The organism is Vreelandella aquamarina (assembly GCF_900110265.1).
GTDB classification, from domain to species: Bacteria; Pseudomonadota; Gammaproteobacteria; order Pseudomonadales; family Halomonadaceae; genus Vreelandella; species Vreelandella aquamarina.
Genome location: NZ_FODB01000032.1, coordinates 1 through 41,853 on the forward strand (window position 1 = coordinate 1; position 41,853 = coordinate 41,853).

The following is a 41,853-nucleotide window of genomic DNA, read 5'->3' on the forward strand; positions in this document are numbered from 1 at the left end:
AGGTCGCAGCCACGCTGAAGCTGCACGCCCGGCGCATCACCGTTCACCTCGGCGATGCGGCTGACAAATGGTGGCCTGCCTTGCTGAAGGGGCTACCGAAACTGACCGCGCTAGGCTGACTCGTCGGCGATACCACCACCGATCCCTGCGCCAAGCAGCCCCACTTCGGCTGACGGTGACGGCTGCACGGATGAGGGCAATTCATTCCTGTAGGCTATAAGAAGAACTAAAATTTGCGCTTTTTTGCATATAACAGCGGGGTCTCATGCTGCCAACGCGGTGCCGGTGGGCTGGTGTTGGCAGCGAGGGCTGACAATCCACTCAGCCAGCGCCCTCATGAATAAGGCGGGCTAAGCGCATGAGCGGATTGACCCAACCGACTTAGACGCGCCTATAATGGGGCTGTTTTTAAAAGCCACGCCCTGTGTTCAGTGGCGCGCATTACTTAGGGAGAAGACTGTGGAAGCAAGCTCGCCATTCACTTTTGCAATCATTGGATTAATCGTCGGCTTTATCATCGGCTTAGTGTGCTATCGACTTTTCAGCAAAGGTGCGCGGGATGCCGCTTCACTCAAGCAGACACTGCTTGAACGTGAACACCAAATCGCTGAACTAAAGAAGGGCATGAGCAGCCACTTAACGAGCATTCAGCAGCGCTTAGAAAACATTCGCCACGAAGCTGATCAGCTTGAGCAACAGGTAGAGAACGAAGCAACTCAGTGGAAACTATCCAGCGTTAAGCCGTCATCCAGCACCACCACAAGCGACACTGAAAACGACAGCAACGTGGCAATGCCTAGAGACTACGCAGCGGGCAAAAACGGTACGCTGTCAGAAGATTTTGGCTTAAAAGAGAGCCACCAACCTACTGAAGGTACAGCAGCACAACCTCCCCGCTACTAAGGCAAACGCCGCCATTACTGCCGCGTATCGCCAGCAGGGCACCCGATCAATGAGCGACAGGTGCCCTGCGCCCTTGAGTTAGGCAGGATTATCAATATCCACAAAACGATGCTCCACACCGAACTCACTGCCTAGCCACTCACCAAGCGCTTGGACCCCATAACGCTCAGTGGCGTGGTGGCCCGCCGCAATATAGTGAATCCCCATTTCACGCGCCAAATGCGTGGTACGCTCAGATATTTCTCCAGACACAAACACCTGCGCCCCTGCTTCGTAGGCAGTGGTGATCATATCCTGCGCTCCGCCCGTACACCATGCGATTCGCTCTATAGACTGCTCAGCAAACGGCGCTTCCACAACAAGAGGAGACCGCTGAAGCGTGGTGCTTATTTGCCCAGCAAGCTCACCAATACTTTGGGGCGCAACCAAACGCCCCGACCAGAGCAACCCTTCCCCCAGCTCCCCATCCAAACAGCCTTCTACTTTCCAACCGAGCCGCTTAGCTAACTGAGCATTGTTGCCTATCTCCGCATGGGCATCTAATGGCAAATGATAGGCAAGAAGGCTTATATCATTGGCGAGCAACGTTTTAATGCGGCGCTGTTTCATTCCTGTAATAGGCACTGGCTCGTTTTTCCAAAAATAACCGTGATGCACCAACACCATGTCAGCCTGCCATGCTACCGCCTCATCTAACAGCGCCTGGCACGCCGTCACTCCTGACATCACTCGCTTGACGGTATCACGCCCTTCAACTTGCAACCCATTAACCGTAAAGTCCTTAAATTGCTCGGCTCGCAGCTGATGGTCACAAGCGGCGACAAGTTGATCGCGATGATTCACACTCACTCCTTAACAGTTTAAACAGCCACCGTGAGGCACAGCGGCATTCAGTGTTACCATAACGCCATTGTAAAACTCGCTCCGCATTATCGCGAACCTCGCGACTATTTAGACTGCCACCCGCTGAGGAATCCTCGCATGCACCGTTCTGTGCTGCCCTATTTATGGCCCATTACCACGGGGCTCTTGCTAGCTGCCGTGCTACTGCTCGCGTTCCCAGAGCAGTTGCCAAACCCGTTTCGACAGACTCCGCCCGCAGCGGTGGAAACACCCCCGGCACTGGTACCCACTACCAGCAACGAGCAGAGCACTAACCGACCTGCGCCCGACATTCGCCAAGCAGAACCTCTTGCCCGCAACCAGGGCCCGGCTAGCTACTCCGATGCAGTTAACCAAGCAGCGCCTGCGGTGGTGAACATCTATTCATCCCGGATTGTAGAGCGCGACCAGCACCCACTGATGTCAGACCCCTTCTTCCGGCAGTTCTTCAGCGGCGACGATGCCACAACCCATCAACGGATGCTCTCCAGCTTGGGATCTGGCGTCATTGTCAGCAAGGATGGCTATGTACTGACTAACCATCATGTGATTAATGGCGCGGATCAAATCCAGGTTGCCCTGCGCGATGGGCGTGAAACGCTGGCCGAAGTGATTGGTACAGACCCAGAAAGCGACTTAGCAGTGCTGCGCATTGATCTTGAAAATCTACCGGTGATTGAGCTTGCCGACTCAGAACAGGTCGCCGTCGGCGATGTGGCACTGGCAATTGGCAACCCCTTCGGCGTTGGCCAAACCGTCACTATGGGCATTATTAGCGCCACAGGGCGCAGCCATTTAGGGCTTAATGCATATGAGGATTTTATTCAGACCGATGCGGCCATTAACCCCGGCAACTCAGGCGGCGCACTCGTTAATCCTGATGGCGCTCTAGTGGGAATTAATACGGCAATTTTCTCACGTTCAGGCGGCTCTCAAGGTATCGGCTTCGCAATTCCCGCCAACCTTGCCCACAGCATACTCAATGAGCTGGTGACTCGCGGTCGCGTAATTCGCGGCTGGCTGGGCATTGAGGCTCAGGCGCTTTCGCGAGAGCTCGCAGCCTCGTTTGGGCTACGCACCCCACAAGGCGTGATCGTAGCAGGCGTGGTAAGCGGCGGACCTGCCGCACAGGCAGGCTTACAACCGGGGGATGTACTGCTCTCTATTGATGGCCAGGTCATTTTAGATGCACGCGCTACTATGAGTGACATTGCATCTATTCCTCCCGGCACGTCACTGCCTCTGACGATTGTCCGCGGCGGCGAGCGCATGGAGATGACGCTGGAGGTAGGCGAGCGCCCGGTGCCGACCAACGCAACATCAGCCGACAGGCAGAGCGGCTCTTAAAGCCGCCCTGCTACACTAAACACACTGCCCGTTAATCGCGAACCCGGTACTCGGCAGAGCGAGCATGGGCAGTGAGGTACTCCCCACGGGCCAACACCGAAGCGACTTTACCCAGCTCAGACGCCCCTTCAGGGGAACAGTGGATAATGGAAGAGCGTTTCTGGAAGTCGTACACCCCGAGCGGTGATGAGAATCGCGCCGTGCCGGATGTCGGCAGCACATGGTTCGGCCCCGCGCAGTAATCCCCCAGCGCTTCCGACGTGTGGCGCCCCATAAAGATAGCGCCCGCATGGCGGATATCGTCTAGCCATGCCTCAGGCTCAGCAACCGACAATTCAAGATGCTCAGGAGCGATACGGTTAATCATCTCAACCGCTTCGGCCTGATCTGTACACAGAATCAGTGCGCCGCGACGGTTCAGGGATGCGCGGGCAATCTTTTCGCGCTCTAGCGTTGGCAGCAACCGCTCGATGGAAGCCGCCACGGCGTCCAAATGCGCGGCATCCCAGCTCACCAAAATCGCCTGGGCATCTTCGTCATGCTCCGCCTGAGAGAAGAGGTCCATGGCGATCCAATCCGGGTCGGTTTGCCCATCCGACACCACCATAATCTCGGAGGGCCCGGCAATCATATCGATGCCGACCTGGCCGAACACGGCCCGCTTGGCAGTGGCCACGTAGATGTTGCCGGGTCCCACAATTTTATCGACCCGAGAAACGCTTTGCGTACCGTAGGCAAGCGCGGCAACGGCCTGGGCGCCACCAATAGTGAAGACGTAGTCCACGCCCGCTAGGTGCGCCGCCGCCAATACCAGATCATTCAACACACCATCAGGGGTAGGTACCACCATGACGATTTCACGCACACCTGCCACGTGGGCAGGAATGGCATTCATCAGTACGGACGACGGATAAGCCGCCTTACCGCCTGGAACATAGATGCCTGCACGATCAAGCGGTGTCACTTTTTGGCCTAACACCGTGCCATCGGCTTCTTCATACTGCCAAGAGGTCGGTTTTTGCCGCTCGTGGTAGCGCTTAATACGCTCGGCAGCCATTGCCAGGGCATCACGCTGCTCGGCAGGCAAACCATCATACGCCTTCTTTAATTGCTCTGGCATTAGGCGCAATTGCGCCATCGATTCGACCGATAGACGGTCAAAGCGGTTGGTTGCCTCAATGACCGCCTGATCACCGCGTTGCTTAACGTCTGCCAAGATTTCCTCAACACGAGCCTGGACCGCTTTATCAGACACGCCCTCCCAATCCAACAGCGCATCGAGGCGCTGATGGAAAGCCGTTTCACTGGTCGAGAGGCGGGCAATAGTGGCTGTGGTTGTATCGCTCATGATGAACCTCGTGTCATTCGATAGGCTGCGTCTGACGCTTTTTTACGGCACTTTCCAGGCGCGCTAGCAGCGGCTTAATACGGTCGTGCTTCATGGTCATGGCCGCTTTGTTGACCACCAAACGCGTGCTGATATGGGCAATGAGCTCACGGGGTTCCATACCGTTAGCGCGAAGCGTATTGCCAGTGTCGACGATATCGACGATCTCATCGGCCAAGTTCATGAGCGGAGCCAGCTCCATCGCCCCGTAGAGCTTGATGACCTCTGCCTGGATCCCCTGCTCGGCGTAGTAGCGACGCGCTACGTTGACGAACTTGGTCGCCACGCGGCGGCGTGCTTTGGCAGGGGGCTGCCCGGTAACACCCGCAGTCATCAGCTTGCAGCGAGCAATCTCTAGATCTAGCGGCTCATAAAGGCCTTCCGCGCCATGCTCAAGCAGCACGTCTTTACCTGCAATGCCCACATCGGCGGCACCTAATTGTACGTAGGTGGGCACATCGGTGGCGCGGATGATCACCAGCTTGACGTCCGGCAAGTTAGTATCAAAAAGCAGCTTGCGGCTTTTACTTAAGTCTTCAGCGGGCGTAATGCCCGCATCTGCCAGCAGAGGCAGCGTTTCATCCAAAATACGCCCTTTTGAAAGGGCTAAAATCAGTTGCTTACTCATGGTCTAAGGCCAGTGTTGTCCGCGTGGCTTAGCCGGGGATACGGCGAATTTTCGCCCCCAGCAGCTGTAATTTTTCCTCGATACACTCGTAGCCACGATCAATATGGTAGATGCGATCGACCAGGGTCTCTCCTTCGGCCATCATGGCCGCAATAACCAGAGATGCCGAAGCACGAAGGTCCGTTGCCATCACCGGGGCTCCAGAAAGCTTATCAACGCCCTTAATTAACGCGGCGTTACCCTCCAGTACGATATTCGCGCCCATCCGGTTAAGCTCTTGAACGTGCATAAAGCGGTTTTCGAAGATTGTCTCTACTACCCGTGAATGCCCGTCTGCAACGGCATTCATAGCGACGAACTGAGCCTGCATATCGGTGGGGAATGCGGGATAAGGCGCCGTTCGGATATTAACCGCCTTCGGGCGCTTGCCATGCATATCCAGCGAAATCCAATCTTCACCGCTGTCGACCTCCGCACCCGCCTCTTCCAACTTAGCGAGTACCGCTTCAAGAATATCGGCCCGGGTACGCTTCACTTTTACCCGCCCGCCGGTCATTGCCGCCGCGACCAGGAAGGTGCCCGTCTCGATACGGTCGGGCATGACATCGTGCTCGCAGCCGTGCAGCGAGGCAACGCCATCAATGATGATGGTGTCCGTGCCGTGACCATGAATCTTCGCGCCCATTTTGATCAAGCACTCGGCCAGATCCACCACCTCAGGCTCACGGGCGGCGTTTTCAAGAACCGTTCTGCCGTCGGCGAGCGTAGCCGCCATGAGCAGATTTTCTGTGCCTGTCACCGTCACGGTATCAAAAAAGATCGTTGCACCTTTTAAACGACCGTCGACACGGGCACGAATATAGCCCGCTTCAACGTGGATCTCCGCCCCCATGGCTTCCAGACCACGCAGGTGCAAATCCACCGGGCGTGAGCCAATGGCGCAACCACCAGGCAGTGAGACATCCGCCTTACCAAAGTGCGCCAGCAGCGGCCCCAGCACCAGAATAGAGGCGCGCATCTTTTTCACCAGCTCGTAAGGCGCATGGCATTGAGTGACCTGAGAGCCATCCAGTTGAATGCTCAGTTTTTCACCCATCACAGGCTCAACGCCCATTCGTCCCAACAGCTCAAGCGTGGTGGTAATATCCTGCAAATGCGGCAGGTTACCGATAACCACTGGGCCATCTGCCAATAGGCTCGCGCATAGAATAGGCAGCGCGGCATTTTTCGCACCGCTTGCCCATACTTCGCCATCCACCGAGCCATTGCCCGTAATAATGAGTTTATCCATGGAGCGGCCGTTACTGAGCGTTTTCCGCCGCAGTTTGCCACTGCGTCGGAGTAAACGTTTTAATGCTGATAGCGTGCAGTGCACCCGAAGCGATTTCCTCGCTAAGCGCTGCGTATACAAGCTGTTGACGCTTCACTGGAGAAAGACCTTCAAAGGCTTCACCAACTGCAATCACCTGAAAATTGCAGCCTTCACCCTGGATGTGAAACTCACACCCATCGATGCGGGATTCAAGCAGTGCTTTTACCTCGTTGGGTTGCATGAGACAGGAAACTCCTTTGGGGTCGTTGAAATAATAAGCAATAGGCGAACATGATAAAGAAAAGCGACACGCTTGGCGATGCCGTGCAAGCCACCAATAAATAGAGCAGCCCGTGGGCTGCTCTAAAGATCGCTCAGTTCAAGCTGAAACGGATGAGGAAGTAAGCGCATCCAACTCCGCCAAAGAGGCCAGCCGCTTGAGCGGGGCCGACAAGACAATCGAACGAACCGTGATCTGCAGCGCTTGGCAAGCACGCAGCCATTCAAATAAGACACTAATAGCAACGCTGCTGGCCTTACTGACTTGCTCAAAGTCAAAGCAGACCTCTAAACACTTGGCACTGCGTAACCATTTCACACCTGCAGCGGCCACCTCAGTCGCTACATTCATTGTCAGGTCGCCAGCAACCATGAGCGCATCACCCTGAATCGTTAGGGACACCTCTGAACGAGACAGCAGCGATGTCACGCGTCGCCTCCCTGCTCTAGCTCGTCCACACCTATTTCTGGCGCCCAACCACGGATGACCGCATCATAATCGCGGTTATTGTCACGCATGGCTTGGTCGAACTGATTACGGAAGGTCAAGCCCAGGTTAATGCCGTTGACAATTACGTTCACGACACGCCATTGGCCGTCAGAAAGACGCAGGCTGTAGCTGACCGGGTAGACCTGACCATTGTTGGCCACCACTTCCATATCGACGCTGGCCTGATCTTCGTGACGCTGGGCACGCTGTTGGCTCAACACACGCAGCTCGTCGTAGTCGAAGGTCACCAGACCACGCGTGTAGGTATCGATCAGCGTCTGGCGGAAGACATCCGCAAAACGGCTGCGCTGCTCTGGCGTGGCATTACGGAAATAGCTGCCCATCACACTGGCACCGATATAGCGAAAATCTGCTACTTCGTTGAGGCTTTCATTCACCAGCGCCTTCAACTCATCTAGATTATTGGCGTAGTAGTCCTCTTTGCCATTAATTTGGCTCATAAAGGATTCGATATTGTCTCGAATCATCTCTTCTGGAGACTGTGTTTGTGCTTGGGCCAGCAGCGGTGCCAGCAACAGCATGGCAGCCAACGCGAGCCGCTGAACGAAAACAGGAAAAACCTTATGCATCATATCAACCTCTCAAATGAAGATAGCTAAAGGCAGCTAGTTGCTGACCATATTGGATACAAATTGCTGAATAAGTTCTTCAAGCACCAGAGCGGACTGCGTATCACGAATCACGTCACCCTCCTCAAGCACATCTGGTGCCCCACCAACACTTAGCCCAATGTACTGCTCGCCCAATAGGCCAGCCGTTAATATGGCTGCGGTGGTATCCTGGGAAAGCTGGCCTTCAAGCTCACTATCCAAGCTTAAAGTGACACGAGCGTCGTACCACTCCGTATCCAGCTCGATTGACTCCACCCGGCCCACGGTAACCCCTGCCATAGTGACGCGGGCACGCGGCTTCAACCCACCGATATTGGCGAAGTTGGCCTCCAAGCGGAACGTATCTGAAGGTGCTGAGAGCGTTAAACCGCTGACTCTCAGGCCGAGGAATACCAGCCCTATGATGCCAGCCAACATAAACAGGCCAACGCCAAACTCCATGGTTTTGCTGCGCTTCATGACATTACTCCACCCTTAAAGGCCGCCGAACATAACGGCGGTTAAAACGAAATCCAGCCCTAGCACCGCTAACGAGGAGTAGACCACCGTACGGGTGGTAGCTCGCGAAATCCCCTCAGAGGTTGGCACTAGGTCATAACCCTGAAACACAGCAATCCAGGTCACCACCAGCGCGAACACCACGCTTTTGATCATGCCATTGCCGATATCATCGATGAACGACACGCTGGCCTGCATATTGCTCCAATAAGAGCCCTCAAATACGCCCAGCCACTCGACGCCAACTAAGTAGCCGCCCCAGATACCCACCACGCTAAAGCCAACGGTAAGAATAGGCAGCGCTACGAAGCCCGCCCAAAGTCTAGGAGCCACCACGCGACGCAGCGGATCCACACCTATCATTTCCATGCTAGTGAGCTGTTCGGTGGCTTTCATCAGGCCAATTTCAGCAGTCAAAGCAGACCCCGCCCGCCCGGCAAACAGCAGCGCGGCAACTACCGGTGCCAGCTCTCGCAACAGAGAAAGCGCGACCATTTGGCCTAATGCCTGCTCGGCACCAAAATCTACTAAAATGGTATATCCCTGTAGCGCCAGCACCATGCCGATAAAAAGCCCCGACACCAGCACGATGGCCAGAGACAGCACACCCACGAAGTGCATTTGGCGCAGCCAAAGCGACCACCCCTCTCGTGACGGCACTCCCACGGCCGACTGAGCAAGAAACACCGTGGCGCGCCCTAAAGCCTCGACCACGTCGCACCCTTTACGCCCTAGGCGGGTAACCCGCGCCGTGTAGTGAGAAAATTTAGACTGCATCTACCCTGCCTTTATTGCTAAGTCATGACCGAGAATATCCCTATAGAGCGTCTCTGCAGGATAGTGAAACGGCACCGGACCATCTGGCTCGCCGTGCATAAATTGGCTCACACGAGGGTCTTGATTCACCTCTAGCGAGCTCGGAGTGCCGTGCGCCACCACCTGCCCATCCGCAATCAGGTAGAGGTAGTCGGCAATACTCAGCGTTTCCTTGATATCATGGGAGACCACTACCGAGGTCAGCGACAGCGCCTGATTGAGCCGCTTGATCAATTGCACCAGCACGCCCATAGAGATAGGGTCCTGGCCGACAAACGGCTCATCATAAAGGATTAACTCAGGGTCAAGTGCAACTGCCCGCGCTAATGCCACCCGCCGCGCCATACCCCCTGATAGCTCAGCGGGAGTTAAATGCCTTGCCCCCCGCAACCCTACTGCCTGTAACTTTAGCAACACCAAGTCGCGAATCATGGTATCGGGCAAGTCAGTATGCACCCGCAGCGGGAAGGCCACATTCTCGAAAACATCTAAATCCGAAAACAGCGCACCGCTCTGAAACAGCATTCCCATACGCTTACGTAGCGTAAACAACGCCTTGCGTGACAGGCGGTGAACATCCTGCCCATCAATTAAAATCCGCCCACGGTCTGGCGTTAATTGGCCACCAATGAGCTTCAATAGCGTTGTTTTACCCGTGCCGCTTGGCCCCATAATGGCGGTGACTTTGCCACGCGGAATGGTCATATTAACGCCACGGAAGATATCGCTATCTCCACGGGAAAAGTAAACATCTTCAACCTGTATGAAGGGAACATCCGTCATAAGCTGATTGACCTTCATCGTGTTGCCAGAACGCGTCAGTATAAACCGACTGGGCGCGGGGCAGTTTAGAAAACAGTGTTTTCGAAATATTATCGAACATCGTAACCTAACGCTACTCTTAGCAACAGTCGCGCAAATCATTGCCGCACAAACCATTCGTCAATAGAACTCACTAATACCGCGGGTACTTGCTGCATGCTTTAGCTAAACACTGCTGCAAGATGTTATTCTTACTAGGCACCTATTCACATCGATGAAACGAGACACGCCATGCGTCAGCCACTCTCCACACCCAGCCAACTGCGTGAAAGTGCACTGCGCACCTTGCAAATCGAGCAAGCGGCTATTGGCGGCTTGCAAGCCAAGCTAGATGAAAGCTTTGACCACGCCTGTCAGCTTATGCTTGCCTGTCAGGGACGCGTGGTAGTCACCGGCATGGGAAAGTCAGGTCATATCGCCGGCAAAATCGCAGCTACCCTAGCCAGCACAGGCACTCCAGCCTTTTTTGTTCACCCAGGTGAAGCCAGCCATGGCGACTTGGGCATGATTACCCGCGCCGATGTGGTTTTGGCACTCTCTAACTCCGGTGAAACCGCTGAAGTAACGGCCCTACTCCCGCTACTCAAGCGACTTGGCACACCGCTAGTCAGTATGACTGGCCGCCCAGGCTCCACTCTTGCACAGCACTCAGACGCCCACCTGGATAGCGGTGTAGAACGAGAAGCCTGCCCGCTTGACCTAGCACCCACCAGCTCCACCACCGCCGCCCTTGCCCTAGGCGACGCCCTTGCTGTTGCCCTATTGGAAGCACGGGGCTTTACCGCTGAAGACTTTGCCCTCTCTCACCCTGGCGGCAGCCTCGGTAAGCGCTTACTACTGCGTGTTAGCGACTTAATGCACGATGGCTCACGGCTCCCTCAAGTAGCGCTGGGCAGCCCGCTGCGCGATGCACTACTTGAGATAACACGCCAAGGGCTGGGCTTTACCTGCGTGGTGGATAGCGAAGGCCGTCTTGCCGGGGTCTATACCGACGGCGACTTGCGTCGCACGCTAGACCAATACCACGACCTGCGCGATGTTCAGGTAGATCACGTAATGACGCGCCCCGGCAAGCGCATTGGTCCAGACGTACTAGCTGCCGAAGCGGTGCGCATTATGGAAGATAACCGTATCACTGCACTGGCTGTTGTTGATGAACAGCAGCGCCCCATCGGCGCGCTGCATATGCATGACCTGCTTGCCAGCGGCGTTATTTAACGACTTTATACTGCTTTTTTGGCAATGGATGATGGAGGCTTTATGGCCCTACCTGATGCACTACTCGACCGGCTTCGCCGCGTAAAACTGCTTGCGATTGATGTAGACGGTGTACTTACTGACGGCCGTCTCTATTTTCAGGCTGACGGTATCGAAATCAAAGCGTTTCACACCCAGGACGGTCATGGCCTGAAGTTACTCAAGCGTGTCGGCATCCATGTGGCGCTGATTACCGGCCGTGATTCACCTATGGTGAGCCAGCGCGCTGCTGCCTTAGGAATCACTCACGTGCACCAGGGCTGTGAAGACAAACTCACTACCCTGAGAGCGCTTTGTCAGCGGCTTGATATCACCTTAGAACAGGTCGCCTACTGTGGAGATGACCTACCTGATCTTGCTCCGATCAAGCGCTCCGGTGTCGGTATTACGGTCCCCAATGCTCCGGACTACATGCACCCCCATGCCGACTGGATCACTGAACGCCTTGGCGGACACGGGGCTGTGCGTGAAATTTGCGATACGCTCCTAACGTCCCAAGGGCACTGGGATGCCGTACTCGATACGTATCTGCACGGACAGCCATAATGCGCTTTAGGGTAAGAAAACGGGTCTGGATCACGGCAATGGTCATCGCCCTAGGCGGCGTGCTGGTTTGGCTAGACCCTCGCGGCCCCCAGGAGACTGAGATTGACTCTGAAGCTCGTGCCCAGGAACCTGGGCACGTATTAGAGAATGCCGAAATTACCCTATTTGGCGAAACAGGCACTATTCAGCAATCTCTGGTAACCCCACGGCTGGTGCATACTCCGCAAACGGCAATGACTGACGTGTTGTCACCCCGTGCCACGCTGTTTGATAGCGAACAACGTGAGTGGCTCGCCACGGCGAACACTGGCACCCTCAATACTGAAACCCAAGCATTAACATTGGCAGGCTCCGCGCGGCTACTAGCGCCTGAAGAGGGGTGGCAGCTTGATAGCGAACTATTAAACTACGACGGGACCACCCGGCATGCCTGGAGCGACACCCACGTAGTGTTGCAGCAGCCCCCTCAGCGTATGGAAGCCTCCCGAATGGATGTATGGCTGGATGACAGCCAAGTCCGTTTAACCAACAACGTGCGCGGCGTTCATCCGCCGGCCACCCGTTCCCCTTAGGAGTCGCGGTCAACTACCCCCGCCTGAAGGCGGGAGCTTGTGACAACAAGCCCGGTTGACCAGGGAGAGCGGTAGCCAACCCGCTACGTTGATAACAGGTCGCCAAGACTCACCCACGGATGCTTCCTCAGTCCGTGGCTCTGAAAGGTCAAGATCATGCTGGCGCAAGGTAAAACGCCGAAGATCTTGATCGCTGCCACAAGGCAGGAGCCGGTTATCGACATTCCCGAGGGGAGACGGGGCGCAAGCCCCGCGACACAAGGTCCGTAAGGGCATTGATTAGGAGGAAATCGCATGGCGATTTTCGTACTGGACAAAAAGAAGCAGCCGCTGATGCCGTGCAGTGAAAAACGGGCTCGGTTGCTGCTACAGCGCGGGCGTGCCGTGGTGCATAAGCGCTATCCGTTCACGATCCGGCTGAAAGATCGAGTGGGCGGTAGCACGCAGCCACTAAGCCTGGGCATCGACCCTGGCAGCAAAACGACCGGGCTGGCGCTGATACGCGAACCGGACAGTCAGCAGCGGCATGTGCTGTGCCTGTTTGAACTAATCCATCGCGGTTATCAGATCAAAAAGGCATTACAACAACGCGCCGCCTTTCGGCGTCGCCGCCGCAGTGCCAACCTGCGTTACCGCGCCCCGCGCTTCAATAATCGCACCAAACCCAAGGGCTGGCTGGCACCGTCGCTGCAGCATCGCGTCGATACCGTCACGGCCTGGGTGAACCGGTTGAATCGTTTAGCGCCTGTAACCGCCATCAGCCAAGAGTTGGTGCGCTTTGATACGCAGAAGCTGGATAACCCCGAGATCAACGGCGTGGAGTACCAGCAAGGCACGCTGCTGGGCTACGAAGTACGCGAGTACCTGCTGGAAAAATGGGGCCGTGAATGTGCCTATTGCGGCACCGCCGATACGCCGCTGGAGATCGAGCATGTGATACCGCGCTCGCGGGGCGGCTCGAACCGCGTCAGTAATTTGACCCTAAGCTGCCACCCCTGCAACCAGAGCAAGGATGCGCTGTCACTGGTGGATTTTTTCGCCACTGACAAAGGCCTGAAAAAGCGCCTGAAAGCCAACGGCCACACCGCTAACGCTCGGCTTGAGCGTGTGCAGCGCCAGCTCAAGCAACCGCTGCGCGATGCCAGCGCGATCAATGCCACGCGCTGGGCGCTGTTTAATGCGCTCAAAGCGACTAGCTTGCCGGTGGCTGTCGGCACCGGCGGTCGCACCAAGTACAACCGCCAGCGACTGGGCATTCCTAAAACCCATGCTCTAGACGCGGCCTGTGTCGGTGCGTTCGACGCACTACATGCTTGGCAGGTGCCCACATTAACCATCAAGGCGATGGGGCGTGGTAGCTATCAGCGCACCCGCTTAACGAAACACGGGTTTCCGCGTGGCTATCTGATGCGGCAGAAGCAGGTGCACGGCTTTCAAACCGGCGACATGGTGCGTGCGATGGTACCGACTGGCAAGAAAGCAGGTACCCATACGGGGCGTGTCGCGGTACGCAAAACCGGCAGTTTTAACATCCAGACCGAACAGGGGGCCGTGCAAGGCATCTCGCACAAATACTGCACCCTCATCCAACGCGGTGATGGCTACGGCTATCACTTTACACCCTTCACCCACCTAACAGGAGGAGCGGGACAGGCGGTGGCGTAACCCAGTCGCCCTGCGGGCGACGCGCTATCCCTCCCGGCGCTAAAGCACCGGGTTTCTCGCGCAAAATCTGATGAATGCTCTAATCCGCACTGCACTTCTTGCCCTAGCCGTGCCGCTTGTCACAATTGCACTGCCTGTAGCGGCACAAAACCAAGCGCCTATTCATGTGGAGGCCGACCGGTTAGACCTTGACCAACGAGCAGGGACAGCCGTGTACACCGGTAACGTTGACATTCGCCAAGGCAATATGCAGCTACGCGGAGAGCGTGTCGAAATTCAGCGTAACAATGCTGGCGAGTTGTCTCGCGCCATCGCTACGGGCGAGCGTGCTTACTTGCGTAACCAAATTGAAGACCAAGAAACCCCTATAGAAGGCTGGGCGCGTCGGATTATTTATCACGTTTCCGAACGCCGGGTTGAGCTGATTGACCAAGCTGAGCTGACCCAGCAAGGAGATCACTTCCAAGGTGGACGTTTAGAGTACTTTATCGATCAAGAAGTAGTACAAGCACGCTCTGACGTTAGCGGCAGTGAAAATCAGCGTATTCGTATGACCCTTCAGCCCGAACAATAGGAAGTGGCCACGTGGCAGCATCAACATCCCCAGCCCCCACACCAGTAAAAACGCTCTACGCCCATCATTTAGCGAAGAGCTATAAGCGCCGCCGTGTGGTTAAAGATATTAATCTGGAAATCACTCAAGGTAGCGTGGTTGGGCTACTTGGCCCTAATGGCGCAGGTAAAACCACCTCGTTTTATATGATTGTGGGGTTGGTCAAATTGGATGCGGGCAAAGTAGGCATTGACGACCTTGACCTCACTCATGCTCCTATGCATGAACGCGCCATGGCAGGGATTGGTTATCTACCCCAGGAAGCTTCCATCTTCCGCAAGCTCTCCGTGGCTGACAACATTATGGCCATTTTAGAGACACGCAAAGAGCTTGATCGAAGCGCCCGGGAAGCACAACTTGAGTTACTACTTGAAGATTTTCACATCACTCATATACGCGACAACTTAGGCATGAGTCTTTCTGGGGGCGAACGCCGCCGTGTTGAAATCGCCCGCTCTTTGGCCACCGAACCGGCCTTTATCCTGCTGGATGAACCTTTTGCCGGGGTTGACCCGATTTCCGTTGGGGAAATTAAAGCTATCATTCGAGCGTTAAAGAAACGCCACATTGGTGTATTGATCACCGACCATAACGTTCGTGAAACGCTGGATATTTGTGATATTGCCTACATTGTTGGCGACGGTCACATCATTGCCAGTGGAAACGCCCAGGAAATCCTCAACAACCAGAAGGTTCGAGATGTCTATTTAGGCGCCGATTTCCGCCTTTAAACAGTGACCTGCAGAAGCATTTCTTTTAGTGGCATGCTTATTGCACTTGCACCAAGCCATAACTCACTCTAGGGTGGAGCTTTCTGATTAACGAGTGGTTCTCAGATGGTCATGAAAGCTTCTCTCCAATTGCGTATCGGCACACAGCTGACCATGACACCTCAGCTGCAGCAGGCTATCGCCCTGCTTCAGCTATCGACGCTGGACCTTCGTCAAGAAATTCAGCAAGCGCTAGATGCCAATCCCATGCTTGAGCAAGAAGATGAGTTTGGCGAGCAGGCTGTCAGTGAGCCTCAAGAGGCTGAGTGGTCCGAGAGCATCCCCAACGAACTCTCCGTCGACAGTGACTGGTCAGATACCTATCAAGACATAGGCAGCCTGGGTGGCAGCAGTGAAGGCCCCGACTTCGAGCGCCAAGCCGCTGGACAAAGCCTACATGGCCACCTGCTATGGCAACTGGCCATGACAGACTTTAGCCCGCGAGAATACGCCATCGCGGAAAGCCTGATTGATGCGCTGGATGCCAACGGCTATCTCACCCAGCCGCTTAATGACATTCGGGAAGGATTAAAAGCCCAAGGCCATGACAGCTTAAGCCAGCGGGAAGTGGAAAATACCCTGCTGCGCTTGCAGCAATTTGAGCCCACCGGCGTCTTTGCCCGAGACCTGCGTGAATGCCTGATGCTGCAACTCGCCTCACTACCTGAGGACACCCCTCTGCTAATGCCCGCCAAACGGCTGGTTCGCCAGTTTTTGGAAGCATTAGGCAAAGACGATATGCGGCTTCTCAAGCGCCGTTTAAGCCTTGATGACGAGCAGCTTGACGATGTCATCCGTTTAATTCGCAGCCTTGACCCACGCCCTGGGAGCACCTATGGCGTTACCGACGACAGCTACATCACCCCCGACCTAGTCGTTCGGCACGACAATGAAGGTTGGCATTTAGAGCTCAATCCAGAAGCACTACCACGCTTGCGTATACAGCCCGACTACGCCAGCTTGATCAAACGCGCAGACAAAAGCCAAGACAACCAGTTCCTCAAAGAGCACCTCCAAGAAGCCCGCTGGCTGATCAAAAGCTTATCGAGTCGCAATGACACGCTGCTACGAGTTGGGCGTGAAATTATTGCACGCCAAATTGGCTTTCTGGAGCATGGCGAAGAAGCAATGAAACCGCTGATTTTAGCGGATATTGCTGAAGCGGTAGAGATGCACGAATCCACCATATCTCGTGTGACCACGCAGAAATTTATTCACACGCCGCGGGGCGTTTTCGAGCTTAAGTACTTCTTCTCAAGCCAGGTAAGCGGCCAAGACGGCGGCGACAGCCACTCCAGCACAGCCATTCGCGCCCGCATCAAAAAGCTGATTCAGGATGAGCCCTCAGGAAAACCGCTCTCCGATAGCCGCTTGGTGACTCTGCTTGAAGAGGGGGGCATTAGCGTTGCACGGCGTACTGTCGCAAAATACCGGGAGTCAATGGGCATTCCCTCGTCAAGTGAGCGCCGCCGTTTACGCTAGTTAAGCGGTACGTATGAACAAACTCAACGCAAGGGCTTTGCAATAGCGTAAAAAGGGTTACAATCGAAGTACAGTCCGATGGATAAGGAGCACGTCAATGCAAGTAAACATCACTGGTCATCACGTTGAACTGACTGACGCCTTGCGCGACTACGTTAACGAAAAGCTGCAGCGCGTTGAACGCCACTACGACAACATTACCACGGTGCAAGTGACCTTATCTGTTGAGAAGGAGCGCCAGCAAGCAGCCTGCACACTGCACGCTGCCGGTGCAGACCTTCACGCCGAAGCGCTTGATAACGACATGTATGCCGCTATTGATGCGCTAGCAGACAAAATCGATCGTCAACTCGTTAAACATAAGGAAAAAGCACAAGCTCGCGCCCAGGGCGCTGGTGTGCGTTAACTCAATGACGTTGGAAACCATCCTCCCCCCGGAGCGCGTGCTTTATGACGTTCCCGGGGGCAGCAAAAAACGGGTGCTGGAGTTTTTCAGCACCTTTATCGCCCAAAATACACCCAGCCTAGATAGCCAAGAGGTGTTTAGCCGACTCATTGGCCGCGAGCGACTAGGCAGTACGGGGATAGGCAACGGGGTTGCCATCCCCCACGCTCGCAGTCCTCACTGTAGCGCACCCATTGCTGGCTTTTTAAAGCTTGCTGAGCCAGTAGACTTCGACGCCATTGATGGCGACCCGGTGGATCTTGTGTTTGTGCTGCTGGTACCAGAAGAGGCAGATGACACCCACCTAGCACTGCTTGGCCAAGTGGCTACTATTATGAACGACGCCCATACGCGTCAGCAGTTACGTAAAGCCGATAGTCAGCGCGAACTCTTAGCACTTATTACCGCCAAGATTCGCGAACAAGCCGCCTAGGCTTTATGGGCGGTGGCCACTGCACGCAGCGATAATTTCCTCCCATGCAAGCCAAGAGAGACGCTATGCAACTGGTGATCATTAGCGGCCGTTCAGGGTCCGGTAAATCTATCGCCTTACAAGCGCTAGAGGATCTTGGCTACTACGCTATCGACAATTTACCCGCCATGCTGCTGGGCTCATTAGTTGATGAACTACGTGAGCAAGGCGAGCGCACTCACTTAGCAGTGAGCATTGACGCGCGCAACCTTCCTACGGCGCTTGAACGCCTCCCAGCTTTACTGGAAGAACTACGCCAGCGAGAAATTCGTTTTCAGGTCATCTATCTGACCACGGATGCGCGCATTCTTTTGGAGCGTTACTCAGCCACCCGCCGTCGCCACCCGCTTACCCGGGATAGCGAAATGACGTTGGAAGAGGCCATCAATAAAGAAGAAGAGACGCTGCTTGAAATTCGCGATCTCGCTGACTTGTTGATCGATACGTCGCGCTTATCCGTGCATGACCTGAGACGCCGCATTACTGATCAAGTCGCCCACCAGCGAAAAGATCAGCTAACACTGACGTTTGAGTCGTTTGGCTACAAACGCGGCGTACCCATGGATGCCGACTTAGTCTTCGATGTTCGCTGCCTGCCCAACCCTTATTGGGACCCTACCCTGCGCCAATTTACAGGGCGTGATGCTAATATAGTGGCGTTTTTAAGTAGCTACCCAATGGTCGAGGCAATGACCAATGATATTCAGGCTTGGTTGGAAAAGTGGCTTCCGGCTTACCAAAATAGCCAGCGAAGTTATATAACCGTGGCTATTGGCTGCACCGGCGGGCAACACCGCTCTGTTTATATGGCCGAACAGCTTGCTAAAAAGCTGGTTAAACAGACCGGAGAAGTACAGTTGAGACACCGTGAGCTGGGGTTACAATACACGCTGAGCGAAGAGCCAGCGGTACCATGCGTTACCACACCCACCGCTGCCAGCACGCCCTGAGTTTCAGGACCTAACTTTTAAGGCCTAAGCTTCTCAAGACCTAAGTTTTTCAAGACCTTAGTTTTTCAAGACCTAAGTTTCAAGACCCACTCGGCAAAAAGGAACCAGAGTGCCCAAAAGAACCTTAACACTTACCAACCAGCGTGGTCTTCATGCCCGCGCGGCCACCAAACTGGTGAAATGTGGCCAGCAGTTTTCCGCGAATATCGTGGTTTATAAGCAGCAGCAGAAAGCCGATGCCGCCAATATTATGTCGCTGCTAATGCTGGCTGCCCCCTGCGGCACCGAGCTCACTGTCGCCGCTGAAGGAAGCGACGCCGAACAGGCGCTAGATGCCATTGAAGCTCTGTTCGACGCACGGTTTGACGAAGACCAGTAGCTAGTTTACCAAGTCAGCACTTGTCGACTAGCTTCCTGCCACTGTCATCGCATCAATCAGCCAGCTACCCGTGTGAATACTGCCACGGGTATCCGTATCACTTCCCACACCGCTTAGCCCCGCGAACATCTTGTTGAGGTTACTAGCAATAGTGAACTCCTCAATGGGGTACTGTACTTCGCCATTCTCAATCCAGAAACCCGCTGCTCCCCGGGAATAGTCGCCAGTGACGCCGTTAACGCCCTGTCCCATGAGCTCGGTCACCCAAATACCACGCCCCATCTGTGTTAACAGCTCTTCCCGCGGCGTTAACGGCGCTAACAAGCGCATGTTGCGCGCGCCGCCCGCATTGCCCGTGGACTGCATTCCTAAACGACGCGCGCTGTAGGCAGAGAGCATGTAACTCGCCACCTCCCCCTGATCAATAAACCGGTTGCTACGGGTTTGTACACCCTCCGCATCAAACGGTGAACTAGCCGTTGCTCCCACTTCCAGCGGGCGCTCTTCTAACCCAAACCAATCGGGGAATAGCGGGCTACCCAAGCGATCACATAAAAACGAGGCTTCTCGATAAAGCGCGCCGCCCGCCAGAGCACCCATAAGGTGGCCGATAAGGCCGCTAGCAAGGGAGGGATCAAACAGCACAGGAAACGTTCCCGTCGGGGGGCGTCGCGCTCCTAGACGCCGCAACGTTCGCGCTGCTGCCTCGCGCCCCACCTCCTCTGGGTGGCGAAGCTGCTGCGGGTTACGCGCAGACGTATAGTCATAATCCCGCTGCATACCTTGCTCATCTTGGGCAATCAGCATGCAGGAGAGTGAGTGACTGCTCCCCTTTTGAGTCCCCAAAAAGCCGTGGCTATTGGCGTATACTCGCACGCCCTCACCGCTTGAGAGCGAGGCACCTTCTGACTGGTGAATACCTGACACCTCACGGCCAGCCTGTTCGCAGCGCAGGGCAAGGTCAATCGCTTCATCGGTTGAGAGTGCCCACGGATAGTGCACCTTCAAGTCTGGCAAATGGGTCGCCATCAGCTCTGCTTCAGCGAGGCCTGCAGCGGGATCTTCCCCGGTATAACGTGCAATAGCCAGCGCCTTTTCAACCGTGGCACGAATGGAGGCACTACTGGCATCCGTTGAGGAAGCGCTACCTTTACGTTTTCCCACATAGAGTGTGACCGCAATACCCTGATCACGAGATAGTTCAACGGTCTCCACTTCACCAAGTCGCACGCTAACGCCCAACCCTTGGTCAACGCTCGCGCCGACTTCGGCGGCATCCGCCCCTAGCTGTTTTGCCAGGGCAAGCGCCTCTGTGGCGCGCTCCGTCAACTGCGCCTGCTGCGCCGTTGCATCAAATGCCTGTGCCATATGGCCTCCTTTTCGCCTGAATCGCATTGGCGAATCAATGTTGTGGTCGCAGCCTGATATAATGCTGCAAACGAATCTAATCTGTGAGTTCTTATATGCCGAAGCAACGCCCCGAGCCTATCGATATCGATGAACAAGAAGAGCGCCCGAGTAAATCTCAGCTAAAGCGTGAAATGCATGCTCTGCAAGCGCTTGGCGAAACATTAATTGCCATGAAGCCTGCCGAGCGGGCGCGCTTTCCTTTATCAGACGATATGCTGAGAGCGATTGAAGAGACTTCTCGCATTCGCTCTCATGAAGGCCGCCGTCGCCATATGCAATACGTTGGCAAACTTATCCGCAAAGAGGACCTAACGGCCATTCAGGGCGTTTTCGATGCCATCGAACAAGAGAAAGAGCAGCGCGATCATGCGTTTCATCGCCTGGAAAAATGGCGTGACCGCCTAGTGGATGAGGGCGACGACGCCGTTGACTTGTTTATGGCAGACTACCCTAACGCCGATCGTCAGGCGCTGCGCCAGCTAGTGCGCAACGCCCGCAAAGAGCGCGAACAGGGCAAGCCCCCCACCAGCTCACGCAAGCTTTTCAAACACCTGCGCGATACGCTAGCGCTGTAAACCAGAGTCTCAAGAAGACTGCGTGCCGCCCACGGTCAGCTCATCCAGTTTCAGGGTGGGTTGGCCAACCCCCACCGGCACACCCTGGCCCTCTTTACCGCAAACGCCAATCCCGGTATCCATCGCCATGTCGTGGCCAATCATCGATACCCGGCCCATGGCCTCAGGCCCGTTACCAATCAGCGTTGCACCTTTCACCGGCGCGGTAATTTTACCGTCTTCAATCATGTAGGCTTCGCTCGCCGAAAACACGAATTTTCCCGAGGTAATATCCACCTGCCCTCCGCCAAAACTCACGGCGTAGATTCCCCGCTTAACGCTTTTAATGATATCGGCAGGGTCATCTTGACCAGCCAACATCACCGTATTGGTCATACGCGGCATCGGCAGATGAGCGAACGACTCACGGCGGGCGTTGCCGGTAGGTGCCATCTTCATCAATCGCGCGTTTAACTTATCCTGCATATAGCCAGTTAAAATGCCATCTTCAATCAGCGGCGTATATTGGCCGGGCGTGCCTTCGTCATCCACGCTCAACGCGCCGCGACTATCAGCAACAGTGGCATCGTCAACCACTGTGACTCCCTTGGCGGCAACCTGCTGCCCCATTCGCCCTGCAAAGGCAGAACTGCCTTTACGGTTAAAGTCACCTTCCAAGCCATGGCCTACCGCTTCGTGCAGCAGAATGCCCGGCCAACCGGCGCCTAACACCACTGGCATCTGCCCCGCTGGCGCATCAATGGCTTCAAGATTGACCAGCGCTTGGCGCACCGCCTCTTTGGCATAGCGTTCGGCAACGCCCTCATCCCGCAGACGCGACATGGAGTAACGACCACCGCCGCCAGCGCTGCCGCGCTCACGGCGGCCATCTTTCGCCGCAATAACACTGACGTTAAAACGCACCAGTGGGCGAATATCCGCCGCTAGGGTGCCGTCACTGGCGCGTACTAAAACCACCTCATAGGTGCCCGACAGCGACGCACTGACCTGGCTAATGCTCGGGTCGGCCGCTCTGGCCACGCGGTCTGCCTCTTTCAGCATGGCCACTTTGTCTTCTGCCGAAAGGCCCGCCAGTGGGTCGATACCTGCATAGTACGACGCCACGCTGACTGGCATCACTTTCTGCCCTGGCAACTGTTTGCCGCTGCGGACAATGCCAGAGGCGGTACGGCCTGTATCCATTAGTGCATCAGCGGTAATTTGGTTGGAGTACGCAAACCCGGTTTTCTCACCTGCCAACGAGCGCACGCCAACGCCGCCATCAATGTTATAGCTGGCCTCTTTAACTTCGCCATCTTCCAGCACCCAACCCTCTTGCCAGGTGCGCTGAAAGTAGAGGTCGGCATAATCAATCCCCGCTCCCATGGCGTAGCCAAGGCCAGCATCCAGAGCGTTCAAATCGAGGCCACCTGGCGTTAGCAAAATGGAAACAGCGGACTCTATATCGCTTTTATGTGCGGTCATTGGGGGCCTTCTAAAGTCACTTGCGGCGAGGTCCAAGGGCCTCGCACGCGATAATAAATAGTGGTTGCTTGATCCAGCGCATCGCCAAAAATTTGGTCGGCAAGAAACAGTGCACCGCCCACAATGGGCGCTCCGACAGCAATGGCGGCGATGGGTAAACTTTGGCTAACCGGCAGTGTGACGCCTAGGCGCTGGTCAAGTTCACGCTGTAAGAGGTTAACACTTCCTGTTAGCGTCAGCGTGGTGGCGGGTGCATCAATTTGCAGGGGGCCACGAAGCAACAGCTGCCCTCCAGCTACATCGGCAGTGCCATGCACACGGTCAAAGGCCGTTCCCTGACCGGTTAGGTCAGAAAAATCGAACCGTAGACGGCGCAGAATGTTATCAAAGTTGAGCAAGCCCACTAAGCGGGCAGGCGTCGATTCAAGCGTCACAAAACGGCCGTCGCGTATATCAGCACTCATTTCACCACCGGCCCGGCTTAAATCAAGCTGCCAGGGGGCTCCCGGCCAAGTAAGCTCAGCAGCAAGGTCGGTGGTGCGGCTACGCATGGCTACCGGTTGGTTAAGTCGCTCCAGCGCCGTCCCCACATCGCCACCCTGTATGGAGATATCCGCTCGTGTACGGCTATTCACCGCATTGCCTTCCCAAACCAACTCGCCGCGTGCAGAAAGCTGTCCGAGGGTTAAACCAACTGGTGAGAGCGAAAAACGACGATCATCGGTTTGCCAGTAGGCGGTTAATGGGCCAAAGCGAGTGCCACCAACGCTAATATCCGCTAGCCGTAGCCTGCCGTTGGGCATTTCAGCTAGCCAGTCGGGAATAGCAACGGGGGCTACATACTGTGTTTCAATTGCATCAACCCAAGAGTCGGGGGCTGCGACAGTGGCATCATGCTCTTTGGCGGGCAGGTCCAGTAAACGATCTAGGACTAGCATGCTAATTGCAACATCAAGCGGCCGCTCACTGGTGGGTTGGTAATCTAGGCGCCCAGACAACATATCGCCGCTAAGTTGAAGTGCTGCGCGCTGGCCGGTGAGTGTCCCTGAGGCGTTAAAAGCGCCAAAGCACTCGTCACGAAAGCGTAAACAGCCAGCACGTAGCAGTACTTCAAGCGGCGTGCTCTCGCCACTAGAAGCAGATGCCAAGGCGCCTCCCGACAATATCGGCGACAGCACAGCGTGCCATGCCATGGGGTCTAACGTATCGAGCCCTGCTTCAAGGCGCCAGCCAGGCTGGCTGGGCCAATTCGGTCGCTGCACTGCATTGCCGAGCACCACTTCGGCCGCTAGTGCACCACTATTCAACGTTTGGAATCTCGCGGCTGCCTTATCGGCCAATTGCGTCGATACTCGCCCGCTTTCAAACTCCGCGCGTAGCTGCCATGGCCACGGTTGATCGCTAGTCTTGGCAAACGGCTCGGGTAGCGCGCTGGTGATGCCAAGCAGGCGGCTCTCTAAGGTTAACACTGGACGAGCCGCAAGAGAGACCTCACCCTGCCACTGGGTGCGGCCACTCATCATTTGGCGAGCCTGCTCTGCAGGCAGTCCTGCCAGCGACCACAGCGCAGACGACTCCACGCTGCCCTGCAAGGCAACACGCTGATCAGCCATCAGCTCTGCGCGAATATCACCGCCCTGCCACTGGCTGCTTAGCTCTCCTAACAGCGCATGCGCCTCACCCACCTGCTGCCAGCTGAGCCCACCCTCCAGATCACGCAGGGTTATTGGTAGTGACGCGAAGCGCACAGCCGATAGTGCTGGCCGCGCATTAATCTCTAGCTGGAGCGACTCCTCGTTATCCAGCGGCAATACAAGGGCGATATCCCCTTCGACGGTACCATCAACGGTAATATCGCTAAGTGGTAACGTGTCCATATCCGGCATGGCCTGAACAAAGTTCAGCAAGGATGCACCATCACCCTGAAGACTGCCTGATAGCTGAAGCGGCTGCTCTTTCTCCATACGTATCGTGCCTTGGGATACTTCAACGCCGTGGCTTTGGGCGTGCTCTACCTGGGCTTGAAGCACTCCTCCTTGCCATAGCAAGCGCCCCTCGACATCTTCCAAACGCGGCCACTCCGGGGCAATCGGCAAGTGGCCTTGAGTGACCTCCAGTGCGAGCGTTGCCGAGAGTTGATCTGATGAAGCCGCAGGTCCCAGGGGCTGACTAAGCTTCAGCGAACCTTGCGGCACTAAGCCACCAATATCGCTCTCCAACCACTCCCTCAGCTTCGGCTCAAATGCTTTCATGGGCAGCCACTGGGAGAGCGGGCGGGAGATCGCATCTACATCGGCAAACGCAATATCCAACCCAAATTGACCGCTTTGCTGCCCCGCGATCAAGCCGAACCCACCGCTTACCTGGGCGCCATCCCAGTCCACATTAAGGTCACGGCCGCTAATCATGGTGTTAGGACCATCATACACCCACTCCACCACCCCTTCGGCGTGACTTAGCTGCATAGGCACATCGAAGAGTTCTGGAAAATAGAGCGTACTATCGCCTGCGCTATTAAAGGTCACTCGGCCACGCAGGTCGCGAGCCTGCACCCAAGCGTCCAGCGGACCGCCTCCTGGCGCTTGCTGCCAGGGGAGTACAGCCACATTAGTAAGTGCAGCATCCACGCCCCAACGCCCCTCACTCTGCCCCAGGCGCAGCCCCTGCACCTGCCCTCGGGGCGAGAGCGTTTGCAATACCCGGGTGAGTGACTCAGGCAACAGCGCATACTCCCGCCAAGCCGCTAGCGAGGCGAGCTCAAACGCACTGGTTCGCAACTCCCACTGCCCCGGCTGGTGTGACAGATACCAGTGGTGTGGCAGCGCGGGGCCATCACCAACGCCTTCAGGCTGGGCCCACTCTACGGTTTCTGCATTGCCACTTAGCCACGCCTCACCGCCTTCGCTGTCGCGCAGCCACTGCCCACTGGCCTGAATGTTTCGCAGCACAGCGTACTCCACATCTTTACGTAGCGTCAGCTCGGGCACATCTAGTGCAAGCCGCGCATCAGCTAGCGCGCCTTCTTGCCAACGCCCCCATAGCTGCACATGACCGCCCACCTGTTCGAGAAAAGGCATGCGATCTGGCCGAAACAGTGCCGCCAGCACCACCAGATGATCCAACTGCATATCGAGCTGAAGCGCAGCAGAAAAGTCCCTAAAGCCTTGCTGACCGGGCTGCATTTCGGCACGCATGGTAATGGCGGGCAGCTCTGATGCCAGCACATCAGGCGCCTCGACAATATTCAGGGAGCCCTCTAATCGTGTGCGGCGATGATCGCCATTCAGAAGCAGCGAAGGTGCATGAAGCATCACAGTCTGCTGCTGGCCATGCAGCATGATGCGGCTGTTATCCACCCAAAGGCGCTGGCGCAGCAGCAGTCCAGCCCAGGCATCCAAGGATTCAAGGTCCACCTCTGGTTGTGGTGCTACCCCCAGCGGCAGCTTGGCCGGTGAAGGCCAGCCCCAGGCGATGTCAGGCTGCTGGTAGAGATGGAATTCGAGCCCAGACATACGCGCATCGCTGAAGATAGGCGCTAAGTGGCGCAACGTGGCCCAGGCATCCAAACGCAGCGACAAGCGATCAAGCCCTATCAGGGCCTGACCATCCGGCGTTTGCGCATGAAGGTCTTCAAGCTCCAGGTGCAGGACGTTGCGCTCCAGAGAGAGCGCTAGATGGTCGATGCTCACCGGCACGCCAATACGTGCCTCTAAAAGCGCCTCCAAGCGGGGGGACAATGCATCCACTTGGCTAGCAAAGAGACGCAGCGCTAACAGCAGTACCGCCAGCGTACCCAGCACAACGGCCACCCCTACTAGACAGCCACGAAAAAAAGAGCGTGGTGCCATCATTACATCAGTACGATGTCGTACTGCTCTTGGGAGTAGTGCTGCTCAACCTGAAAACGGATCGTTTTATTAATAAACGTTTCCAGGTCAGCGACCGCGGCAGACTCCTCATCAAGCAGCCTGTCCACTACTGGCTGGGATGCCAGCACCATATACGTTTCCGCACTATAAGCCCGCTCTTCACGCAGGATCTCACGGAAGATTTCGTAGCAGACCGTTTCAGGGGTTTTCAACGTGCCGCGACCACCACAGGTGGGACACGCTTCGCATAGTGTTTGTTCAAGGCTTTCCCGCGTGCGTTTACGGGTAAGCTGCACTAAACCAAGTTCGGTGACCCCGGTACATTTGGTTTTAGCATGGTCCCGCTCAAGCGCTTTTTCCAGCACGCGCAGCACTTGCCGCTGGTGCTCTACATCCACCATATCGATAAAGTCGATAATGATGATGCCACCTAAATTACGCAGCCTAAGCTGGCGGGCAATGGCAGTGGCGGCTTCCAGATTCGTCTTGAAAATAGTCTCTTCAAGGTTACGATGCCCCACATACCCACCGGTATTCACATCGATGGTAGTCATGGCCTCGGTGGGGTCAATTACCAAGTATCCTCCGGACTTGAGCTGCACCTTGCGACCTAGCGCTTTTTGAATCTCGTCTTCGACACTATAAAGGTCGAAGATGGGGCGTTCGCCGGGGTAGTACTCGATGCGATCAACAGCATCGGGCATAAACTCTTCAGCAAACTCGACCAGCTTGACGAAGTTCTCCCGGGAATCAATGCGTACTTTCTCGATATCATCCCGCATCACATCCCGCAGGGTGCGCATAAACAACGGCAAGTCATCGTAGATGACGTTGGGAGGGGCGGCGGTGATTTTGCGCTCGCTGACCTTGCGCCAAATACGTAGCAAGAAGTACATGTCGCTGGCCAGCTCTTCATCGCCTACGCCTTCGGCCGCCGTACGCACGATAAAGCCACCCGTGACCTCAATGGTTTGCTCTTCGATACTTTTATCCAGCAGCGCTTTCAAGCGCTCCCGCTCGCGCTCATCTTCAATGCGCTGCGATACCCCGTGATGAGGCGAGTCAGGCATATAGACCAGATAGCGAGAGGGAATCGAAAGATGGGTAGTCAGCCGCGCCCCTTTGGTACCGATAGGATCTTTGGTGACTTGCACCACCAGCGCCTGACCTTCGTGTAGAAGCTGCCCGATGGTCTGCTGCTCGTCATTGGGCGTACCGGGTGGCATGACCTCATGGGCATGAATAAACGCTGCGCGCTCTAAGCCAATATCAACAAAGGCAGCCTGCATGCCAGGCAGTACGCGCACCACTTTGCCTTTGTAGATATTGCCTACGATACCGCGCCTGCGAGAGCGCTCTATTAGCGCCTCTTGCAATACGCCGTTTTCCACCAGCGCAACGCGGGTCTCCATTGGCGTTAAATTTATGAGGACTTCACCGCTCATGCAAAATTCCTTATTGGATGTCCTATTCCTTGCCAGCGCAGCGGGCGATGAGTCGGTGGTTACGAGGGATAACGGCCCGCCCAAACGGGAACCCCTTGCTGGCGTAGCAAGCGCGTTGTTTCAAATAGTGGCAGCCCCACCACAGCAGAGTGACTGCCCTGAATTTGTTCAATAAAAATGGCGGCTAAGCCTTGAATAGCATACCCACCCGCTTTATCGGCGGGTTCGCCCGTCAGCCAGTAGCAGGCGATCTCTTTTGCTGTTAACTCGCGCATGGTGACGTCCGTGGCCACACAACAGGAGGGTATACCTAGCGGCCCGCTTACCGCTACTGCCGTGAGTACCTGATGCGTGCGCCCAGAGAGCATTCTCAACATCTCAGCCGCGTGCTGTTGATTATTAGGCTTACCTAAAATGGTGCTATCAATAACCACCGCGGTATCCGACCCCAGCACGGGCAGCGCGGTTTTGCCCACCGCCGCCTGCGCTTTTGCCACCGCCAGCCGTTCTACATAGGCCGTGGGAGACTCTGCCTCAAGCGGCGTTTCATCAATATCGCTTGGCAAGACACTGACCGGCACACCGATAGAGGCCAACAGTGCCTGGCGGCGTGGTGATGCCGAGGCCAAACAGAGCACGGGGGTGTGGTTATCGTCACGCATTGGCCATTCGCCGCTCAATCGCTTTAAACATTGTGGAGAGCCACGGCCAGAGGAATGCGCTGACCAGCGATGGGATCAAGAAAGAGAGATGTATGGAAAAAACACCCGTCAGCGTTCTTAGCCACTGCTCTATCAGCTGAGCCAACCCTAACAGCACCAGCACCAATACCGACTGTTGTACCAGCGAATAAGCACGAAAACGGGGATACACTAGCGCGGCTAAAAACGTAAGAATCGAAAAAATCAGTGCATGCTGTCCAAGCGCTGTCCCCTCAATAAGATCCATCAAGAGGCCAAATACAAAGCCGTGAAAAACCCCAACTCGATCCGGCGCTTGCATACACCAATAAATCAACATTAGCCCAATCCACTCCGGGCGAAAAACCTGCCAACCATCGGCCAGGGGCATTACCTGTAAGCAGAGCGCAAAAATAAGGCTCAGCCAGACCACCACCAGTGGCACTACCGGCGCACGCGCCATTAGCGTTCCTCCTGCATGGCCGGGGAAGCTGGCTGCCCAAGCCGCTGGGCGGCATGGAGCGCATCGGCTGAAATATCCATGGACTCATCCCAAATAGAAGCATCCAACTCTTCGCGGGGTGGTGGAAAGAGCAGCAGGAAGTGGCGTGAACGCTGAAGCTGAGCCGAAGGTTCAGCAACAACCCGGGCAAATGGCTGGCCAGGGTCGTGATACACCTCGGTCACTCGCGCAACGGGGTAGCCCGGCGGAAAACGCCCTGCCAAACCAGAGGTGGTCAGTAAGTCACCTTCGCGAATATCCGCCGTATCCGGCACATGGAGAACGTTCACACTGCCGTAACGGCCAGTACCCTGAACAATAAAACGCAGCCCATTGCGGTTAACCTGCACTGGTAGAGCATGGCTTGCATCGGCTAACAGCAACACACGGCTAGAGTAGGCTGAAACAGCAGCCACCTGACCAACCAAACCCGATGCATCAATCACCGGCTGACCGACATAGGCACCGTTGCGGTGCCCACGATCCACCACCATTTGATGGCTAAACGGATCATTATCCAGCGAGAGTAGCTCCGCCGTGATATAGGGAATATCGCGCCGCTCGGCAGCGCCAAGCAAGTTGCGTAGCTCGGCGTTCTCAGCCGTCAGGTTAGCCAAGCGCTGCCCGCGGTGAGAGAGCGTCAAGATTTGCTCACGCAAGTGGCGGTTTTCATCCACCAGCGCCTGCTGGTCGGCGAGTGCTAGCGCGCCCCAATTCAGCAGATCACTAGGCACACTGACTACCCACTGGATGGGAGCGACAATCGTGGTCATTTGGGCGCGCACATCTTCCATGCGAGTAAAACGATGGTCGACAAACATCAACGCGCTTGCCGCCAGCACACAGAAGAATAGCCGGTAACCGGGTAGCGGCCCGTGTGAGAACAGCGGTTTAATAGGCAATCCCCCGCGTTAAACCGCTGCGATCAATCGCTCGACAGCAACTCAAAGGTGTGCCGGTCGATCATTTCCAGCGCCTTGCCGCCGCCACGCGCAACACAGGTCAGCGGATCTTCTGCCACGATAACCGGCAGGCCAGTTTCTTCGGCGATCAGCTTATCCAAGTCACGCAACAGCGCACCGCCACCGGTGAGCACCAGGCCGCGCTCGGCGATATCGGACGCAAGCTCAGGCGGAGACTGCTCAAGCGCACTCTTCACGGCAGCCACGATGGAGCCCAGCGTCTCTTGCAGCGCTTCGAGAATCTCGTGAGAATTCAGTGTAAAGCTGCGCGGAATGCCTTCTGCGAGGTTGCGGCCGCGCACGTCGATCTCGCGCAGCTCGCCACCGGGGTAGGCGCAGCCAATCTCTTCTTTGATGCGCTCGGCAGTGGCTTCACCAATCAAGCTGCCGTAGTGGCGGCGCACGTACGCGGTGATCGCCTCATCAAAACGGTCACCGCCTACGCGGATCGATTCTGAGTACACCACGCCATTGAGCGAAATAATCGCAATTTCCGTGGTACCACCACCGATATCCACGACCATCGAGCCCTGCGCTTCTTCTACCGGTAGCCCAGCACCTATCGCGGCTGCCATCGGCTCTTCGATCAGGAATACTTCTCGGGCACCCGCGCCTTCTGCTGACTCGCGAATTGCCCGACGCTCGACCTGAGTCGACATACAGGGCACGCACACCAGAACCCTAGGACTTGGCGTGAGGAAAGTGCTCTGGTGCACTTTACGAATAAAGTGCTGAAGCATCTGCTCGGTAACGGTGAAATCGGCGATAACGCCGTCTTTCATCGGGCGAATAGCCGTAATATTGCCAGGCGTGCGGCCGAGCATGCGTTTAGCGTCAGCACCTACCGAGGCCACGCTGCGCATATTGCCAGACTGGCGGATGGCGACTACGGACGGTTCATCGAGCACGATGCCACGACCGCGTACATAAATCAGTGTGTTGGCCGTACCCAAGTCGATCGATAGATCGCTGGAAAACAGCCCCCTCAAACGTTTGAACATGGATGTTGTTACCTAGTGCAGACCGGGAACCCTGTGCGGATGCAAACGGTATCACCGCAACCCCTTGGCAGCAAGCACGAGTCGTGCCGAACACTGCCCGTCAGGGCCATTATGTGGTACCTTTTGCGGCTATTTTCCACGTCTGCTCCGTCAGACGAATTTAAGATGACCGTATGTATACCGCTTAAAGCGAAATATGTTCCATCACGATTGCGAGGAAACCTCGATCATGGCGCTTGAAGAATCTCATGTGCGCCGGGCTGCACACTTGGCCCGACTCGCCGTTAGCGATGACCAAGCCAGTGGCTTTGTCGACGATCTCAGCCGCATTCTGGACATGGTCGACCAGCTCCAGAGCCTGGATACCGAAGGCGTCGCGCCACTGGCCCACCCGCTGGATGCCACGCAGCGCCTGCGCGCCGATGAAGTCACGGAAACGAACCAGCGCGACACGTTCCAGCGCTGTGCCCCGGCAGTGGAAAACGGTCTTTATCTGGTGCCGCGTGTGGTCGAGTAACCCACGCCCACCGCTCGTTTCCGCTTATTCTATTCGCCCCTGAACGGAGCTTCCGGGTCATGCATGATAAAACCGTAACGCAGCTCGCCGCCGCCCTAGCCAGCGGCGAACTCTCCAGCCGAGAGCTGACTTCCCACTTTTTGCAGCGCATTGAGAAAGCCGACGGTCAGCTCAATAGCTTTATTACCGTGACCGCCGAACAGGCGCTAAGCCAGGCCGAAGCCGCCGATAAAGCGCGTGCTGACGGCAAAGCAGGCAAACTCACTGGCATTCCGCTAGCGCTAAAAGATATTTTTTGTACGCAAGGCGTCAAAACCAGCTGCGGCTCCAAAATGCTCGATAACTTTCTCGCGCCTTACGACGCCACCGTGGTAGAGAAACTCAGCGCTGCGGGCACCATTAGCCTGGGTAAAACCAATATGGACGAGTTCGCCATGGGCTCCTCCAACGAAAACAGCCACTACGGCGCGGTCAAGAACCCCTGGGACCTCGCTGCCGTTCCCGGCGGTAGCTCCGGTGGCAGCGCGGCGGCAGTGGCAGCAGGGCTTGTGCCTGCAGCCATGGGTACCGATACCGGTGGTTCCATTCGCCAGCCAGCGGCGTTCTGCGGCATTACCGGCCTGAAGCCCACCTACGGGCGGGTTTCCCGTTACGGCATGATCGCCTACGCCTCCAGCCTCGACCAGGCAGGCCCCATGGCACGCACTGCCGAAGATTGTGCGCACCTGATGAACGTGATTGCCGGTCACGATGTACGCGACTCCACCAGCGTCGCCCGTGGCGTGCCGGACTACACCGAGACGCTCAACGCCCCGCTCTCCGGGCTTAAGATCGGCCTGCCGAAAGAGTACTTTGGCGACGGTTTAGACCCAGAAGTAGAAAAGGCTGTGCGTGAAGCGGTGAAGGTGTATGAGTCGCTGGGTGCCACAGTGCGCGAAGTCAGCCTCCCGCATACCCACTACGCAATTCCCGCTTACTACGTCATTGCTCCCGCCGAGGCGTCGTCTAACCTTTCGCGCTACGATGGTGTTCGCTTTGGCCACCGCTGCGATGCTCCTACGGACCTGATTGATCTCTATACCCGCTCGCGGGCGGAAGGCTTCGGTGAAGAGGTGAAGCGCCGCATTCTGATCGGCACCCACACGCTATCGGAAGGCTTCTTCGACGCCTACTACACCAAAGCGCAGAAGGTTCGCCGCCTGATTCGCCAGGACTTCCTCGACGCCTTTGAAGATGTCGATGTACTGATGGGCCCAGCCTCCCCCACGCCTGCCTTCGACCTGGGCGCGAAGAAAGACCCGGTCTCCATGTACCTGCAAGATATCTACACCATCGCCGTTAACCTGGCGGGTATTCCTGGCATCAGCGTTCCCGCAGGCTTTGCGGGCGGTCGCCCGGTAGGCTTACAGATATTGGGCACCCACTTTGCCGAAGCGCAGCTGCTCAACGTGGCCCACCAGTTCCAACAAGCGACCGACTGGCACCTTCAACTGCCCGCCTTTGCCGAGGAGAACGCCTAATGCAATGGGAAACCGTGATTGGGCTGGAAGTTCACGTTCAGCTCGCAACGCGCTCTAAGATTTTTTCCGGTGCCTCCACCGCGTTTGGTGCCGAGCCGAACACCCAGGCCTGCGCCGTTGATTTGGGCCTGCCGGGCGTCCTGCCAGTACTGAATGAGCAGGCCGTCGCCATGGCCGTGCAGTTTGGCCTCGCCGTCCACGCTGAGATTCCTGAAGTCTCGGTGTTTGACCGCAAAAACTACTTCTACCCGGATCTTCCCAAGGGTTACCAAACCAGCCAGATGTATCATCCCATTGTGGGTGCTGGCGACGTTGAGATTACCCTGGATGACAACACCACCAAACGGATTCGCATCCACCACGCCCACCTGGAAGAGGACGCCGGCAAGTCGCTGCACGAAGACTTCCACGGTATGACCGGCATCGACTTGAACCGGGCAGGCACGCCGCTGTTAGAGATCGTTTCAGAGCCAGATATGCGCAGTGCGAAAGAAGCGGCCGCCTATCTCAAAGCGATTCACTCCATCGTCACCTATCTGGGCATTTCCGACGGCAACATGGCCGAAGGCTCGATGCGTTGCGACGTCAACGTGTCGGTACGCCCTAAAGGGCAAGAAGCGTTTGGGACTCGTGCAGAAATTAAAAACGTCAACTCGTTCCGCTTTGTGGAGCGCGCCATTGCGTTTGAAGTCGAACGTCAGATTGAACTGATTGAAGACGGCGGCAAAGTAGTGCAAGAGACCCGCCTGTTTGATCCAGAGCGCGACGAAACCCGCAGCATGCGCACCAAGGAAGAGGCGAACGACTACCGCTACTTCCCCTGCCCCGACCTGCTGCCGGTGGTGCTGGATCAAGCCTACCTGGATCACCTGCGCAACCAACTGCCGGAGCTGCCCGCCGATAAGCGTGCCCGCTTCCAGAATGAGCTAGGCCTGTCGGCTTACGACGCTAACGTGCTATCAGCCAGTCGTGAAATGGCGGAGTTTTTCGAGGAAGTACACCGGGTATGTGGCGACGCCAAGCAGGCGGCCAACTGGGTACAGGGCGAACTTTCCGGCGCGCTGAACCGCGAGAATCTGAGCATCCAAAATAGCCCAGTGTCAGCCCAACAGCTTGGCGAACTCATCAGACGTGTGCTGGATGACACCATTAACGGTAAAGCCGCTAAGCAAGTGTTCCAAGCGCTATGGAATGGCCAGGGCGAGAGCGCGGATGCCGTCATCGAGGCAAAAGGCTTAAAGCAGGTGACCGACACCGGCGCGATTGAAGCGATGATCGATCAAGTCATTGCCGAAAGTCCGGCCCAGGTGGCGCAGTACCGTGATTCCGAGCCCGAGAAGCGTGGCAAGATGATTGGCTACTTTGTGGGTCAGGTGATGAAGGCATCACGCGGCACGGCTAACCCGCAACAGGTCAACGGCTTGCTGAAAGAGAAGCTGGATGCGCTGCTATAGAAAACGCGCATAGGTGCGGTGATAGACCACAAGCGGCTGCTTCGGCAGCCGCTTTTTTATGGCTGATTTTTATGACTCAGTTTTATGATTAGGACAGCTGGCTAGGCTGGGTAAAGCGCTTAAGCTGCGCGCAGCCCGCCGCCCAGACGTCAGCCTCTAGCTCGGCAATGGCCGCCGTGGGGAAGCCAACGCCCTGGCTTGGCGTGCCTTCGACCAACAACCCAGCCAAGTCGCCCACCAAGGGCATGTGGCTGACCAGCATAATCGGCGCGTCATCACGATGAGTGAGCAACCACTCGCTCACATCGCTCGGCGGGTCTTCCGGGGTAATAAACGACAGCGTGTTAAGCGGCGCGCCCAAGGCATCGCTAATCCGCTGGGCGGTTTGCTGAGCGCGCACATAGGGGCTTGCGTAGAGCATTGGCAGCGTCAGCTCGCCCTGCTCAACGCGCGATGCCAGCCAGCGAGCCATGGTCTCGGCCTCGCGCTCGCCGCGGGGCGTGAGTGGTCGGGCGTGGTCAGGAAAACCTGGGGCGGCTTCGCCATGGCGCATAATCAATACGCTGCAACTACCTTGCTGTCGGTGGCTATTCATGGGAACCTCCGCTGCCTTGCTGATCCTGATGAGCCTGCTCGCGATGCGCCTGCTGAACCGCTTCCCGGGGCAGGATAAATTCCACATCGCTGCTCTGCTCTCCCATCATGAGCGTACTCGCCATTTCTTGTGCGGGCACCCCATCGAAGAGCACACGATTCAATCCTTCGGCCAACGGCATATAAACCCCCATCTCGCGCGCTTTTGCGCAGACCAGCTTGACGGTATTGACGCCTTCCGCCACTTGGCCAAGCGCAGCCACCGCTTCCTCTAACGACAGCCCCGTACCCAGTGCATGGCCCACGCGGTAATTGCGCGACAAGTTAGACGAGCAAGTGACGATCAGGTCGCCCACGCCTGCCAAACCAAGAAACGTCATGGGGTTGGCCCCCTGGGCAACGGCGAAACGGCTCATCTCGGCCAGCGCTCGGGTCATCAGCATGCTGCGGGTGTTCTCCCCCATCCCCAGCGCCGCGGCCATGCCCGCTGCAATGGCGTAAATATTCTTTAATGCGCCCCCCAGCTCCACGCCGTGACGATCATTACTGGCGTATACGCGGAAATAGCGACAGCCCAGCACTTGCTGTACTCGAGTGCGCGTTAGCGCATCCGCACTGGCGATCACCGTGGCGGTCAACTGCTTGTCAGCAATCTCGGAGGCCAAATTAGGCCCTGCAATGACGCCAATATGGGGGAAGCCGGTCTCCTGCTCCAGCACTTGGCTCATCAGTAAAAAGCCATCTTGCTCAATCCCTTTGGTGGTGCTGACCAGGATTTGTTCGGGCGAGAGCCAGGGCTTGGCCGCTTGCACCACGCTGCGAAACGCTTTCGACGGGATGGCAATCAGCACCAGTTCGGCACCCGTCAGCACCGATTTCAAGTCGGTCGATGCGGTGACGGCAGGGTTGATCGCATAGTCGGGAAGATAGCGGCCGTTGCGGTGCTCTCGGTTGATCTGCGCGACCAGCGCCTCGTCGCGCAACCATTGACGCACGTTAGCGCCATTGTCGGCGGCGATACTGGCCAGCGCGGTACCAAAACTCCCGCCCCCCAGCACCGCGACGTTACTTTGCTGCTCTGCCATAGCCATGTCCTGAGTTCTTTTACGTAACGGTGGGCCTCAACCCCCATTTTGATAAGCACTATCTTAACAAAACAAGCGGCCCGCTTGGTTGACCAAGCGGGCCGCGACTAGCGAGCTTAGGGCATTAAGCCGTCAACACACTATTGAGGCGCTTCACGTAGGCAGCCGGGTCGTCCAGATGGCCGCCCTCGGCAATGATCGCCTGATCCAGAAGGATGTGGGCTAACTGGCCAAATAGATCACCCTCTGCATTTTCCAAACGGGCCACTAGGGCATGGTTGGGGTTGAGCTCCAGAATGGGCTTCACCTCCGGCAGCTTCTGGCCTGCGGCTTCCATAATGCGGCGCATTTGGTAGCCCATCTCGTGCTCGGGCAGTACCACACAGGCGGGTGAATCGGTCAGGCGGTGGGTGATTTTCACCTCTTGAACGCCATCGCTCAGCGCTTCTTTGACGCGCTTTACGAGATCTTCCTTCGCCTTGGCCGTCTCTTCCTGGGCTTTTTTCTCGGCTTCGTCTTCGACATCGCCCAGGTCCAGCTCGCCTTTGGCCACGTCGGCGAAAGGCTTGCCATCGAACTCGGTCAGGTGGCTCATCAGCCACTCATCGATACGATCGGAGAGGAGCAGCACCTCGATACCTTTCTTGCGGAAAATCTCCAGGTGCGGGCTGTTCTTCGCGGCATTGAAGCTATCCGCCACCACGTAGTAGATCTTCTTCTGACCTTCCTTCATGCGCTCGACGTATTCGGCCAGAGAATGCTCCTGGGCGGACGTGTCGGTATGCGTGGAAGCAAAGCGCAGCAGACCGGCGATTTTTTCGCGGTTAGCGAAGTCTTCACCTGGGCCCTCTTTCAGCACACTGCCAAAGGTGTTCCAGAACGTTTGATACTGCTCGCTATCTTTGGACAGTTTCTTGAGCATGTCCAGCGCACGCTTGGTCAAGGCACCCTTGATCTTGTCGACCTTGGGGTCCTGCTGCAGCAGCTCACGAGAGACGTTCAGCGACAAATCGCGCGTATCCAACACACCCTTGATGAAACGCAGGTAGAGGGGCAGGAACTGCTCGGCATCATCCATGATGAAGACACGTTGCACGTAAAGCTTCACACCGCGCGAGCCATCACGGTCGAACATGTCGAACGGTGCGCGGCCCGGCACGTAGAGCAGGCTGGTGTACTCGAGCTTACCCTCGACTTTGTTGTGACTCCAGGTAAGCGGATCACTGAAGTCGTGGGCAACGTGCTTGTAGAACGCCTTATACTCGTCGTCGCTGATCTCGCTCTTCGGGCGCGCCCACAGCGCGGTAGCTTCGTTGACGGTTTCCCACGTCGTCACTTCGCTACCTTCGATCTCGTTACCGTCGTCATCCTTGGCGATTTCGACCTTGGGCATACGCACCGGCACTTCGATGTGGTCAGAGTACTTGCGCACCAAGCTTTGCAGGCGGTAGTCGTCGGCGAACTCTTTTGCATCGTCTTTTAAATGCAGGGTGATTTCCGTGCCGTGAGCGTCACGCTCGATGTCGGCAACAGTAAACTCGCCTTCGCCTTTGGAGCGCCACTCGACGCCTTCAGATGCGGCGGTGCCCGCTTTACGAGTACGTACGACCACTTCGTCGGCCACGATGAAGGCCGAATAGAAACCAACCCCGAACTGACCGATCAGCTTGGCGTCTTTTTGCTGCTCGCCGGAGAGCTGCTTCAAAAACTCTGCCGTACCGGAACGCGCGATGGTGCCCAAGTTGGCAATCACATCTTCGCGGTTCATGCCGATACCATTATCGCGCAGCGTGATGGTGTTGGCGTCGCGGTCGTGCTCAATCTCGATACGCAGCTCGCTATCGCCTTCGTATAGGGCGTCGTTATCGAGTGCGGCATAGCGTAACTTGTCACAGGCATCAGCGGCGTTGGAAATCAGCTCGCGTAGAAAAATCTCCCGATTCGAGTACAGGGAGTGGATCATTAGATTCAGGAGCTGTTTGACTTCCGTCTGAAAGCCAAGAGTTTCTTCATGGGTCGCAGTCGTCATGCGCTTAGCCCTCATTGATCACGTGTTGCTTGACGCCTCTGCCCATAGGCAGAGGCGGAAAAGGTAGTGAACTCAATATGGGGATAAGCGAAGGGATTTCAAGAAGGTGTGCGTGAAGAAGCGGTGGCTGCCTCAGTAGCCGATTTCCAAGCGCGATAGTCGGCCAACTGCGTATCGACGCGGTTTAGTAACCAGCCTACGATCAATACGTCATCGACCACTCCTAGCAGCACCAAAAAGTCGGGGATCAGGTCGAATGGCATGACCAGGTAGGCCAACGCCAGCGCCATGGTGCCAAACGCAGACCAGGGAATCGGCCTGAAATCTCCTTTCAGCACATCGCGGGTCATGGGTAAAAATAGCTTGAGCGCACGGGCGATACGTTTAACGGCCCATACGCGTGTTTTCAATCGACGAAACAATCCCCAAACGGATAATCGTGCCATCGTTATCGAATCCTCTTAGTGTCACGATTGTCAGAACCTTATCTGTGCGTATAGTTCACTTGTCCGTATAGTTCACTATTGCGCCTTTGACCCTACCAGCGAGCAAGAGGGAGTGCCATGCCGGCTACGCCATTACGTTCTACCCTTCGCACTCTATGCGCAGCAGCCATCATCGGCCTACCGACGGGGAGTTGGGCAGCCACTGATGACGCTATGCGTGATGCGCTCAACGCCGCACGCCAGCAGCAGTGGCAACACATCGATGAGCGCGCCATCGAAGGACACATACTCAGCGGTTATGTCACCTATCACCGCTTACGCAACCAGTTGCCCAACGTGGCCGCCAGTCAAGTGCTGCAGTTCATCGAACAGCATGCCGACTCTCCGCTATCGGAATGGATGCGCGGCCAAGCCATTGCCAAATATGGTCATGCAGGACGTTACGGCGATCTACTCACCGTCGCCGATGGCGAGCCTGCTGGAACGGCACGTCAGTGTTACTACTACATGGCGCTCATCGACCGTGCCCCAGAAGAGTCGCGCCGCGCGGGCTTGGCGCTTTGGCGAGTAGGCAGCTCACAGCCCGATGCCTGTGACCCCCTTTTCAACCGCCTACGGGCCGATGGCACTATCGATGCGACCGCCATCTGGGAACGCAAGATGCTAGCTTGGCAAGCGGGCGAATCGCGCCTGAGTAACTACCTAGGCGGACTACTGAGCAGCGAGTGGCAAACGGCCCTCGACACAGTGGACGCGGTCAGCAACAACACCAGGGCTATCACCAGCGCCCCCACCTGCCTAGGCCCGGAGTGCAGAGCCACGGCGGCTTTCTACCAAGCCGCCATGCAGCGCCTGACCCGAGACGACACGCCTACCGCTTTCGCCGCTTGGCAGCAGCTCTCGCCGCGCTTGAACTTAACGTCGCTAGAGCGCCAAGTGATCGATGAGGAACTGGCGTTCTATGCCCTTGTACGCAATGTACCTGGCACTCTGGGCTGGGTCGATAGTGTGCTGCCCTCTCTAGAGAGCGAACGCGTGCTGGAGCTGCGCGTACGTCGCGCCTTGGCAGACCGCCAGTGGACAGAGGTGATGCACTGGATTGCTGAAATGCCTTCCAGCCAGCAAGAGAGCAGCCGCTGGCAGTACTGGCTGGGGCGTGCCAACGAACAGCTGGGTAATCAGGAAGCTGCTCAGGCGCGCTACCAGCAGGCTGCCCAGGACCGTAGTTTCTATGGCTTTGCCGCCGCTGAGAAAATCGGCCAGCCGTACCGACTCAACCACGAGCGCCACCACTTCGACGAAGCCACCCGCGAGGATATCGCGCGACTGCCCGCCGTACAGCGCACGCAAGCGCTGCTGCGTATTGGCGAAGAGGGCCTGGCCAACAGCGAGTGGCTGCATGCCGTGCGCGAAGCGTCGCCTTACCAGGCTCGTGCCCTCGCCGACTACGCTGCCCATCAGCAGTGGCACGCCCGGCTAGTACAAACCACTATTGCTGGCGAGATGTGGGATGCGTTGGAGTGGCGCTTTCCACCCGCTTACCGCGATGACTTTTTGGCTTGGGGTCATCAAACCGGCGTTGACCCTTATCTGCTGATGGCAATCACTCGCCGAGAAAGCGCCTATAACCCGGTTGCCCTCTCTCCTGCAGGTGCACGTGGCTTAATGCAGTTAATGCCGGGCACTGCCGCGCAGGTGAGCCGCCAGTTGGGGCTTAACGACCCCGGGCCTTATGGCGTACTGGAGCCTGAGCTGAATATTCGCCTGGGTAGCACTTACCTTCGCGACAAGTTAGAACGCTATCAGGGCAACCGCTTAGCGGCGACTGCCGCTTATAACGCTGGCCCTGGCCGAGTTGATCAATGGTTAGGCACTAATAGCATGGAGTCGTTTGATCTGTTCGTGGAAAGCATTCCGTTTCGCGAAACCCGTGACTATGTTCAAGCAGTACTGAGCTATCGAGTCATTTTTGAAAGCTTGGCAAACGGCGGTAGTAGTGAAGGCGTATCGCTGCTCAACGAAACCGAGCAGGCGGTACGTTATGACCGCGCGTTAGTGCAACGCTGATACTCAACGCCAGTCAATCACGCCCGGTTACACCGGGCGCTGTTCTAACGCGAGACGCACGCCAAACACCACCAAAACCGCGCCAGTGGCGGCATTCAAGGTTTGTGCAAAGCGTGCGCTGGCAAGCCACTTACTGGCGCCACCCACCATCAGCACCACGCTGATCTGCCAGATATTAGCAATGACAAAATGTACGCCTGCCAGCCAGAGTGATTTCAGCAGCGCAGGGTCGGTGGGTGCGATAAATTGCGGCAAAAACGCCATATAGAAAATCACGGTTTTAGGATTCAGCACATTCGAAAGAAGCCCCTCTTTGATCGGCTGCCAAAACGGCACTGGCGTGGACTCTTTCATAACACCTTTCACCGGCAGCGGTGTTCCCTGGCGAGCTGCCAGCAGACTAGTGATACCCAGCCAAATCAGATATGCCGCCCCTGCCAGCTTCAGCATATTAAACGCCCAAGTCGACTGCAGCAGAATGAACGAAATCCCTAACGCAGAAACGGTGGCATGCACAAACAAGCCGCAGCAAATCGCTACGCTAGTGGCCACCCCATCCCGAATCCCGCCTCGCGCTGTATTACGGATCACCAAGAGCGTGTCTACCCCTGGGCTTATCGATAGCAGCGTAATTGCCACAACGAAAGGGATAAACTGCGCATCAATAAGATTGAGTTCCATCATGGGCCAGGCTCGCTGAGTGATAAAAAATCGGGTAAGCGGATTAAATGGTTGATCTTACCTTTGCATGAGAGTGAGACAGACCGGCATCTCATCGGATTATCTGGTTGATGCTTCACCTACTGCTGGTGCATGTTTCCTTCGCTAATTCCAGCAAGAACCCCACACGCCTCAACCTCCCGGTCATCGTTGCAACTCGCTCTCAGTGAAACGAGTTGTTTCTCAAGCGCTTGCAGAGCGGTTATCTGCGACCGCACATGAGAGATGTGATCATCGAGCAAGGCGTTGACGGCGGTACAAGGCTGATGAGGGTCGTCCTGATAGCTCTGTAGTTCGTGAATCTCAGCCAGTGACAGGCCCAGGATTCTGCAGCGACGGATGAAGGCCAGCCCCTCACCATGCTTC

The 41,853-nt window shown here is 56.4% G+C and carries 42 protein-coding genes; 18 read left to right on the top strand and 24 right to left on the bottom strand.

What is annotated here, in order from left to right; all coding sequences use genetic code 11:
* The first annotated feature begins 459 nt into the window (after nucleotides 1–459).
* Complete coding sequence (locus BMY49_RS10055) at nucleotides 460–903, top strand: ZapG family protein (RefSeq protein WP_054641297.1); 444 nt, start codon at nucleotides 460–462, stop codon at nucleotides 901–903.
* A gap of 78 nt (nucleotides 904–981) precedes the next feature.
* On the opposite strand, the gene BMY49_RS10060 is transcribed toward BMY49_RS10055, so the two are convergent.
* Nucleotides 982–1,746, bottom strand: a complete 765-nt coding sequence (locus BMY49_RS10060; protein ID WP_089675508.1) for a Nif3-like dinuclear metal center hexameric protein — start codon at nucleotides 1,744–1,746, stop codon at nucleotides 982–984.
* Nucleotides 1,747–1,884: 138 nt separating this feature from the next.
* On the opposite strand from BMY49_RS10060, the gene BMY49_RS10065 reads away from it, so the two are divergent.
* Complete coding sequence (locus BMY49_RS10065; protein ID WP_044629961.1) at nucleotides 1,885–3,132, top strand: Do family serine endopeptidase; 1,248 nt, start codon at nucleotides 1,885–1,887, stop codon at nucleotides 3,130–3,132.
* Nucleotides 3,133–3,163: 31 nt separating this feature from the next.
* Here the strand turns inward: BMY49_RS10065 and hisD are convergent, their stop codons facing one another.
* The 9 genes from hisD to BMY49_RS10110 form a co-directional block, all read right to left on the bottom strand.
* Nucleotides 3,164–4,480, bottom strand: a complete 1,317-nt coding sequence (hisD, locus tag BMY49_RS10070; protein WP_089675509.1) for a histidinol dehydrogenase — start codon at nucleotides 4,478–4,480, stop codon at nucleotides 3,164–3,166.
* A gap of 13 nt (nucleotides 4,481–4,493) precedes the next feature.
* Complete coding sequence (hisG, locus tag BMY49_RS10075) at nucleotides 4,494–5,147, bottom strand: ATP phosphoribosyltransferase (RefSeq protein ID WP_054641296.1); 654 nt, start codon at nucleotides 5,145–5,147, stop codon at nucleotides 4,494–4,496.
* A gap of 28 nt (nucleotides 5,148–5,175) precedes the next feature.
* Nucleotides 5,176–6,438, bottom strand: coding sequence for a UDP-N-acetylglucosamine 1-carboxyvinyltransferase (murA, locus tag BMY49_RS10080; RefSeq protein WP_062373387.1), 1,263 nt, complete (start codon nucleotides 6,436–6,438; stop codon nucleotides 5,176–5,178).
* A 10-nt stretch (nucleotides 6,439–6,448) separates the two neighbouring features.
* Nucleotides 6,449–6,700, bottom strand: coding sequence for a BolA family protein (locus tag BMY49_RS10085; RefSeq protein ID WP_044629957.1), 252 nt, complete (start codon nucleotides 6,698–6,700; stop codon nucleotides 6,449–6,451).
* A 138-nt stretch (nucleotides 6,701–6,838) separates the two neighbouring features.
* The gene (locus BMY49_RS10090) at nucleotides 6,839–7,168 is read right to left on the bottom strand and encodes an STAS domain-containing protein (protein ID WP_044629956.1); all 330 of its coding nucleotides are present in this window, start codon (nucleotides 7,166–7,168) and stop codon (nucleotides 6,839–6,841) included.
* Nucleotides 7,165–7,821, bottom strand: a complete 657-nt coding sequence (locus BMY49_RS10095; RefSeq protein ID WP_371827826.1) for an MlaC/ttg2D family ABC transporter substrate-binding protein — start codon at nucleotides 7,819–7,821, stop codon at nucleotides 7,165–7,167. Before BMY49_RS10095 ends, BMY49_RS10090 begins: the two co-directional genes overlap by 4 nt.
* 33 nt (nucleotides 7,822–7,854) lie before the next feature.
* Nucleotides 7,855–8,319: an outer membrane lipid asymmetry maintenance protein MlaD gene (gene mlaD, locus BMY49_RS10100; RefSeq protein ID WP_062373384.1), complete on the bottom strand. Its 465-nt coding sequence runs from the start codon at nucleotides 8,317–8,319 to the stop codon at nucleotides 7,855–7,857.
* Between the two features lie 15 nt (nucleotides 8,320–8,334).
* The gene (mlaE, locus tag BMY49_RS10105) at nucleotides 8,335–9,135 is read right to left on the bottom strand and encodes a lipid asymmetry maintenance ABC transporter permease subunit MlaE (RefSeq protein WP_044629953.1); all 801 of its coding nucleotides are present in this window, start codon (nucleotides 9,133–9,135) and stop codon (nucleotides 8,335–8,337) included.
* On the bottom strand, nucleotides 9,136–9,957 hold the full coding sequence (locus BMY49_RS10110) for an ATP-binding cassette domain-containing protein (protein WP_089675518.1): 822 nt from the start codon (nucleotides 9,955–9,957) through the stop codon (nucleotides 9,136–9,138).
* A gap of 270 nt (nucleotides 9,958–10,227) precedes the next feature.
* Here BMY49_RS10110 and BMY49_RS10115 point away from each other — a divergent pair, with 270 nt between their 5' ends.
* From BMY49_RS10115 to BMY49_RS10165, 11 genes are all read left to right on the top strand, one after another.
* Nucleotides 10,228–11,214 (top strand): KpsF/GutQ family sugar-phosphate isomerase, encoded by a 987-nt coding sequence (locus tag BMY49_RS10115; RefSeq protein WP_074210461.1) that lies wholly within the window; start codon nucleotides 10,228–10,230, stop codon nucleotides 11,212–11,214.
* Nucleotides 11,215–11,256: 42 nt separating this feature from the next.
* Nucleotides 11,257–11,799 (top strand): KdsC family phosphatase, encoded by a 543-nt coding sequence (locus tag BMY49_RS10120; protein WP_074210460.1) that lies wholly within the window; start codon nucleotides 11,257–11,259, stop codon nucleotides 11,797–11,799.
* Nucleotides 11,799–12,371: an LPS export ABC transporter periplasmic protein LptC gene (lptC, locus tag BMY49_RS10125; protein ID WP_044629950.1), complete on the top strand. Its 573-nt coding sequence runs from the start codon at nucleotides 11,799–11,801 to the stop codon at nucleotides 12,369–12,371. Before BMY49_RS10120 ends, lptC begins: the two co-directional genes overlap by 1 nt.
* A 294-nt stretch (nucleotides 12,372–12,665) precedes the next feature.
* Nucleotides 12,666–14,036, top strand: coding sequence for an RNA-guided endonuclease IscB (gene iscB / locus BMY49_RS10130; RefSeq protein ID WP_089675510.1), 1,371 nt, complete (start codon nucleotides 12,666–12,668; stop codon nucleotides 14,034–14,036).
* A gap of 70 nt (nucleotides 14,037–14,106) precedes the next feature.
* Nucleotides 14,107–14,610 carry a lipopolysaccharide transport periplasmic protein LptA gene (lptA, locus tag BMY49_RS10135; protein WP_044629949.1) on the top strand — a complete coding sequence of 168 codons (504 nt, stop codon included), beginning with the start codon at nucleotides 14,107–14,109 and terminating at the stop codon, nucleotides 14,608–14,610.
* An 11-nt stretch (nucleotides 14,611–14,621) separates the two neighbouring features.
* Entirely contained in the window at nucleotides 14,622–15,380 is a 759-nt protein-coding gene (gene lptB, locus BMY49_RS10140; protein WP_058577875.1) for an LPS export ABC transporter ATP-binding protein, read from the top strand.
* Between the two features lie 105 nt (nucleotides 15,381–15,485).
* Nucleotides 15,486–16,901 carry an RNA polymerase factor sigma-54 gene (locus BMY49_RS10145; protein ID WP_044629947.1) on the top strand — a complete coding sequence of 472 codons (1,416 nt, stop codon included), beginning with the start codon at nucleotides 15,486–15,488 and terminating at the stop codon, nucleotides 16,899–16,901.
* A gap of 97 nt (nucleotides 16,902–16,998) precedes the next feature.
* A complete protein-coding gene (gene hpf / locus BMY49_RS10150; RefSeq protein ID WP_044629946.1) occupies nucleotides 16,999–17,307 on the top strand; it encodes a ribosome hibernation-promoting factor, HPF/YfiA family in 309 nt (102 codons plus the stop codon).
* Between the two features lie 4 nt (nucleotides 17,308–17,311).
* Nucleotides 17,312–17,779 (top strand): PTS IIA-like nitrogen regulatory protein PtsN, encoded by a 468-nt coding sequence (gene ptsN / locus BMY49_RS10155; RefSeq protein WP_044629945.1) that lies wholly within the window; start codon nucleotides 17,312–17,314, stop codon nucleotides 17,777–17,779.
* A gap of 65 nt (nucleotides 17,780–17,844) precedes the next feature.
* Nucleotides 17,845–18,768 (top strand): RNase adapter RapZ, encoded by a 924-nt coding sequence (rapZ, locus tag BMY49_RS10160; protein WP_044629944.1) that lies wholly within the window; start codon nucleotides 17,845–17,847, stop codon nucleotides 18,766–18,768.
* A gap of 109 nt (nucleotides 18,769–18,877) precedes the next feature.
* On the top strand, nucleotides 18,878–19,147 hold the full coding sequence (locus tag BMY49_RS10165) for an HPr family phosphocarrier protein (RefSeq protein ID WP_044629943.1): 270 nt from the start codon (nucleotides 18,878–18,880) through the stop codon (nucleotides 19,145–19,147).
* A gap of 27 nt (nucleotides 19,148–19,174) precedes the next feature.
* Here BMY49_RS10165 and pmbA read toward each other — a convergent pair whose 3' ends face one another.
* Nucleotides 19,175–20,515, bottom strand: coding sequence for a metalloprotease PmbA (gene pmbA / locus BMY49_RS10170; RefSeq protein ID WP_062360026.1), 1,341 nt, complete (start codon nucleotides 20,513–20,515; stop codon nucleotides 19,175–19,177).
* Nucleotides 20,516–20,610: 95 nt separating this feature from the next.
* Between pmbA and yjgA the strand changes: the two genes are divergently transcribed.
* A complete protein-coding gene (yjgA, locus tag BMY49_RS10175; protein WP_044629941.1) occupies nucleotides 20,611–21,132 on the top strand; it encodes a ribosome biogenesis factor YjgA in 522 nt (173 codons plus the stop codon).
* Nucleotides 21,133–21,141: 9 nt separating this feature from the next.
* On the opposite strand, the gene tldD is transcribed toward yjgA, so the two are convergent.
* From tldD to BMY49_RS10210, 7 genes are read right to left on the bottom strand one after another with little or no spacing between them, the layout of a single operon-like run.
* Nucleotides 21,142–22,596 carry a metalloprotease TldD gene (gene tldD / locus BMY49_RS10180; RefSeq protein ID WP_044629940.1) on the bottom strand — a complete coding sequence of 485 codons (1,455 nt, stop codon included), beginning with the start codon at nucleotides 22,594–22,596 and terminating at the stop codon, nucleotides 21,142–21,144.
* Nucleotides 22,593–26,444, bottom strand: a complete 3,852-nt coding sequence (locus tag BMY49_RS10185; protein WP_338061331.1) for a YhdP family phospholipid transporter — start codon at nucleotides 26,442–26,444, stop codon at nucleotides 22,593–22,595. Before BMY49_RS10185 ends, tldD begins: the two co-directional genes overlap by 4 nt.
* Nucleotides 26,445–26,446: 2 nt before the next feature.
* Nucleotides 26,447–27,910 carry a ribonuclease G gene (gene rng, locus BMY49_RS10190; RefSeq protein ID WP_044629938.1) on the bottom strand — a complete coding sequence of 488 codons (1,464 nt, stop codon included), beginning with the start codon at nucleotides 27,908–27,910 and terminating at the stop codon, nucleotides 26,447–26,449.
* A 59-nt stretch (nucleotides 27,911–27,969) separates the two neighbouring features.
* Complete coding sequence (locus BMY49_RS10195; RefSeq protein ID WP_062360024.1) at nucleotides 27,970–28,572, bottom strand: Maf family protein; 603 nt, start codon at nucleotides 28,570–28,572, stop codon at nucleotides 27,970–27,972.
* Nucleotides 28,565–29,053 carry a rod shape-determining protein MreD gene (mreD, locus tag BMY49_RS10200; protein WP_044629936.1) on the bottom strand — a complete coding sequence of 163 codons (489 nt, stop codon included), beginning with the start codon at nucleotides 29,051–29,053 and terminating at the stop codon, nucleotides 28,565–28,567. Before mreD ends, BMY49_RS10195 begins: the two co-directional genes overlap by 8 nt.
* Nucleotides 29,053–29,994, bottom strand: coding sequence for a rod shape-determining protein MreC (gene mreC / locus BMY49_RS10205; protein ID WP_044629935.1), 942 nt, complete (start codon nucleotides 29,992–29,994; stop codon nucleotides 29,053–29,055). Before mreC ends, mreD begins: the two co-directional genes overlap by 1 nt.
* 23 nt (nucleotides 29,995–30,017) lie before the next feature.
* Nucleotides 30,018–31,055 carry a rod shape-determining protein gene (locus tag BMY49_RS10210; RefSeq protein ID WP_062360020.1) on the bottom strand — a complete coding sequence of 346 codons (1,038 nt, stop codon included), beginning with the start codon at nucleotides 31,053–31,055 and terminating at the stop codon, nucleotides 30,018–30,020.
* 229 nt (nucleotides 31,056–31,284) lie between these two features.
* On the opposite strand from BMY49_RS10210, the gene gatC reads away from it, so the two are divergent.
* The 3 genes from gatC to gatB are packed head-to-tail and all read left to right on the top strand — an operon-like array spanning nucleotide 31,285 to nucleotide 34,546.
* Nucleotides 31,285–31,572, top strand: coding sequence for an Asp-tRNA(Asn)/Glu-tRNA(Gln) amidotransferase subunit GatC (gene gatC, locus BMY49_RS10215; protein ID WP_044629972.1), 288 nt, complete (start codon nucleotides 31,285–31,287; stop codon nucleotides 31,570–31,572).
* Between the two features lie 59 nt (nucleotides 31,573–31,631).
* Nucleotides 31,632–33,092 (top strand): Asp-tRNA(Asn)/Glu-tRNA(Gln) amidotransferase subunit GatA, encoded by a 1,461-nt coding sequence (gene gatA / locus BMY49_RS10220; protein WP_089675512.1) that lies wholly within the window; start codon nucleotides 31,632–31,634, stop codon nucleotides 33,090–33,092.
* Nucleotides 33,092–34,546 carry an Asp-tRNA(Asn)/Glu-tRNA(Gln) amidotransferase subunit GatB gene (gene gatB, locus BMY49_RS10225; protein WP_089675513.1) on the top strand — a complete coding sequence of 485 codons (1,455 nt, stop codon included), beginning with the start codon at nucleotides 33,092–33,094 and terminating at the stop codon, nucleotides 34,544–34,546. Before gatA ends, gatB begins: the two co-directional genes overlap by 1 nt.
* Nucleotides 34,547–34,634: 88 nt before the next feature.
* Here the strand turns inward: gatB and sixA are convergent, their stop codons facing one another.
* The 4 genes from sixA to BMY49_RS10245 form a co-directional block, all read right to left on the bottom strand.
* Complete coding sequence (gene sixA, locus BMY49_RS10230) at nucleotides 34,635–35,141, bottom strand: phosphohistidine phosphatase SixA (RefSeq protein ID WP_058577868.1); 507 nt, start codon at nucleotides 35,139–35,141, stop codon at nucleotides 34,635–34,637.
* Nucleotides 35,134–36,225, bottom strand: coding sequence for an NAD(P)H-dependent glycerol-3-phosphate dehydrogenase (locus BMY49_RS10235; RefSeq protein ID WP_058577972.1), 1,092 nt, complete (start codon nucleotides 36,223–36,225; stop codon nucleotides 35,134–35,136). The genes sixA and BMY49_RS10235 overlap by 8 nt, the downstream gene beginning before the upstream one ends.
* 124 nt (nucleotides 36,226–36,349) lie before the next feature.
* Nucleotides 36,350–38,254, bottom strand: a complete 1,905-nt coding sequence (gene htpG, locus BMY49_RS10240; protein WP_089675514.1) for a molecular chaperone HtpG — start codon at nucleotides 38,252–38,254, stop codon at nucleotides 36,350–36,352.
* A 98-nt stretch (nucleotides 38,255–38,352) separates the two neighbouring features.
* The gene (locus BMY49_RS10245; RefSeq protein WP_044629931.1) at nucleotides 38,353–38,700 is read right to left on the bottom strand and encodes a YkvA family protein; all 348 of its coding nucleotides are present in this window, start codon (nucleotides 38,698–38,700) and stop codon (nucleotides 38,353–38,355) included.
* A 117-nt stretch (nucleotides 38,701–38,817) separates the two neighbouring features.
* Between BMY49_RS10245 and BMY49_RS10250 the strand changes: the two genes are divergently transcribed.
* Nucleotides 38,818–40,767: a transglycosylase SLT domain-containing protein gene (locus BMY49_RS10250; RefSeq protein ID WP_089675515.1), complete on the top strand. Its 1,950-nt coding sequence runs from the start codon at nucleotides 38,818–38,820 to the stop codon at nucleotides 40,765–40,767.
* Between the two features lie 27 nt (nucleotides 40,768–40,794).
* On the opposite strand, the gene BMY49_RS10255 is transcribed toward BMY49_RS10250, so the two are convergent.
* Nucleotides 40,795–41,451, bottom strand: a complete 657-nt coding sequence (locus BMY49_RS10255; protein WP_089675516.1) for a LysE family translocator — start codon at nucleotides 41,449–41,451, stop codon at nucleotides 40,795–40,797.
* A gap of 116 nt (nucleotides 41,452–41,567) precedes the next feature.
* Nucleotides 41,568–41,853 (bottom strand): MerR family DNA-binding protein (locus tag BMY49_RS10260; RefSeq protein WP_089675517.1); only part of this gene is annotated, 286 nt, incomplete at its 5' end.

Excerpts from the sequence above, each read along its gene's own strand:
- BMY49_RS10195 (WP_062360024.1), bottom strand. The coding sequence starts at position 28,572 with ATGCGTGACGATAACCACACCCCCGTGCTCTGTTTGGCCTCGGCATCA.
- BMY49_RS10245 (WP_044629931.1), bottom strand. The coding sequence starts at position 38,700 with ATGGCACGATTATCCGTTTGGGGATTGTTTCGTCGATTGAAAACACGC.
- sixA (WP_058577868.1), bottom strand. The coding sequence starts at position 35,141 with ATGAATAGCCACCGACAGCAAGGTAGTTGCAGCGTATTGATTATGCGC.
- gatB (WP_089675513.1), top strand. The coding sequence starts at position 33,092 with ATGCAATGGGAAACCGTGATTGGGCTGGAAGTTCACGTTCAGCTCGCA.
- BMY49_RS10065 (WP_044629961.1), top strand. The coding sequence starts at position 1,885 with ATGCACCGTTCTGTGCTGCCCTATTTATGGCCCATTACCACGGGGCTC.
- lptC (WP_044629950.1), top strand. The coding sequence starts at position 11,799 with ATGCGCTTTAGGGTAAGAAAACGGGTCTGGATCACGGCAATGGTCATC.
- BMY49_RS10235 (WP_058577972.1), bottom strand. The coding sequence starts at position 36,225 with ATGGCAGAGCAGCAAAGTAACGTCGCGGTGCTGGGGGGCGGGAGTTTT.
- mlaD (WP_062373384.1), bottom strand. The coding sequence starts at position 8,319 with ATGAAGCGCAGCAAAACCATGGAGTTTGGCGTTGGCCTGTTTATGTTG.
- htpG (WP_089675514.1), bottom strand. The coding sequence starts at position 38,254 with ATGACGACTGCGACCCATGAAGAAACTCTTGGCTTTCAGACGGAAGTC.
- murA (WP_062373387.1), bottom strand. The coding sequence starts at position 6,438 with ATGGATAAACTCATTATTACGGGCAATGGCTCGGTGGATGGCGAAGTA.
- rng (WP_044629938.1), bottom strand. The coding sequence starts at position 27,910 with ATGAGCGGTGAAGTCCTCATAAATTTAACGCCAATGGAGACCCGCGTT.
- rapZ (WP_044629944.1), top strand. The coding sequence starts at position 17,845 with ATGCAACTGGTGATCATTAGCGGCCGTTCAGGGTCCGGTAAATCTATC.
- BMY49_RS10255 (WP_089675516.1), bottom strand. The coding sequence starts at position 41,451 with ATGATGGAACTCAATCTTATTGATGCGCAGTTTATCCCTTTCGTTGTG.
- BMY49_RS10250 (WP_089675515.1), top strand. The coding sequence starts at position 38,818 with ATGCCGGCTACGCCATTACGTTCTACCCTTCGCACTCTATGCGCAGCA.
- hisG (WP_054641296.1), bottom strand. The coding sequence starts at position 5,147 with ATGAGTAAGCAACTGATTTTAGCCCTTTCAAAAGGGCGTATTTTGGAT.
- BMY49_RS10210 (WP_062360020.1), bottom strand. The coding sequence starts at position 31,055 with ATGTTCAAACGTTTGAGGGGGCTGTTTTCCAGCGATCTATCGATCGAC.
- ptsN (WP_044629945.1), top strand. The coding sequence starts at position 17,312 with ATGACGTTGGAAACCATCCTCCCCCCGGAGCGCGTGCTTTATGACGTT.
- BMY49_RS10085 (WP_044629957.1), bottom strand. The coding sequence starts at position 6,700 with ATGCAACCCAACGAGGTAAAAGCACTGCTTGAATCCCGCATCGATGGG.
- pmbA (WP_062360026.1), bottom strand. The coding sequence starts at position 20,515 with ATGGCACAGGCATTTGATGCAACGGCGCAGCAGGCGCAGTTGACGGAG.
- mlaE (WP_044629953.1), bottom strand. The coding sequence starts at position 9,135 with ATGCAGTCTAAATTTTCTCACTACACGGCGCGGGTTACCCGCCTAGGG.
- BMY49_RS10120 (WP_074210460.1), top strand. The coding sequence starts at position 11,257 with ATGGCCCTACCTGATGCACTACTCGACCGGCTTCGCCGCGTAAAACTG.
- hpf (WP_044629946.1), top strand. The coding sequence starts at position 16,999 with ATGCAAGTAAACATCACTGGTCATCACGTTGAACTGACTGACGCCTTG.
- BMY49_RS10110 (WP_089675518.1), bottom strand. The coding sequence starts at position 9,957 with ATGACGGATGTTCCCTTCATACAGGTTGAAGATGTTTACTTTTCCCGT.
- iscB (WP_089675510.1), top strand. The coding sequence starts at position 12,666 with ATGGCGATTTTCGTACTGGACAAAAAGAAGCAGCCGCTGATGCCGTGC.
- BMY49_RS10115 (WP_074210461.1), top strand. The coding sequence starts at position 10,228 with ATGCGTCAGCCACTCTCCACACCCAGCCAACTGCGTGAAAGTGCACTG.
- BMY49_RS10145 (WP_044629947.1), top strand. The coding sequence starts at position 15,486 with ATGGTCATGAAAGCTTCTCTCCAATTGCGTATCGGCACACAGCTGACC.
- tldD (WP_044629940.1), bottom strand. The coding sequence starts at position 22,596 with ATGACCGCACATAAAAGCGATATAGAGTCCGCTGTTTCCATTTTGCTA.
- mreD (WP_044629936.1), bottom strand. The coding sequence starts at position 29,053 with ATGGCGCGTGCGCCGGTAGTGCCACTGGTGGTGGTCTGGCTGAGCCTT.
- BMY49_RS10095 (WP_371827826.1), bottom strand. The coding sequence starts at position 7,821 with ATGATGCATAAGGTTTTTCCTGTTTTCGTTCAGCGGCTCGCGTTGGCT.
- lptA (WP_044629949.1), top strand. The coding sequence starts at position 14,107 with ATGAATGCTCTAATCCGCACTGCACTTCTTGCCCTAGCCGTGCCGCTT.
- yjgA (WP_044629941.1), top strand. The coding sequence starts at position 20,611 with ATGCCGAAGCAACGCCCCGAGCCTATCGATATCGATGAACAAGAAGAG.
- gatA (WP_089675512.1), top strand. The coding sequence starts at position 31,632 with ATGCATGATAAAACCGTAACGCAGCTCGCCGCCGCCCTAGCCAGCGGC.
- gatC (WP_044629972.1), top strand. The coding sequence starts at position 31,285 with ATGGCGCTTGAAGAATCTCATGTGCGCCGGGCTGCACACTTGGCCCGA.
- hisD (WP_089675509.1), bottom strand. The coding sequence starts at position 4,480 with ATGAGCGATACAACCACAGCCACTATTGCCCGCCTCTCGACCAGTGAA.
- BMY49_RS10185 (WP_338061331.1), bottom strand. The coding sequence starts at position 26,444 with ATGGCACCACGCTCTTTTTTTCGTGGCTGTCTAGTAGGGGTGGCCGTT.